Source organism: Aggregatibacter kilianii (assembly GCF_003129965.1).
Classification (GTDB): domain Bacteria; phylum Pseudomonadota; class Gammaproteobacteria; order Enterobacterales; family Pasteurellaceae; genus Aggregatibacter; species Aggregatibacter kilianii_A.
In genome coordinates, this window is sequence record NZ_NRCJ01000004.1 from 1 (window position 1) to 57,671 (window position 57,671).

54 protein-coding genes, 1 tRNA gene and 2 pseudogenes (1 of these 57 running past the window's edge) are annotated in these 57,671 nt (G+C 48.0%); 29 read left to right on the forward strand and 28 right to left on the reverse strand.

Going from position 1 to position 57,671, the window contains the following annotated elements:
* From DK430_RS03490 to rpsL, 4 genes and pseudogenes are all read right to left on the reverse strand, one after another.
* Positions 1-78, reverse strand: a pseudogene (locus DK430_RS03490) (GTP-binding protein); the annotation flags it as partial.
* 64 nt (positions 79-142) lie between these two features.
* Positions 143-2,245, reverse strand: a complete 2,103-nt coding sequence (fusA, locus tag DK430_RS03495; protein ID WP_109077735.1) for an elongation factor G — start codon at positions 2,243-2,245, stop codon at positions 143-145.
* A gap of 119 nt (positions 2,246-2,364) precedes the next feature.
* Positions 2,365-2,835, reverse strand: a complete 471-nt coding sequence (gene rpsG / locus DK430_RS03500; protein ID WP_005702285.1) for a 30S ribosomal protein S7 — start codon at positions 2,833-2,835, stop codon at positions 2,365-2,367.
* Between the two features lie 153 nt (positions 2,836-2,988).
* Positions 2,989-3,363: a 30S ribosomal protein S12 gene (gene rpsL, locus DK430_RS03505; RefSeq protein ID WP_005543325.1), complete on the reverse strand. Its 375-nt coding sequence runs from the start codon at positions 3,361-3,363 to the stop codon at positions 2,989-2,991.
* Between the two features lie 305 nt (positions 3,364-3,668).
* Between rpsL and DK430_RS03510 the strand changes: the two are divergent.
* The 4 genes and pseudogenes from DK430_RS03510 to DK430_RS03525 all read left to right on the forward strand — a co-directional run bounded on the left by DK430_RS03510 (position 3,669) and on the right by DK430_RS03525 (position 6,597).
* Positions 3,669-4,327 (forward strand): annotated as a pseudogene (locus tag DK430_RS03510) (amino acid ABC transporter permease).
* Positions 4,317-4,985: an amino acid ABC transporter permease gene (locus tag DK430_RS03515; RefSeq protein ID WP_109077736.1), complete on the forward strand. Its 669-nt coding sequence runs from the start codon at positions 4,317-4,319 to the stop codon at positions 4,983-4,985. The pseudogene DK430_RS03510 and the gene DK430_RS03515 overlap by 11 nt, the downstream one beginning before the upstream one ends.
* A 9-nt stretch (positions 4,986-4,994) precedes the next feature.
* Positions 4,995-5,759 carry an amino acid ABC transporter ATP-binding protein gene (locus DK430_RS03520; RefSeq protein WP_109077737.1) on the forward strand — a complete coding sequence of 255 codons (765 nt, stop codon included), beginning with the start codon at positions 4,995-4,997 and terminating at the stop codon, positions 5,757-5,759.
* Entirely contained in the window at positions 5,743-6,597 is an 855-nt protein-coding gene (locus DK430_RS03525; protein ID WP_109077738.1) for a cysteine ABC transporter substrate-binding protein, read from the forward strand. The genes DK430_RS03520 and DK430_RS03525 overlap by 17 nt, the downstream gene beginning before the upstream one ends.
* 133 nt (positions 6,598-6,730) lie before the next feature.
* On the opposite strand, the gene ilvC is transcribed toward DK430_RS03525, so the two are convergent.
* Positions 6,731-8,209, reverse strand: a complete 1,479-nt coding sequence (ilvC, locus tag DK430_RS03530) for a ketol-acid reductoisomerase (protein WP_109077739.1) — start codon at positions 8,207-8,209, stop codon at positions 6,731-6,733.
* Between the two features lie 596 nt (positions 8,210-8,805).
* On the opposite strand from ilvC, the gene ilvY reads away from it, so the two are divergent.
* Both ilvY and rarD read left to right on the forward strand, forming a co-directional pair.
* Positions 8,806-9,684, forward strand: coding sequence for an HTH-type transcriptional activator IlvY (gene ilvY, locus DK430_RS03535; RefSeq protein ID WP_109077740.1), 879 nt, complete (start codon positions 8,806-8,808; stop codon positions 9,682-9,684).
* Positions 9,685-9,715: 31 nt separating this feature from the next.
* The gene (rarD, locus tag DK430_RS03540; protein WP_109077741.1) at positions 9,716-10,597 is read left to right on the forward strand and encodes an EamA family transporter RarD; all 882 of its coding nucleotides are present in this window, start codon (positions 9,716-9,718) and stop codon (positions 10,595-10,597) included.
* Here rarD and aroE read toward each other — a convergent pair.
* From aroE to DK430_RS03555, 3 genes are read right to left on the reverse strand one after another with little or no spacing between them, the layout of a single operon-like run.
* Entirely contained in the window at positions 10,592-11,392 is an 801-nt protein-coding gene (aroE, locus tag DK430_RS03545; protein WP_109077742.1) for a shikimate dehydrogenase, read from the reverse strand. The two genes, rarD and aroE, sit on opposite strands and share 6 nt — an antisense overlap.
* 3 nt (positions 11,393-11,395) lie before the next feature.
* On the reverse strand, positions 11,396-11,947 hold the full coding sequence (tsaC, locus tag DK430_RS03550) for an L-threonylcarbamoyladenylate synthase type 1 TsaC (RefSeq protein WP_109077743.1): 552 nt from the start codon (positions 11,945-11,947) through the stop codon (positions 11,396-11,398).
* Between the two features lie 4 nt (positions 11,948-11,951).
* Positions 11,952-12,500: a DNA topoisomerase family protein gene (locus tag DK430_RS03555; protein ID WP_109077744.1), complete on the reverse strand. Its 549-nt coding sequence runs from the start codon at positions 12,498-12,500 to the stop codon at positions 11,952-11,954.
* A gap of 144 nt (positions 12,501-12,644) precedes the next feature.
* Here DK430_RS03555 and DK430_RS03560 point away from each other — a divergent pair, with 144 nt between their 5' ends.
* Positions 12,645-14,258: a DNA recombination protein RmuC gene (locus DK430_RS03560; RefSeq protein WP_109077745.1), complete on the forward strand. Its 1,614-nt coding sequence runs from the start codon at positions 12,645-12,647 to the stop codon at positions 14,256-14,258.
* Between the two features lie 31 nt (positions 14,259-14,289).
* On the opposite strand, the gene DK430_RS03565 is transcribed toward DK430_RS03560, so the two are convergent.
* Genes DK430_RS03565 through DK430_RS03580 form a run of 4 tightly spaced genes read right to left on the reverse strand, consistent with a single transcriptional unit; the run spans position 14,290 to position 21,059 of the window.
* Positions 14,290-15,549, reverse strand: coding sequence for an MFS transporter (locus DK430_RS03565; RefSeq protein ID WP_109077746.1), 1,260 nt, complete (start codon positions 15,547-15,549; stop codon positions 14,290-14,292).
* A complete protein-coding gene (locus DK430_RS03570) occupies positions 15,506-17,278 on the reverse strand; it encodes an ABC transporter ATP-binding protein (protein ID WP_109077747.1) in 1,773 nt (590 codons plus the stop codon). Before DK430_RS03570 ends, DK430_RS03565 begins: the two co-directional genes overlap by 44 nt.
* An 8-nt stretch (positions 17,279-17,286) precedes the next feature.
* The gene (locus DK430_RS03575) at positions 17,287-19,011 is read right to left on the reverse strand and encodes an ABC transporter ATP-binding protein (RefSeq protein WP_109077748.1); all 1,725 of its coding nucleotides are present in this window, start codon (positions 19,009-19,011) and stop codon (positions 17,287-17,289) included.
* Between the two features lie 2 nt (positions 19,012-19,013).
* Entirely contained in the window at positions 19,014-21,059 is a 2,046-nt protein-coding gene (locus DK430_RS03580; protein ID WP_109077749.1) for a TonB-dependent receptor, read from the reverse strand.
* Positions 21,060-21,214: 155 nt separating this feature from the next.
* On the opposite strand from DK430_RS03580, the gene DK430_RS03585 reads away from it, so the two are divergent.
* From DK430_RS03585 to glpE, 3 genes are all read left to right on the forward strand, one after another.
* Positions 21,215-21,802, forward strand: a complete 588-nt coding sequence (locus DK430_RS03585; RefSeq protein WP_109077750.1) for a TetR/AcrR family transcriptional regulator — start codon at positions 21,215-21,217, stop codon at positions 21,800-21,802.
* Positions 21,803-21,978: 176 nt separating this feature from the next.
* The gene (locus tag DK430_RS03590) at positions 21,979-22,527 is read left to right on the forward strand and encodes a TIGR00645 family protein (RefSeq protein WP_109077751.1); all 549 of its coding nucleotides are present in this window, start codon (positions 21,979-21,981) and stop codon (positions 22,525-22,527) included.
* 12 nt (positions 22,528-22,539) lie between these two features.
* Entirely contained in the window at positions 22,540-22,866 is a 327-nt protein-coding gene (gene glpE, locus DK430_RS03595) for a thiosulfate sulfurtransferase GlpE (protein WP_109077752.1), read from the forward strand.
* 10 nt (positions 22,867-22,876) lie between these two features.
* On the opposite strand, the gene DK430_RS03600 is transcribed toward glpE, so the two are convergent.
* Positions 22,877-23,191, reverse strand: a complete 315-nt coding sequence (locus tag DK430_RS03600) for a DUF5389 domain-containing protein (protein ID WP_109077753.1) — start codon at positions 23,189-23,191, stop codon at positions 22,877-22,879.
* A gap of 41 nt (positions 23,192-23,232) precedes the next feature.
* On the opposite strand from DK430_RS03600, the gene DK430_RS03605 reads away from it, so the two are divergent.
* Together DK430_RS03605 and DK430_RS03610 are read left to right on the forward strand one after the other, a co-directional pair.
* Entirely contained in the window at positions 23,233-24,108 is an 876-nt protein-coding gene (locus DK430_RS03605) for a rhomboid family intramembrane serine protease (RefSeq protein ID WP_109077754.1), read from the forward strand.
* Positions 24,109-24,169: 61 nt separating this feature from the next.
* Positions 24,170-24,925, forward strand: coding sequence for a DeoR/GlpR family transcriptional regulator (locus DK430_RS03610; RefSeq protein WP_109077755.1), 756 nt, complete (start codon positions 24,170-24,172; stop codon positions 24,923-24,925).
* Positions 24,926-25,053: 128 nt separating this feature from the next.
* On the opposite strand, the gene DK430_RS03615 is transcribed toward DK430_RS03610, so the two are convergent.
* The 4 genes from DK430_RS03615 to rpsU all read right to left on the reverse strand — a co-directional run bounded on the left by DK430_RS03615 (position 25,054) and on the right by rpsU (position 29,301).
* Positions 25,054-25,130, reverse strand: a tRNA-Ile gene (locus tag DK430_RS03615).
* Positions 25,131-25,256: 126 nt separating this feature from the next.
* On the reverse strand, positions 25,257-27,128 hold the full coding sequence (gene rpoD / locus DK430_RS03620; RefSeq protein WP_109077756.1) for an RNA polymerase sigma factor RpoD: 1,872 nt from the start codon (positions 27,126-27,128) through the stop codon (positions 25,257-25,259).
* 75 nt (positions 27,129-27,203) lie between these two features.
* Positions 27,204-28,964 (reverse strand): DNA primase, encoded by a 1,761-nt coding sequence (dnaG, locus tag DK430_RS03625; protein ID WP_109077757.1) that lies wholly within the window; start codon positions 28,962-28,964, stop codon positions 27,204-27,206.
* Positions 28,965-29,085: 121 nt separating this feature from the next.
* Positions 29,086-29,301: a 30S ribosomal protein S21 gene (rpsU, locus tag DK430_RS03630; protein WP_005701713.1), complete on the reverse strand. Its 216-nt coding sequence runs from the start codon at positions 29,299-29,301 to the stop codon at positions 29,086-29,088.
* Positions 29,302-29,519: 218 nt separating this feature from the next.
* On the opposite strand from rpsU, the gene tsaD reads away from it, so the two are divergent.
* From tsaD to DK430_RS03645, 3 genes are all read left to right on the forward strand, one after another.
* Positions 29,520-30,548, forward strand: coding sequence for a tRNA (adenosine(37)-N6)-threonylcarbamoyltransferase complex transferase subunit TsaD (gene tsaD, locus DK430_RS03635; RefSeq protein WP_109077758.1), 1,029 nt, complete (start codon positions 29,520-29,522; stop codon positions 30,546-30,548).
* Positions 30,549-30,647: 99 nt separating this feature from the next.
* Complete coding sequence (locus tag DK430_RS03640; RefSeq protein WP_109077759.1) at positions 30,648-30,881, forward strand: hypothetical protein; 234 nt, start codon at positions 30,648-30,650, stop codon at positions 30,879-30,881.
* 2 nt (positions 30,882-30,883) lie between these two features.
* Complete coding sequence (locus tag DK430_RS03645; RefSeq protein ID WP_109077760.1) at positions 30,884-31,462, forward strand: thymidine kinase; 579 nt, start codon at positions 30,884-30,886, stop codon at positions 31,460-31,462.
* Positions 31,463-31,547: 85 nt separating this feature from the next.
* Here the strand turns inward: DK430_RS03645 and ligA are convergent, their stop codons facing one another.
* Positions 31,548-33,563 carry an NAD-dependent DNA ligase LigA gene (gene ligA, locus DK430_RS03650; protein ID WP_109077761.1) on the reverse strand — a complete coding sequence of 672 codons (2,016 nt, stop codon included), beginning with the start codon at positions 33,561-33,563 and terminating at the stop codon, positions 31,548-31,550.
* 104 nt (positions 33,564-33,667) lie between these two features.
* Entirely contained in the window at positions 33,668-34,684 is a 1,017-nt protein-coding gene (gene zipA / locus DK430_RS03655) for a cell division protein ZipA (RefSeq protein WP_109077762.1), read from the reverse strand.
* 139 nt (positions 34,685-34,823) lie between these two features.
* On the opposite strand from zipA, the gene cysZ reads away from it, so the two are divergent.
* Both cysZ and cysK read left to right on the forward strand, forming a co-directional pair.
* Positions 34,824-35,648, forward strand: coding sequence for a sulfate transporter CysZ (cysZ, locus tag DK430_RS03660; protein ID WP_109077763.1), 825 nt, complete (start codon positions 34,824-34,826; stop codon positions 35,646-35,648).
* A 99-nt stretch (positions 35,649-35,747) separates the two neighbouring features.
* Entirely contained in the window at positions 35,748-36,695 is a 948-nt protein-coding gene (gene cysK, locus DK430_RS03665; protein ID WP_109077764.1) for a cysteine synthase A, read from the forward strand.
* 261 nt (positions 36,696-36,956) lie between these two features.
* Here the strand turns inward: cysK and DK430_RS03670 are convergent, their stop codons facing one another.
* The 6 genes from DK430_RS03670 to pth form a co-directional block, all read right to left on the reverse strand.
* On the reverse strand, positions 36,957-38,372 hold the full coding sequence (locus DK430_RS03670; RefSeq protein ID WP_109077765.1) for a basic amino acid/polyamine antiporter: 1,416 nt from the start codon (positions 38,370-38,372) through the stop codon (positions 36,957-36,959).
* A gap of 31 nt (positions 38,373-38,403) precedes the next feature.
* A complete protein-coding gene (locus tag DK430_RS03675; protein ID WP_109077766.1) occupies positions 38,404-38,985 on the reverse strand; it encodes a uracil-DNA glycosylase family protein in 582 nt (193 codons plus the stop codon).
* Between the two features lie 259 nt (positions 38,986-39,244).
* Positions 39,245-40,144, reverse strand: coding sequence for a homocysteine S-methyltransferase family protein (locus DK430_RS03680; RefSeq protein ID WP_109077767.1), 900 nt, complete (start codon positions 40,142-40,144; stop codon positions 39,245-39,247).
* 58 nt (positions 40,145-40,202) lie between these two features.
* Entirely contained in the window at positions 40,203-40,664 is a 462-nt protein-coding gene (locus DK430_RS03685; protein WP_109077768.1) for a hypothetical protein, read from the reverse strand.
* 16 nt (positions 40,665-40,680) lie between these two features.
* A complete protein-coding gene (gene ychF / locus DK430_RS03690; protein ID WP_109077769.1) occupies positions 40,681-41,772 on the reverse strand; it encodes a redox-regulated ATPase YchF in 1,092 nt (363 codons plus the stop codon).
* A gap of 66 nt (positions 41,773-41,838) precedes the next feature.
* Complete coding sequence (gene pth, locus DK430_RS03695; protein WP_109077770.1) at positions 41,839-42,423, reverse strand: aminoacyl-tRNA hydrolase; 585 nt, start codon at positions 42,421-42,423, stop codon at positions 41,839-41,841.
* A gap of 383 nt (positions 42,424-42,806) precedes the next feature.
* Between pth and DK430_RS03700 the strand changes: the two genes are divergently transcribed.
* Positions 42,807-44,171, forward strand: a complete 1,365-nt coding sequence (locus DK430_RS03700; protein WP_109077771.1) for a diaminobutyrate--2-oxoglutarate transaminase — start codon at positions 42,807-42,809, stop codon at positions 44,169-44,171.
* 66 nt (positions 44,172-44,237) lie between these two features.
* Complete coding sequence (gene ddc / locus DK430_RS03705; RefSeq protein WP_109077896.1) at positions 44,238-45,773, forward strand: L-2,4-diaminobutyrate decarboxylase; 1,536 nt, start codon at positions 44,238-44,240, stop codon at positions 45,771-45,773.
* A gap of 82 nt (positions 45,774-45,855) precedes the next feature.
* Here ddc and DK430_RS03710 read toward each other — a convergent pair whose 3' ends face one another.
* A complete protein-coding gene (locus tag DK430_RS03710) occupies positions 45,856-46,347 on the reverse strand; it encodes a YajQ family cyclic di-GMP-binding protein (protein WP_109077772.1) in 492 nt (163 codons plus the stop codon).
* A gap of 10 nt (positions 46,348-46,357) precedes the next feature.
* On the reverse strand, positions 46,358-47,302 hold the full coding sequence (gene serB / locus DK430_RS03715; RefSeq protein WP_109077773.1) for a phosphoserine phosphatase: 945 nt from the start codon (positions 47,300-47,302) through the stop codon (positions 46,358-46,360).
* A gap of 75 nt (positions 47,303-47,377) precedes the next feature.
* On the opposite strand from serB, the gene DK430_RS03720 reads away from it, so the two are divergent.
* Positions 47,378-48,055: a YtjB family periplasmic protein gene (locus tag DK430_RS03720; RefSeq protein ID WP_109077774.1), complete on the forward strand. Its 678-nt coding sequence runs from the start codon at positions 47,378-47,380 to the stop codon at positions 48,053-48,055.
* Positions 48,056-48,164: 109 nt separating this feature from the next.
* On the opposite strand, the gene rpsT is transcribed toward DK430_RS03720, so the two are convergent.
* The gene (rpsT, locus tag DK430_RS03725; protein WP_005548279.1) at positions 48,165-48,428 is read right to left on the reverse strand and encodes a 30S ribosomal protein S20; all 264 of its coding nucleotides are present in this window, start codon (positions 48,426-48,428) and stop codon (positions 48,165-48,167) included.
* 269 nt (positions 48,429-48,697) lie between these two features.
* Here rpsT and murJ point away from each other — a divergent pair, with 269 nt between their 5' ends.
* The 9 genes from murJ to hemW form a co-directional block, all read left to right on the forward strand.
* Positions 48,698-50,275: a murein biosynthesis integral membrane protein MurJ gene (gene murJ / locus DK430_RS03735; protein ID WP_109077775.1), complete on the forward strand. Its 1,578-nt coding sequence runs from the start codon at positions 48,698-48,700 to the stop codon at positions 50,273-50,275.
* Positions 50,276-50,356: 81 nt separating this feature from the next.
* The gene (gene ribF / locus DK430_RS03740) at positions 50,357-51,307 is read left to right on the forward strand and encodes a bifunctional riboflavin kinase/FAD synthetase (protein WP_109077776.1); all 951 of its coding nucleotides are present in this window, start codon (positions 50,357-50,359) and stop codon (positions 51,305-51,307) included.
* Positions 51,308-51,332: 25 nt separating this feature from the next.
* Positions 51,333-54,155, forward strand: a complete 2,823-nt coding sequence (gene ileS / locus DK430_RS03745) for an isoleucine--tRNA ligase (RefSeq protein WP_109077777.1) — start codon at positions 51,333-51,335, stop codon at positions 54,153-54,155.
* Positions 54,156-54,235: 80 nt separating this feature from the next.
* A complete protein-coding gene (gene lspA / locus DK430_RS03750) occupies positions 54,236-54,730 on the forward strand; it encodes a signal peptidase II (protein ID WP_109077778.1) in 495 nt (164 codons plus the stop codon).
* A complete protein-coding gene (ispH, locus tag DK430_RS03755; protein WP_109077779.1) occupies positions 54,730-55,674 on the forward strand; it encodes a 4-hydroxy-3-methylbut-2-enyl diphosphate reductase in 945 nt (314 codons plus the stop codon). The genes lspA and ispH overlap by 1 nt, the downstream gene beginning before the upstream one ends.
* A 249-nt stretch (positions 55,675-55,923) precedes the next feature.
* Positions 55,924-56,253, forward strand: a complete 330-nt coding sequence (locus tag DK430_RS03760) for a ComEA family DNA-binding protein (protein WP_109077780.1) — start codon at positions 55,924-55,926, stop codon at positions 56,251-56,253.
* A 123-nt stretch (positions 56,254-56,376) separates the two neighbouring features.
* Positions 56,377-56,976, forward strand: a complete 600-nt coding sequence (rdgB, locus tag DK430_RS03765) for an RdgB/HAM1 family non-canonical purine NTP pyrophosphatase (RefSeq protein ID WP_109077781.1) — start codon at positions 56,377-56,379, stop codon at positions 56,974-56,976.
* A gap of 38 nt (positions 56,977-57,014) precedes the next feature.
* Positions 57,015-57,338 (forward strand): YbjQ family protein, encoded by a 324-nt coding sequence (locus DK430_RS03770; RefSeq protein WP_109077782.1) that lies wholly within the window; start codon positions 57,015-57,017, stop codon positions 57,336-57,338.
* On the forward strand, positions 57,338-57,671 hold the beginning of the coding sequence (gene hemW / locus DK430_RS03775) for a radical SAM family heme chaperone HemW (RefSeq protein WP_109077783.1). It continues 833 nt past the right edge of the window; the window shows 334 of its 1,167 coding nt (coding positions 1-334); its start codon is at positions 57,338-57,340; its stop codon lies off the right edge, out of view. The genes DK430_RS03770 and hemW overlap by 1 nt, the downstream gene beginning before the upstream one ends.

Genomic DNA, 57,671 nt, shown 5'->3' on the forward strand with positions numbered 1-57,671 from the left:
GGTTTTACCATGGTCAACGTGGCCGATTGTACCCACGTTAACGTGCGGTTTTGTACGTTCAAATTTTTCTTTAGACACGATTAAGTTTCCTCAATGTATAAGTCCACAAGCCGAAATGGCTTGTGGATGTTGTTAAACAAAATTATTTTTTACGAGCTTCAATAACTGCTTCAGCTACATTTTTCGGTGCTTCTGCATATTTCAACGGTTCCATTGAGTAGGAAGCACGACCTTGAGTTTGGGAGCGCAAGTCAGTTGCATAACCAAACATTTCAGAAAGCGGAACTTCTGCATCGATTTTAACAACGAACTCGTTCGCTTCTTGACCGTTCACCATAGCGCGACGACGGCTTAAGTCACCGATTACGTCACCTACATACTCAGGTGGAGTTTCTACTTCAACTTTCATGATTGGCTCAAGCAGAACCGGGTTTGCTTTAGCGAACGCTGCTTTAAATGCTAAGGATGCCGCTAATTTAAACGCCAATTCGGAGGAGTCCACATCATGGTATGAACCGAAGTGTAAACGAACACCGATATCCACTACCGGATAACCCGCTAATGGACCGGATTTAAGTTGTTCTTGGATACCTTTGTCAACTGCAGGGATGTATTCGCCAGGGATTACACCACCTTTGATTTCGTTCACAAATTCGTAACCAGGACCTTCCGGCTCTAACGGATACAAGTCGATAACAACATGACCGTACTGACCGCGACCACCGGATTGTTTTGCGTGTTTACCTTCTACATCGTTAACACGGGTGCGAATAGTTTCACGGTAAGATACTTGTGGTTTACCGATGTTAGCTTCCACTTTGAATTCACGTTTCATACGGTCAACGATAATATCTAAGTGTAACTCACCCATACCGGAGATAATGGTTTCACCGGATTCTTCATCTGTGTGAACACGGAATGAAGGGTCTTCTTGCGCTAAACGACCTAATGCAATACCCATTTTTTCTTGGTCAGCTTTGGTTTTTGGTTCTACCGCAACAGAGATTACCGGCTCAGGGAATTCCATACGCTCAAGGATGATTGGCGCGTCGATAGCACACAATGTATCACCTGTGGTTACGTCTTTTAAACCAATTGCTGCTGCGATGTCGCCTGCACGAACTTCTTTGATTTCTTCACGTTTGTTAGCGTGCATTTGAACGATACGACCAAAACGTTCACGTTTTTGACGTACGGAGTTCAATACGGTATCACCGGAATTGATTACACCAGAATATACACGGAAGAAGGTTAAGTTACCCACGAATGGGTCAGTTGCGATTTTAAATGCCAATGAAGAGAATGGCTCTTCATCGCTTGCGTGACGTTCACCTTCGGTTTCATCCGGATTGATACCTTTGATTGCCGGGATGTCGGTCGGAGCAGGTAAGTATTCAACAACGGCATCAAGCATCGCTTGTACGCCTTTGTTTTTGAACGCGGAACCACAGGTTACCAAAATGATTTCGTTTGCTAACACGCGTTGACGAAGACCTGCTTTGATTTCCTCCTCAGTCAATTCTTCACCGCCGAGATATTTTTCCATCAACTCTTCTGAAGCTTCTGCTGCCGCTTCAATTAAGTTTTGGCGCCATTCTTCACAAGCCGCGTGCATATCTGCCGGAACGTCTTCATAAGTGAAAGTCATACCTTGGTCAGCTTCGTTCCAGTTGATTGCTTTCATTTTGATCAAATCAACTACGCCTACGAAGTTATCTTCAGCACCAACAGGTAATTGAAGTGGAACAGCGTTAGCACCTAAACGGGTTTTTAATTGATCAACTACACGTAGGAAGTTTGCACCTGTACGGTCCATCTTGTTTACGAACGCGATACGTGGAACTTCATATTTGTTTGCTTGACGCCATACGGTTTCAGATTGCGGTTGAACACCACCAACCGCACAGTAAACCATTACCGCACCATCAAGAACACGCATAGAACGTTCTACTTCAACAGTAAAGTCAACGTGTCCCGGGGTGTCGATAACGTTAATACGGTGTTGTGGGAATTGTTGTGACATACCGGACCAGAATGCGGTGGTTGCCGCAGAGGTAATGGTAATACCACGTTCTTGCTCCTGTTCCATCCAGTCCATGGTTGCTGCACCATCGTGTACTTCACCGATTTTGTGACTTACACCTGTATAGAACAAGATACGCTCAGTAGTAGTAGTTTTACCCGCATCAATATGCGCACTGATACCAATGTTACGATATCTTTCAATAGGGGTTGTACGAGCCATTATTATTTCCTTGACGATTTCTTATTTAAGATTAAATACGAAATTTTATATATGAATGAGGCTTCATCGCATAATGGAGATATGTGATGAAGCCTAAAAACGTAAATGCTAACCGAGTATTACCAACGGTAGTGAGCAAACGCTTTGTTAGCTTCAGCCATACGGTGAACGTCTTCACGTTTCTTAACTGCCGCACCTTTGTTTTCGGATGCATCAGATAATTCGTTAGCTAAACGTAAAGCCATGGATTTATCACCGCGTTTACGGGCTGCTTCAACGATCCAACGCATACCTAATGCGTTACGACGAACCGGGCGAACTTCAACCGGTACTTGGTAAGTAGAACCACCGACGCGGCGGGATTTTACTTCCACGGTTGGGCGAACGTTGTCTAATGCCGCTTCAAAAGCTTCTAAAGCTTCTTTACCGGTACGTTGAGCTAACGTGTCTAACGCGTTATAAACGATAGATTCTGCGATAGATTTTTTACCATCTACCATGATGACATTGATAAATTTAGCAAGTAACTCTGAACCGAACTTCGGATCCGGTAAAATCTTGCGTTGTTCAATACTACGACGACGTGGCATTGCGAATTTCTCCGTTTTATTAATCTTCAGGGTATCCCAAAACTCGATAAAAATTAACCGCACTTTTTATTTCAGGGGTTAATTAGATACTGGAGTTTGCGATTTAAATAAGTTTTACTAATTTAGCGTTTGGCCTTACTTAACGGAGAACCATTAAGCTTTAGGACGTTTAACGCCGTATTTAGAACGACCTTGTTTACGATCTTTCACGCCTGCGCAGTCTAATGCGCCGCGTACGGTGTGATAACGCACACCCGGTAAGTCTTTAACACGACCGCCACGGATAAGCACAACACTGTGCTCTTGAAGGTTGTGACCTTCACCGCCGATGTATGAGGTTACTTCGAAACCATTGGTTAAACGAATACGGCATACTTTACGTAATGCGGAATTCGGTTTTTTAGGTGTAGTTGTGTACACACGGGTGCATACACCACGTTTCTGCGGGCAAGCCTCTAATGCAGGAACGTTACTTTTTACAACCTTTTTCACACGCGGTTTGCGTACTAGCTGGTTGATTGTTGCCATTAAAAAACTCCAGTTTAATAAAAATTCATTAAAGAATGTTGTTTTACAAATCTGTCCATACAAGAACAGACCGCAGATTTTAATCTTCAAACCGCAGACTGTCAACTGATTCTCACTTTCCGTGCAATGCCTGTAACGCCTTAAAAAACATTTTGAAAAACGACCGCACTTTGGGCTTCCTAATGACGAAATCCAACGCCGATTTTCATCGCTTTCGGTTATAAGATATACAAATTCGTTCTTTCCCTCGTAATTTATCTTCTTTTTATAATGCATAAACGTTTTCGTCTGTTTTTGGACTTTTCATGAATTGGCAATATATTTGGAACGCGTTACCCCGCTTTATTGATGCAACCTGGATGACGTTGCAGCTTTCCTTCTGGGCGATTGTGCTCTCCTTGCTGGTCGGTTTTTTTGCGCCATTGTGACCACTTACAAAGTGCGCATTCTCAATCCCATCGTAAAATTTTACATCGAACTGTCCCGCAACACGCCGTTGTTGATTCAGGTTTTCTTTCTGTATTTCGGCTTGTCTAAAGTGGGCATTAAATTGGACGGTTTCACTTGCGCGGTCATCGGTCTCGCATTTTTAGGCGGCAGCTATATGTCGGAAGCCATTCGCGGCGGTTTGGAAGCTATTTCACGCGCGCAGCTGGAATCGGCGTTAAGCCTAGGGCTTACACCGACACAGGCGTTTCGTTATGTGTTATTTCCGCAAGCCTTTGCCATCGCCACGCCAGCCATCGGCGCCAACTGTTTATTTTTAATGAAAGAAACTTCGGTGGTCAGTGCCATCGCCATTGCCGAGTTGATGTTTATGGCAAAAGAAATTATCGGCATGGATTACAAAACCAACGAAGCCCTCTTTTTATTGGTGGTGTTTTATTTGCTTATTTTATTGCCGGTGTCTTTATTCATCGCTTATTTGGAACGTCGCACGCGGAGAGCAAAATATGGGGCTTAATGTTTTATTTGAAGGCAGCAACTTCGAGCGATTACTCGGCGGTTTATGGGTAACGGCAAAAATTGCCTTCGTTTCGGTTTTCTTTGCTTGCATTCTTGGCGTGATTCTCGGCTTATTAATGACGAGTAAAAATCGTCTTATTCGTGCCATTTGTCGTTTTTATTTGGAATTTGTCCGTATTATTCCGCTGTTGGTACTGTTGTTTATCACCTATTTCGGCGTAGCGAAATGGTTCAATACGCACATTGACGGCGTAACCGTATGTATTTGGGTTTTCGTCTTCTGGGGCACGGCGGAAATGGGCGATTTGGTACGCGGCGCCTTGACCTCCATTGAAAAACATCAGGTGGAATCCGCTTATGCGCTAGGCTTAACGCCATTACAAACGTTCCGCTATATTTTATTGCCGCAAAGTTTAAAACGGGTGACGCCGAGTGCCATTAACCTCTTCACCCGCATGGTAAAAACCAGTTCCCTTGCCATGCTCATCGGCGTGCTGGAAGTGATCAAAGTGGGGCAGCAGATTATCGAAACCTCCTTGTTCACGGAGCCCTCCGCCGCCTTGTGGATTTACGGCGTGATTTTCTTGTTATATTTTGCGATTTGCTATCCGTTATCTTTATTTTCACGTTATTTAGAAACGTATTGGGAAAAATAGAAGGTGTATATGCCCTTATTAGAAATCAAAGAGTTAGTGAAATATTACGGCGACACCCTCGCCTTAAACGGGATTAATTTATCCGTTGATAAAGGCGAAGTCGTGGTGATTTTAGGGCCGTCCGGTTGTGGCAAAAGCACCCTTTTACGCTGCATTAACGGCTTAGAAGAGATAAAGAGCGGTCAATTACTGCTACAAAATGAAGGCGAGTTAGGCAAAGATGTGTCTTGGGTTACTGCGCGCCAGCACATCGGCATGGTGTTCCAAAGTTATGAATTGTTCCCGCATATGTCAGTCATCGACAACATTTTGCTCGGCCCGCTGAAAGTGCAAAAACGCCAATGCGCAGAAGTGGAAGCGCAAGCGGATGCCTTATTAAAACGGGTCGGGTTGTTTGAGCGCAAAAATGCCTATCCGCGCGAATTATCGGGTGGTCAGAAACAACGTATCGCCATTGTCCGTTCCTTGTGTATGAATCCGGACATTATGCTGTTTGACGAAGTCACCGCCGCCCTCGATCCGGAAATGGTACGCGAAGTGCTGGACGTGATTCTGGGCTTGGCGAAAGACGGCATGACTATGCTCATTGTGACTCATGAAATGTCCTTTGCCCGCCAAGTGGCAAACCGCATTGTGTTTATGGACAAAGGACAAATTGTAGAACAAGCCGCGCCGTCGGATTTCTTCACCAACCCGCAAACCGACCGCGCGAAAACCTTTCTTAACATCTTAAATTACGAACCGAGAGGAGTTTACTATGAACAAAACATTTAAAAAACTGACCGCACTTTTTGCCACGGCATTGTTGGCTGCCGGCTTAACTGCGTGCAACAACAAAGAGGCGAAAACCGACGGCGCCGCGCCTTCCGCCATCGAGCAACTCAAACAAGCGGGTAAAGTGCGTATCGGCGTATTTAGCGACAAACCGCCGTTCGGCTATGTGGACAGCCAAGGTAAAAGCCAAGGGTTTGACGTGGAAATCGCCAAAGCCATCACCAAAGATCTGCTAGGCGACGAAAACAAAGCGGAATACGTTTTGGTGGAAGCCGCCAACCGCGTGGAATACCTCACGTCCAACAAAGTGGATATTATCCTTGCTAACTTCACCGTGACCCCGGCGCGTGCGGAAGTGGTGGATTTCGCCAAACCTTACATGAAAGTGGCACTTGGCGTGGTGTCGAAAGACGGCGCTGTGATCACCGACGTGGCGCAGCTGAAAGACAAAACCTTGTTAATCAACAAAGGCACGACTGCCGACGCCTACTTCACTAAAAATTATCCCGACATCAAATTGCTGAAATTCGAGCAAAACACCGAAACTTTCGAAGCCTTGCGTGACGGTCGCGGCGATGCGCTTGCCCACGACAATACCTTGTTATTCGCTTGGGCGAAAGAAAATCCGGGCTTCACCGTGGGTGTGAAAAACTTGGGTGAGCAGGATTTCATTGCACCGGCGGTGAAAAAAGGCGACACCGATTTATTGAACTGGCTCAATGCCGAAATTGAGAAATTGGGCAAAGAAGGTGTGTTAAAACAAGCTTACGAAAAAACCTTACAACCGATTTACGGCGACGCGATCACCGAAGCGGATGTGGTGGTGGAATATAAATAATTTGTACCGATTCTGATTAAAAGTGCGGTCGGCTTTCTAAATGTTTCTCCGCCTCCAAAAAACATTTTTAAAACCGACCGCACTTTTCCCATAAAAAAGCCGACAATCTTGTCGGCTTTTGTGCGTTTAAGGATTAACCTTGCAAGGAAATACGCTTCATGTCTTTCATGTAACCGCGCAATTCCTGACCGATGAGTTCTACCGGATGGTTGCGGATTTCGTCGTTTACATCGCGTAAGGTGATGTTGTCGATTTCCACTGTCGGGGTCGGTTCGCCGATGTCGCCTTTGCGTAAGGTCGGCACCAAGGCTTTTTGCATGATCGGGCCGGCAACGTTGGCGAATAAGTAGTTTCCGTATTCCGCCGTGTCGGAAATCACCACGTTCATTTCGTATAAGCGTTTACGCGCAATGGTGTTGGCGATTAACGGCAATTCATGCAAGGATTCGTAGTAGGCGGATTCTTCGTAAATGCCGCTGGCTACCATGGTGTCGAACGCCAATTCCACGCCGGCTTTGACCATTGCCACCATTAATACGCCGTTATCAAAATATTCCTGCTCGCTGATTTTGCCGTCGTATTTCGGCGCGTTTTCAAAGGCGGTTTTGCCGGTTTCTTCACGCCATTTCAACAAGTTGGCATCGCCGTTCGCCCAGTCTTCCATCATCACGCGGGAGAATTCGCCGCTGATAATATCGTCCATGTGTTTGGCGAATAAGAACGCCAATTCTTCTTTAATTTGTTCTGCCAACTCAAAAGCACGCAATTTCGCGCTGTTGGATAAGCGATCCATCATTAAGGTGATACCGCCTTGTTTTAAGGCTTCGGTGATGGTTTCCCAGCCGTATTGCACTAACTTGCCTGCGTAAGCCGGATCTTTGCCGTCCGCCACCAATTTGTCATAACAAATGATGGAGCCCGCTTGCAACATACCGCACAGAATGGTTTGTTCGCCCATTAAGTCGGATTTGACTTCCGCCACGAAAGAGGATTCCAACACGCCCGCGCGATGACCGCCGGTTGCCGCCGCCCAAGCTTTGGCAATTTCCAAGCCCTCCCCTTGCGGATCGTTTTCCGGATGCACGGCGATTAAGGTTGGCACGCCGAAACCGCGTTTGTATTCTTCACGTACTTCCGTACCTGGGCATTTCGGCGCCACCATGACGACAGTGATGTCAGGACGGATTTGCTCGCCCACTTCAACGATATTCAAACCGTGGGAATAACCCAATGCCGCGCCTTTTTTCATTAACGGCATCACATCGGCAACCACTTTGGAATGTTGTTTGTCCGGCGTTAAGTTAATCACTAAATCTGCAGTTGGGATCAGTTCTTCATAAGTGCCGACTTTAAAACCGTTTTCGCTGGCACGTTGGAAGGACGCGCGTTTTTCCGCAATGGCTTCCGGACGCAACGCGTAGCTGATGTCCAAACCGGAATCACGCATATTTAACCCTTGGTTCAACCCTTGCGCACCGCAGCCCACGATAACGATTTTCTTACCTTTTAAGAAATTCGCTTCGTTGGCAAACTCACTGCGATCCATAAAACGACAACGGCCGAGTTGATCTAACTGCTGGCGTAAGTTGAGGGTGTTGAAATAATTAGCCATGATGTTTTCCTTTTGTGTTGGGTGTTTGTTTAGGTTTGGGTGATTATAGGGTGTTTTGGTGTTGCGTAAAGTGATATTATTGGGATTGTGTGTTGCGGTTTTTGCAACTAATTGCATTTAAAGGGATCGGGTTTCGCCGATGGCGAGTTACTTTTCTTTGCTTCGCCAAAGAAAAGTAACCAAAAGAAAGGCGACCCCGACTAAGTCGCTTATCCTTATTCCAATGCAATTTTCTTCACGCTAAATTTCGAACTCGCTTCGCTCAAACAAAGCGAAATTTAGCTAAAAATTGCATTTCCATAAGGGCGTCTTACACGGGGGAATGATTCGTTCTTTGAAAAAGTGCGGTTGAATTTTTCGGTGTTTTTTATTTGAAAAACATTTTTAAAATCAACCGCACTTTTGAATCTATTGACAGAATAAACTTTAAATAATGCTCGAATAGAATGGGGGCCCCATCTGAACCGCCTGAGCGAAGATAAGCGGTGAAGCTGGGGTGTGCTTTCTTTTGTCTACTTTGCTTTGCACAAGCAAAGAAAATGAACTCGTACTCAACAACGTTGAGTACGAAACCCAAACTTAACCAAATGAATATTATGAACTTTAACGACCTCAAAATCTTCATCACCCTCACCCAAACCCAAAACTTCGCCAAAACCGCGGCGCAGCATCATATGTCGCCGTCAACGCTGTCCCGTCAGATTCAAAAAATCGAAGAGGAGCTGGGGCAGCAGCTGCTTTGGCGGGATAATCGTCAGGTGTCGCTCACGCCGAACGGGGAGGTGTTTTTGGCGTTTGCGCAGCAGCAGTGGCAGAATTGGTTGTTGTTTCAACAACAGTTGCATTCGCAAGAGGAAGAACTGAGCGGCGAGTTGAAGCTATATTGCTCGGTGACGGCGGCGTATAGCCACTTGCCGGGGATTTTGGAGAAATTCCGCGCCCATTATCCGAAAGTGGAAATTCAGCTCACCACCGGCGATCCGGCGCAGGCGGTGCAGTTGGTGCAGGCGCAGCAGGTGGATTTGGCGCTGGCGGGGAAGCCGCCGGTGTTGCCGAGTGCGGTGACCTTTCATTATATCGACGACATCGGTTTGTCGCTGATTGCGCCCCGCGTAGCCTGCTCCGCAACGCAATTATTGCAGCAAGATCCCATCAATTGGCAGCAAGTTCCCTTCATTTTGCCGTTAGATGGCATGGCGCGGCAGAGGGTGGAGGAATGGTTTAAACAAAAAGGCATTAAGCACCCGAAAATTTACGGCACGGTGGCGGGGCATGAGGGCATTGTGTCCATGGTGGTGCTGGGGTGCGGTTTGGCATTGCTGCCCGATGTGGTGATTAAAAACAGCCCGTTAAACAGCCAGATTTCTACCTTGCAATTAGATGTACCTATTGCGCCATTTGAACTGGGCGTGTGCGCCTTAAAACCCGCGTTAGAACGCCCTTTAGTGCGTGCATTTTGGCAGTTATTGGAGTAAAGTGCGGTCTGAATCTAAGGAGTTTTTCACCATGCTAAAAGGCGTCGCGTTTTCATTATTTGCCTCCCTGCTGTTCGGCTACATGTACTATTTTTCCACGCTGCTTCAGCCTTTGAGCGGAACGGATATTTTTGGTTATCGCATTGTTTTTACGCTACCTTTCGTGGCGGCGGCAGTGGTGCTGTTTAAGCAGAAGGCGGCACTCATCGCCCATTTAAAACGCATTCAAAAACGACCGCATTTTGCTCTTGCGTTTATCTTCACCGGCGCGTTGATGGGTTTTCAAATGTGGTTGTTTCTGTGGGCGCCCAATAACGGCAGTTCGATCAGTGTTTCTTTCGGCTATTTATTGCTGCCGTTAGTGATGGTGGCGGCAGCACGGATTATTTTTAAGGAACGCATTTCCCGTATCAAATTTTTTGCAGTGCTGATTGCCGCTGTCGGGGTGATTTCCAATATTGTCTTGAAAGGGGAAATTTCCTGGGAGGCGTCGGTGATTTGCGTGGGCTATACCACCTATTTTGTGGTGCGCCGCATTCTGAATATGACCGATCTTGCCGCGTTCTTCTTAGAAATGCTGACACTTTTGCCATTTTGCATTTATTTCGCATGGCAGGTAGATATCGCCCAAGTGCAACAAAGCAATCCGCATATTCTGGCGTTGTTGCTGATTCTCGGCTTAATCAGCGGCACGGCGCTCAATTCCTATATTCTCGCCAGTAACCATTTGCCTATGAATCTGCTCGGTTTGTTGGGCTATGTGGAGCCTTGCCTGATGGTGGGGATTTCCTTTTTAATCGGCGAAGAAATCGATGCCCAAAGTTATCCGCTGTTTATTTGTTTGGTGATCGCCATGTTATTGATTATCGCCGACGGTGTGTGGCGTACCAAACATAGCCCGACCCGATTATAACGCCTCGAATAACGGCGCAATGTTCGGCATTACGCCGCGCCACAAATAGAACGAATGCGCCGCCTGCGCCAATAACATGCCGAAACCGTCGCTACGATTTTGCACGCCTAAGGCACGGCAACGCGCCAAAAACGGCGTATCTTTTTGTCGATCATATTGCATATCGTAAACCGCTTTCGCCATGCGCAGAATGCTATCGTTTATTTGCACCGTGCCGCCGTGCAAGCCCGATGACGTGGCATTAATGATCACATCAAAGGATTGCGCAGGAATATTCTCAAGCTCCACCGCCTGAATATTGCCGTAAGGGGCGAATTTCTCCGCCAATTGCCGAGCTTTGGCAAGCGTGCGGTTGGCGATAACGATATTTTGCTGCGCCTGTAATAAGGGCAGTAACACGCCTTTGGTGGCGCCGCCCGCGCCTAAAATCAGGATGTTTTGATTCGGCTGAAGCCAATTCAGCCGTTGTAAATCTGTCACCAACCCCGCGCCATCGGTGTTGTCCGCATACAGCGTGCCGTCTTCCTGTTTTTTCAACGTATTGCAGGCTTCCGCCATCAGGCAACGTTCACTATGCGCATTCGCCAGCTTGAACGCCCGTTCTTTGAAAGGGGAGGTAATATTACAACCCGCCGCCCCTTGAGCGAAAAACGCCGTTAACTGCCGTTCGAAATCCTGTTCATCGCCCAACATGGCGTCATATTGCACGTCTTGTGCGGTTTGCTCGGCGAAAATGCGGTGAATTTGCGGTGATTTGCTTTGAACGATAGGGTTGCCCCAAACGGCGTATAACATGATTTATCCTTGACGAAAAATTTGGTTGGTGAAAATGTCGCGAATTTCCGACGGATTAACTGCGCCGCCCACGGGCATATCCAATACCGGGAAATCCGCGCCGAATTGTTGCGCGACCTCCTGCGCGGTGCGGCAGGGCGCTTGCCCGCTTAAGTTGGCGCTGGTGGAGGTGAGGGCAAAGCCCGCCTGTTCGCATAATAGCTTAACGGCGGGATGTTGGCTGATGCGTACCGCGATGCTGTCAAAATCGCCGGTGAGAAATTTCGGCGTACCGAATTTTGCCGGCACGACCCAAGTGGTCGGGCGCGCATATTGTGCGGTGAGACGTTGCCAATGGGGTTGTGTCAAACGGCTTTCGTCGATAAACGGCAACAAAAAATCTAACGCGGGTGCGATGAGAATCAGTCCTTTCGATACGGGGCGTTGTTTCAAAACAAGTAAATTTTCCACCGCACTTTGGCTGTTCGGGTTGCAGCCTAAGCCGAAAACCGCTTCGGTGGGATAGGCGACAACCTGCAGATTTTTTAATTGGTTAACAATGTTTGGTAAATTCATGAGGTTACTCGGTAATAAAAATATGGCGACAGGCTTTGTTGATGCACTGCCAGGTGCGTTGTTCGCCCTGCTGTTTTTTTAATAAGGCTAAAGTACCGTGACATTGCGGGCAGTCCATCACATAAGGTTTGTTCGGCACGGAAAATTTGCAGTGCGGAAAGCGATTGCAGGCGTAAAACGGCTTACCCGCACGACCGCGCCGCGCCACCAACTGTCCTTGTTTGCATTCGGGGCAAGGCAGAAGTTCTTCCGTCGTTTCCTCCGCCTCCTCGTGCACCACAAAATGGCAGTCGGGATAATTGCTACAACCGATAAACATACCGAAATGCCCCTGTTTTAACGCCAGCAAATGCCCGCATTCCGGGCAATGTTGTTCCAGCATTTTGAGGATTTTCACTTCGTTGGCGGCGTGCAACGGTTTCAGATAATCGCATTGCGGGTAAGCGGAACAGCCGAGAAACAGCCCTTTTTTGCCTTGCTTAATTTGCAACAGCGCGCCGCACTGCGGGCAGTGTTCTTCGTGTTTGGTGGCTTGAAATAAAGGTTCTGTCATGCTTTTGCCTAAAAAGTGCGGTCATTTTGGAAAACGTTTTTGATGAGGGCAATTCTACGCAAGTTCGCGGCGTTTTGCCACCGGCAAAAGGTCGGCAAAGGCGCGGATTTCCTTTATACTAATGCGCCGAAATCAGGAGGAAATATGTTTGCATTGGATATTGATTTGAATGTGTTATTAGGCGTTTGTGCGGCGTTGGTGGTGCTTTGCCTTATTTTATTTTTTGTGGGGGCGAGACGTAAGCGCGATAGTTTGGAGCTGCAACAGGATTTAAATAAAAATATCGAAGATTTCAATCAATTATTGGCGAAATTTGAAGTTCTCAGCGCACGTAAAAATCAGCTGGAACAGGATGTGGTGAAAGCGCAAACCCTAGCGGACGGTTTACAAATTCGCCTGACCGAGCGGGATGAAAAAGTCGCGTATCTGCAAACGGAACTGAACGAAGAACAAGCCTGCCACAGCGCCATTGCGGAACAAATTACCGCGTTAAAAGAACGCTTCGGCGTGGCGTCGGCGCAGGCGGAAGGCTTGCGCGGACAGTTAGAACAAAGCCAAAGCTTGATTGTTCGTCGTGAGGAAGCGTTGGCAAATTTAACGGAAAAACATACCGCACTTTCACAGGAATTGGCGGAGCTAAAAACCACGTTAACGGAAAAAGAAAAGCATTTTGCCGAGCAACAACACCATTTCGAACAAACCAAACAGCAGCTGAATACCGAATTTCAAAATCTTGCCAATCGCATTTTGGAAGAAAAAAGTCAGCGTTTTCAACAAACTAACCAAGCCTCGATGGACAGCCTGTTGAAACCGTTCCGCGAGCAAATCGAGAGCTTCCAAAAACGGGTGAATGAAATTCATTCGGAATCTGTGAAAGGCAATGCCGGTTTGGAAGCGGAAATTAAGAAAGTGCTGGAAATCGGATTGAGCATGTCGCAACAGGCGAACAACCTCACTTCCGCCCTGAAAGGGGAAAAGAAAACTCTCGGCAACTGGGGCGAAATGCAGCTGGAGCGCGCCTTGCAATCCGCCGGTTTAGTTGAAAACGAACATTACACCGCGCAGGCGCATTTCAAAAACGAGGAAGGCAAACGCAATTATCCCGACTTTATTCTTAACCTGCCCGACGACAAACATTTGATTATCGATAGCAAAATGTCCCTCAACGCCTATGAAAGTGCGGTCAGTTCTGAGGATGAAATAGAGCGTCAGGCGTTTCTGCGCGAGCACATTAAGGCGCTACGCAATCACATCGACGATTTGTCACGCAAGGATTACAGCAATCTTATCGGCGTGCGCAGCCCGAATTTCGTGCTGATGTTTATCGCCGTGGAACCCGCTTACATCGAAGCCTTGAAAATGGATCCGAGCCTGTTCGGCTACGGTTACGACAAAAATGTCATCATGGTGTCACACACCACGCTCATGCCGATTTTACGCACCGTGGCGAACCTGTGGCGGGTGGAACGCGGCAATGCGGAAGCGCGCGAAATCAGCGAAAAAGCCGGCGACATTTACAACCAAATTTGCCTGCTCGCCGAACGCTTGGCGAAAGTGGGCAACAGCCTCTCCGCCGTCAGCTCCCACTACAACAGCACCGTCACTGCGCTGGTGGGGCAACAGGGCTTGATCGGCAAAGTGGAACGCTTCAAAGCCCTCTCCGCCAAAGCCACCAAAACCCTGCCCGACATCGAACCGCTACACCACGATTTTGAAACGGAGCGGTTGTTGGTGAATAAGGAAAATATCGAGGAGTAAAGTGCGGTCGGTTTTTTCCGTGTTTTTTATATCACGAGAATAAATGGTCTTTTTGTGATTTAAAAAACCACCACACGCCAACCGCAATCAATGTCGCCGCACTGTACACCGTTAAATAGTCGAACGTATGCGCCAGACGTAATGCGGCGAAGCCTGCCGCGTAGGCGCCGAAGAGGGCGACGGAAAATTGCAGCGAACTGTCCAGCGTGGCGTATGCGGGGGCGGATTTGTCCATGATCATTGCCAGCAGGCAAGGCACCAATAAGGCGTAAGTGATGCTGAGCAGAAGAATGGGCACGGCGATAACGTAAGGGGGATGGGCGGCGAAGCGTTCAAAGAAAATAAACAGGCAGAAAGCAAAGATTTGACTGAATAACACCCATTGCGTGACGGTAAAACGGGAATGTTTTTTCAGTAAAAAGCCGCTTAGCGGCGTGAAAAGGATGGCGCAAAGCGGTTCGAAAACGGACAGCAGTAAGCCGATGTGTTCACTGCTCCAGCCGAGGGCGTTGAGGCGGGGAACGAAGGTGCTGACCACCATTCCACTGGGAATGAAAACACAGAGTAGTAAGCCCGACCAGCGAAAAGACATATTCGGTTGGCGCCAGACATTAAAAAAGCGTTTGAACAAGAAACCGAACGCAACGTTTGATGGCGGGGCGAAGAGGGCGGTTTCACGATAAAAACCGATTTGTAAGAGCATGAGGAACGCAAAAACGCTCATTAAATCCACCGCACTTTGCCAGCCATGACGATGATAAATAAACAAAATGAGACCGCCGCCGAGCATTTTGCCCAGCCGTCCGCCGATGACTTGAATCGCACCGCCGAAGCCACGCTGCTCAAACGGTAGAATAGCGCAGCTAAAACCCAATGCGGCGCAACCGAAAAATAGGCTGCTGAGATTGAGCAGCAGACAGGCGAGGATAAGCCAACCGAAGTGCTGTTGCGGCTGAATGAAATGCAATAACAGCAACGCAACGAACATGAGCAGAGTCGATAACCATAGCCAACCGCGAAATTGCCCGAATTTTTTTAAGCGATAGCGTTCAATCAGCGGCGAAACAACGACTTTCGCCATTTCCATACCGCCCAATAAATACAACCAGCTGAGCTGTTTTAAATCAAAACCGGATTCTTTTAGCATGGTGAGTAGTGCGATCATGTAAAACGCCACCACACAAAACTTAAAGCAGGCGGTAGTGGTCATTAACGCCCAGTCCTGCACGAGTAACGGATTGCCCGTTTTATAGCTTATTTCCGTCTTGTTGGTATTGCCAAAATTCCGCATAACGTCCTTTTAAATCAAGTAATGCCTGATGTGTCCCCTGTTCGATGATGTTGCCGTTTTCCAACACATGAATGCAATCCGCGCCCACGATGGTGGAAAGTCGGTGGGCGATAATCAGCACGGTTCTGTTTTTAACCAACCGATCCAGGGCTTTTTGTACCGCCAGTTCATTGTAGGTGTCCAGCGACGCGGTGGGTTCATCCAAAATCAGAATCGGCGCGTCTTTTAAAATAGCGCGGGCAATGGCGAGACGTTGTTTTTCGCCGCCAGAGAAATTGCTGCCGATGTCGTTCACCAATGTGTCATAGCCGTTTGGCAATGCCTGAATGAAATCATGACATTGGGCGAGTCGGCAGGCGCGGATGACCTCGTCGTCCGTGGCATCGGGTTTTGCCATGCGAATATTATTCAGCACGCTGTCCTGAAAAAGATACACCTCTTGAAACACCACGGAAATCAAGCTCATCAACTGCGCTTGGCTAAATTTCCGAATATCTACGCCGCCGATGCTAATGCGCCCCTGCTGCGGATCCGCATAGCGTAGCAACAGGAGTAATAGCGTGGTTTTACCGCAACCGCTGGTGCCCACAAAGGCATTCAGGCTGTTGGGGCGAAGGCTGAGATGAATGTCGTGCAGAACGGTTTTTTGTTCCGTGTAACCGAACCTGACCTTTTCGTAGCGAATCGTATAATCCGTCGGCAGGCGCTCTAGCTGCTGCGACGGGAATTCCGGCAATGCCATCAGGCTGTGGAATTTTTCGCAGCTGATGGCAAAGATTTCCAACAGCGATGACATTTGCACGAAGAAATTCAACACGTCCGCGATGCGTGCAAGCAGGATTAACACCGTTGCCAATAACGTCCAATGCGCACTGCCGGAGATAACCCAAATCGTCCCGATTAATAACACGGCGATCAGGCTGAATTGAATGCTTGAGGTGATAATCAGATTCGGGCGTTCGCCTTTTTGCGTGCCGATTCGTTGAATATTCGCCACATCTTCAATCACCCGATTAAAAATGTGCTGTTTATTTTCCGTTTGCGCGGTAGATTTCAGAATTTCCATGCCCTGAATAAATTCAATGGTTTCCCCTTTCAGCCGCTGCTGGGCTTCCGCCAGAAGACTAAAACCGCGTCGAAAGGCTTTTCGGCGCCATAAATATAAGGGCGCAATCACCGGGAAAATGATGAAAATCAACAAACCGAAACGCAGATCAAAAACGCATAAACAAAGTGCGGCGGCAATGGGCGTGACGATACCGTAAATCAGAATGCTGATGAGGCTGAACGCGTAATTGGTGGCTTCGTTCACGCTTTGCACGGCGACGGCACTCAATTCGCCCGCACGAAATCCGCTAAGAACCGCCAAGGGAACGCGCCGCAGTTTTTCGCCTAACAGGCGGCGGAGTTGGTAGGTCGCCAGTTGGGAATAGCCTTTGGTGTCGTAGTATTCCGCCCTGATTCGCAATCCGATGCCAAGGCAGAGTAGTAGCGCGCAAAAAACGCCGTAAAAAATGACCGCACTTTGGGCGGTGCTGTCGCTATCCAACGCGTACAACAGCGGATAGAGCAATGCGATTGCCGTGCCGAAACACATTGCCGAGCCTATTGCGCAGCACAGGCTGTGCAAAAATCTGCCGCGTTGTTGTCCGGCTGCCTGAAATAGCGTTCGATAGGTTTGCCAAAGGCTTTTGTGGCGTTGCGTTGCGGGGTTGAAGTAAGTTTGCATGCTTGTCCTTAATGTATCGTCCAGGCTTTTGCCTGCCGATATTCCGCCCATAATGTTTGATAAGCGGGTGAATGTTGTAATAGCGTCCGGTGCGTGCCTTGGGCGATGATTTCCCCGTGGGATAAATAAAGAATTTGATCCGCGTGAATCACGGAAGAAAGACGGTGCGCCACCATAATCACCGTTTTGTTCTGCATTAACGCCCGAAACGCCAGCATTAAATCCGCTTCGTTTTTGGCGTCGGAAAAGGCGGTGGGCTCGTCTAACAATAAAATCGGGCGATTTTGTAAAAAGGCGCGGGCGATGGTAATGCGCTGTTTTTGACCGCCGGAAAGTAATTGCCCCCGCTCGCCGACTTTCGTTTGGTATTGTTCGGGCAGGGTCATAATAAAATCATGAATACGCGCTTGTTTGGCGGCGGCAATAATCTGCGCATGCGTTACCTTTTCCATCCCGTAAGCGATATTTTCCGCGATAGAGCAGGAAAATAAGAAATTATCCTGAAACACCACCGAGCAATAAGACATCAGCTGTTGTGCCTCCATGTGGCGAATATCCGCGCCGCCTAGGGTGATTTTGCCGTCGGTGACATCCCAAAAACGTAATAACAGATTTAACAAGGTGGTTTTGCCGGAACCCGACGCGCCGATGATCGCCGTGAAGCTGTTTTGCGGGACGTTAAAGGTGATATTTTGTAGAACGGGGTTTTCTTGTGCGTAACCGAAGCCGACCTGTTCAAAGCGAATTTCATAGCCCTGCGGCGTTTGTAACGGCAAAAGTGCGGTGGAATTTTCCAGCGTTTCGATGGCGTTAATGCGTTCAATGGCGGCGCGGGCGCGTTCCAGCAAATGAAACAGCCCCATGTAAGGGTGCATGGTTTCAATCAGCCCCGCCGCCAACACGAAAAAGGCAAATAAGGTAAAGGCGGACAACGTGGCAAGCTGGTGTAAAGAAATGCCGCCAAGCATCAGAAATAACATGATCGGCAACGGCGTGAACAACGCGCGGGCGAGACGGGTGGGTGTGCCGACCTTTGCCAGCCAGGCGAACATGACGCGGTTGAAATGCAGCAGGGCGGCGTTGAAACGGCTGTATGAGCTTTGCCCGGCATCAAAGGTACGAATGGTGCTCATGCCTTGGATATATTCAATGATGGCGCTGTTAATTTTTCCTACGGCGATGCCGTAATCGTCGTAAGCTAATTTGCTGCGTCCCATTAGACGTTGCAAAATCACAAATAACACCGCCAGAAATATCGCCACCGCTGTGGCAAGCTGCCAATTGAGCCAAAACAACGCAATAAATACGAAAATCGGGGTGGAATAGGCTTCCGCCTTCAAGGGCGGTGCGTCGGCAACAAAGGCATGTAATTCTTTTACGTCATCACACAACACTTTGGCTAAACCGCCGGAACCGATTTCTTGTATTTTTCCCAAAGGCAGGCGGCTGATTTTATGTGCCAATCGTTGTCGCAGAATTTTTTCCAGTTCAAAGGCGGCATAATGGGATTGATCGTGCGCTTTGATTTTGCAGGTGTAATACAAAATGGATACGCCGAGCAGCGTGAGTAACTGCCAATAAGGAAAAATCATGGTGTGGCTGACCGTGAACACCATGTGGATCATGAGCAGCCAAATGCCGATTTTTAACCCTTGTGCGAAGACAGCCAACCCCATGGAAAGGCGTAATTGTGCGGCGACGGGTTGGCAAATCTGTTGGTGATGCGGATTCATGGCTAGAATCTGAATTCCGTCGAAAGCCCGATTTGGCGTTCCGGCTGACGGGTCACATCGCCGGAGCGCGGCACGATTAAGATGTCTTTACGGGAGTTCAGCAGATTATCCGCATAAAGCATGACTCTGGCGTGTTTAAAGTCATACGCCAAATAAAGATCCAATTGATCATAATGCCCCACTTTGCCGTTGGTTAGGTTGTCGGCGGTAGAATAGTAACTGCTGTTGTAGCTATAATTGGCGCCGATTTCCAGATTCTCAATAAGGCGATAATGCGCCCCCAGTTTCCCGCTGAAACTTGGTGCACGGGCGAGTTTGTTACCTTCAATGCCGCTGTTCGGGTAGCGTTTAATGTCGGTTTTTAGCACGCCGATCCCTGCATTTAGCCCTAATTTATCGGTGGCTTGCCATTCCGTGTTGATTTCCGCGCCGTAAGTCACCACTTTGTCGGCATTGCGAATCACGATGGAATTCGGTCCAAGATAAAACGGTAGTTGCATGTCTTTGTAATCGTTATAGAAAACGTTGCTGTTAACGCGCAGGCGTTTGTCATCGGAAATCCAGCGATGATACAGTTCGTAATTCCACACATATTCCGCGTCATATTCATAGCCGGTGTACGGTGTCCCGAAAGTCACGCCCGCTCCGCCCGGATTATAGCCGCGCCCCACTTTGAAACCGAGGCGTTGGTTTTCATTCATTTTCCATGCAATATCCGTTTTAGGCAGGAAGACATGATATTTTTTGTCACGGTTAATGGAAAACAGCGTGCTTTCTCCTTTACGTTGATGATGCTCCTGCTCATAACGGGTGGAAAGTGTGAATTCAAAAGGTATCTCCGGTGTGAAAGTGATTTCGCCGAATGCCGCTTTCGTTTTGGTTTTATCTTTGAAATAGGTGGTGACGGCGGTAGGATTCACGCGGCTACGCGGCATGGTGACATGTTCGTCTTGGTCGGCATGAAAATAGAACAAGCCCAGCAAGCCGTGGTATTTTTCCCCTTCATATTTCACGATGGGTTCGATTTGGAACTCATTGCCGTCCACTCGCGCCGGCACGCCACTGGTGGTTTGTGGCGAAGTGGTTTTTCGGTCGTGAATGAAATGGGTATAAACCAGTTTGTTTTCGATTTTCCAGTGCTCTGCGAATTGATAACCGATGTCCCAAATGGTGCCGGCGGAGCGGGTTTGGAATACGGGGCGTTCCGGCGTGTAGCGCGCGGAATTCGGTTGTAATTCCGCCTCACTTTGCGGCGCACGGGCGTTCACATGGTTAAAAGTTAAGCGGCTATATAATTCGGGTATCGCGGACGGCGTCCACAGCAATTTGGCGCGGGTGGTGGTGGCTTTAAACCAACGGGGATTGCCGACGGGATCGTAATGGGGCAAATCCACGGCAGTTTCCCGTTGTTGGTGATCCACGCTTAAACGAAACGCCAATTCGTCTTTAATCAACGGACCCGAAATCATCGCGGCGGTTTGTGCCAAACGATGATTGCCCACGTTCAACTTGGCGGCGCCTTCCCATTCTTGAGTCGGATCGTTGCTCGTCATCACCACCGCGCCGGCAATAGCATTGCGCCCTTGAGCATAGCTTTGCGCGCCGCGATAGATTTCCACCTGTTTCATGTCCCATAGGGATTTTGTTCCGAAAGCCAGTTCATTATAGCTGGACGTTCTGCCGTCAATTTGCATATTCAAACGCGGGCGTGATCCGGCAAAGAACGCCACCGCGCCCACGGCAGGACCTGAGCCGTCCACGCCGCGCACGGTAGGTAAATCGTTACCCAAACCCGTATCCAAAATATTCACATCGCGTTTTAATAATTGCGTGGCGGAAATTAAATCGGCTTCCCGTTTCAGTTGGGTATCGGTGACCACCGTTGAACTGGAGCCTGTTGCCGATTGGCTTCGTTCAAATTTTTCACCCGTGACGGTAATTTCATCCAGCAATGTGGTGCGCTCGGCTTCTTCCGCGTAAACCGCAAGGGAACAAGTGCCGCTTAAGCATAGAGTGATTAAGCCAAATGATGTGTTGATTTTTTTCATTGGGATACCTTTAAAGTTTACATTTTTTATATGAATTACAAATTAATGTAAACCTAACATAACCCAAAATAAAAAGTAAATAAGAATTTTTCTCAAATATGACGTTTGACAATTTAAGGCATTCGGCTATTTTATTGACGGTTTAAGGAGCAAACATGAAAAAAGATTCTGTCTTAAAACAAGCCGCCATAACGCTTTTTTATGAACAAGGTTGGATTGCCACCTCCGTTGCGGAAATCTGTCGATTGGCGGGTGTCAGCAGAGTGACGTTTTACAAGCACTTTCCCACAAAAGAAACATTGGTCAAAACCGTGTTTGAAGAACAAAAAAATAAAATGCGCGATGAATTTGAGCGGTTGTTGCATGAGCATGCGGATTTGGCGACGGTCATTGAACGCATTCTGGGCATGCAGCAGGACGCCATGGCGACGCTTTATTCTGCGCCGGTGCTGGCGGATTTAAAGGCACACCGCAACGAAGAATTACAGCGGTTCTTTCAGCAAATGGCACAAGAAAAATACCGTTTTATGCACCATTTTTTCGGCACGTTACAACAACGTAAAGTCATTCGTGATGATTTTCCCATTGTATTAATTGATGTGCTGATCCAAAAAATCGATGAAATGCTGAATACGCCGATGTTGCAACAGCATTATGTCGGCAACGAACAGCAGTTGTTAAAAGACGTTCTGCAATTTTTTATGCACGGCATTGCTTATCAAGATTCGGGAGACAATCCCTAAAAAATACCTGACAAAAAGCACCGCACTTTTGAGGCGCCTCACAGGAAAGTACGGTCGATTTTCACGGCGTTTTTATGATTTTCCCAAAATGTTAAAAAAACGTTGAATTTTAGGCGGAAAACGGTTAATTTTGCCCGCCTTTTATACATTTATTTTTTTATCTTTTGGGGGAAAACGTGCAACAAGTGAATCAAGGACAACAAATTAAACCGCGTTATGAGCCGACGGCAATCAGTAAAATTATTTTCGCCAGCCGTTGGTTGCAACTGCCGATTTATCTCGGGTTGATTGTGGTGCAGGGCATTTATGCCTATAAATTTATGAAATCCCTGTGGCATTTAATTGTCAATTTACAGGAAATGGATTCCAACACCGTGATGTTGGCGGTGCTGAATCTGATTGATGTGGTGATGATCGCCAATTTGTTGGTGATGGTGATTATCGGCGGCTATGAGATTTTCGTCTCCAAACTGCGCACGCGGGGGCATCCGGATCAACCGGAATGGTTGAGCCATGTGAACGCCTCGGTGCTGAAAGTGAAATTGGCGATGTCGATTATCAGCATTTCTTCCATTCATATGTTGCAAACCTTCGTGAATGCGTCGAATATGGATGAAAAAACCATGATGTGGCAGTTACTTTTACATTTAGGCTTCTTGGCCTCCGCCATTGCCATGGCTTATACGGACAAAGTTCTTTATGGCACAAGCCATAAAGCGCATTAATGAATAAGGTTTATGACAGAGTTTATTGAAATCTCCCCGCAACAGGCGTGGGAGATGTTACAAAAGGATGAAAACGCGGTGCTTGCGGATGTACGCGATCAGATGCGTTTTAACTATTCTCATGCACAGGGTGCGGTGAATTTGACGGAACTCACCTGGCCGGATTTTGAAGCGCAATATGATTACGATCAACCGATTTTGGTGAGTTGTTATCACGGTGTGAGCAGCCGCAGTGTCGCTACGTTTTTACTGCAACGCGGCTATGAAAAAGTGTACAGCATACAGGGCGGCTTTGCCGGTTGGGTCGAGGCGAATTTGCCGCTGGAAACCGCTTATTAACCGCATCCGATTAATTAAAGCCAACAGTGGCGACATAAAATAAAACGCCATAAAAAATGACCGCACTTAGGGCAAGTCCCCGACGTGCCAAAGCGGGTTTATGTTGATGTAGCCGATAAAAAATCCGTGCGACAATGCCTAGGATGAAAGGGTAGCCCCACAGGAAAATCGACATGGCGCGGATTTGCGTATCATTGAGGTTCGGGTTATTCAATAAATTCGGTGAAATTAATAGCGCCAACGGCCAAAGTAAAATCGGTAAACAAAACATAGCAATCGCCCAACTGAACGGGCTGAACCCCTTGGGCAAATTTGGATTTCTCATTTTTTCTCCGTGCGTTAAATTTTGGAAAAGGAATATAGCAAATGCAGCATTTGTTTGGTAGTGAAATTCCCGCGTTAGTGACGCATTTTCGTGATCATATTCGCGCGAAATATCGGGTGGATTTGATTGTCGAGGAAAAGCAAAACGAGCAAGGCGATCCCGTGTACCATGTTTTTTTGCCGGAAAACGCACCGCACTTTGCGGCGATTGCGCAGGAATGCGAGGCGTTTTTGCAGGAATGGCTGGCGCAGCAAAATGCGCAAGCCTGGCAAAACGGGGCAAGCCCGATTAAGGTGCGCCGAGTGCCTCCTGCCGAGGATACTCAAACATTCGATAAAATTTCCGTTCTCTCCTATCTTCAACAACGAAAAATAACCGTCATTGTGACCGCACTTTGTACTTTGATTTATTTGTTCATGTTATTCGGTTTTGCCGAACCTATCGTGCTGTTTGCCCATTTCCCGGCCGAACCTGACGAGTACGGCGAAGTTTGGCGTTATTTCAGTCATACCTTAGTACATTTGTCCAATATGCACATTTTGTTTAACCTCACTTGGTGGTGGATTTTCGGCGGTGCGATTGAACGACGGTTGGGCAGTTTGAAGCTGTTACAACTTTATTTTCTTGCAGGTGTGCTTAGCGGCGTAGCGCAAAACATGGTGAGCGGACCGGCATTTTTCGGTTTATCGGGTGTGGTGTACGCCGTGTTGGGCTATGTGTTCGTGCTGGATAAGCTCAATCGGCAAACGGATTTTGAAGTACCGGACGGCTTTTTCAATATGCTGGTGGTGGGGATTTTGCTCGGCTTTGCCGGCCCGCTGGTGGATATTAATATCGGCAATACGGCGCATATTTCCGGCTTATTGGTGGGCATATTGTTGGCGTTTACGGATCGAAATATTCGCGTTAAATCGTGATTTCCTCACTAAAATGCGATAAATTAGCAACCCGAAATCTTACCGGAATGAGGAAACAAACATGAGACAGTCTCTCCGTCATCAAAAAATTGTCGAACTGGTGAAACAAAAAGGGTATTTGAGTACGGATGAATTGGTTGCTTTATTTGATGTGAGCCCGCAAACCATTCGGCGTGATTTAAACGAATTGGCGGAGGCTAATTTTATTCGTCGTCATCATGGCGGAGCCGCTTCCCCTTCCACTGCCGAGAACAGCGATTATCACGATCGCAAACACTTTTTTTCTCAAGAAAAAAATCGTATCGCCAATCAGGCGGTGCAACTCATTCCAAACGGCGCGTCTTTGTTTATCGACATTGGCACCACGTCCGAAGCGGTTTCCTTCGCCTTATTGGGTCACCAAAATTTGCGTATCGTCACCAATAATCTGAACGCCGCTCACATTCTCATGCAAAATGACTCCTTCGATATCACCATCGCCAGCGGTTCGTTACGCCAAGACGGCGGCATTATCGGCGAATCGACGGTAGAGTTTTTATCTCAGTTCCGCTTGGATTTTGGTATCTTAGGCATCAGCGCCATTGATTTGGACGGCACGTTATTAGATTACGATTATCACGAAGTTCAGGTGAAGCGGGCGATTATTGATAATTCCCGCAACACGTTGTTAGTTACCGACCATTCCAAATTCAGCCGTCGCGCTATGGTAAAACTGGGGTCTATTACGGATGTAGAATACGTTTTCACCGATATGGACGTACCGCCGAGCATTGACGAATTGTTGAAAAATAAGAATGTAAATTTGATTGTTTGTTAGATTTTTATATCTTTCCTGCTAAAAAGTGCGGTGAATTTTCACCGCACTTTTTTATTCAAATGAGCTGAAGGTTGGCGATAAAACTATAGGGCAATTGGATTGGTATGAATAGGAGCGAAATATTAAGTTGGTGCCCCCAACAGGACTTGAACCTGTGACCAATCGATTATGAGTCGACTGCTCTAACCGACTGAGCTATGGGGGCGGTGAGAGTTGAGGTGCGATTATAGGGAAATATTGGTGTAAAGTCCAGCTACCGAATTTTGTGTGTTTCTAAATTAAACAAAAAGGGATAAGCCTGCCGACTTATCCCTTTTTCTTGTATGACGGATTATTCATCCAAGAAGCTACGCAGGGTTTCGGAGCGACTCGGGTGGCGTAATTTACGCAATGCTTTGGCTTCAATCTGACGAATACGCTCGCGGGTGACATCAAATTGTTTGCCCACTTCTTCCAAGGTGTGGTCGGTGTTCATGTCGATACCGAAACGCATACGCAACACCTTCGCTTCGCGCGGCGTTAAGCCTTCCAGCACCTCGTGGGTTGCTGCTTTTAGGCTTTGCGCAGTGGCGGAATCCAACGGAAGCTCTAAGGTGGAGTCTTCGATAAAATCGCCTAAATGGGAGTCGTCGTCGTCACCGATTGGCGTTTCCATGGAGATCGGTTCTTTGGCAATTTTCAGCACTTTGCGGATTTTATCTTCCGGCATACCCATGCGTTCCGCCAGTTCTTCCGGAGAAGCTTCACGGCCCATTTCCTGTAACATTTGACGGGAAATTCGATTGAGTTTGTTGATGGTTTCAATCATGTGTACCGGAATACGAATAGTACGCGCTTGGTCGGCGATAGAGCGGGTAATCGCCTGACGAATCCACCAAGTGGCGTAAGTCGAGAATTTGTAGCCGCGACGGTATTCAAATTTATCTACTGCTTTCATTAAACCAATATTACCTTCTTGAATTAAATCAAGGAATTGCAAGCCACGGTTGGTATATTTCTTGGCGATGGAAATTACCAAACGCAGGTTGGCTTCCACCATTTCTTTTTTCGCCCGACGGGCTTTTAGTTCGCCTTGCGCAATGCGCTCGCCGATTTCGCGGATTTGCGGAATCGTTAGATTGGTGTCTTGTTCAATTTGCACCAAATTAGCGATGGCTTGGCGTAATTGGTTTTCATATTGCACCAATTTTTCGGACCAAGATTTGCCCGCAGCTAAGGCTTTCACTAACCAAACATCACTGGTTTCATGACCGATAAAACTTTTTTGGAAACCGGATTTTGGCATTTTTGCATTGTCCACCACAATCCGTTGAATGAAACGTTCCTGGCTGCGAACACGTTTCATCATGTCACGCATGGATAAAACCAAGGTGTCGAATTGTTTTGGCACTAAGCGGAATTGGGTGAAAATATCGGACAAGGCTTGAATTTCATCTTTCGCTTTTTTCGCCGTACGCCCATGTTTTGCAATGATTTCTAGGGTTTTTTGATGTTGTTCTTTCAGTGCGGTGAATTTTTCCCGAGCCACTTCGGGATCGATACTGTTATCGCTATCGCCGTCATCACTGCTGCTTTCTTCGCTATCTTCTTCCTCTTCGCTTTCGTCATCGATGTCGGCATCTTCGGCGTTTTCTTCATCCTCTTCCGAATCGAAATCTTCTTCTAAATTTGTTTCTTCTTCAGATTCGGTTAATACGTTTGGATCCACAAAGCCGGTAATCAAATCGGCTAAACGGACACCGCCGCTTTCGACGGAATCATATTGTTCGATTAAATAGGTGATAGCTTCCGGATACGCGGCAACAGCGCTTTGAACTTCATTAATGCCTTCTTCAATACGTTTGGCAATATCAATTTCACCTTCACGGGTAAGCAACTCCACACTGCCCATTTCGCGCATATACATACGCACAGGATCGGTAGTGCGACCGAGTTCTGCTTCCACGCTGGATAAAACTTGGGTTGCTTCTTCAACGACATCTTCATCGGTGATATTTTCATTGAGCATCAGATCATCGGCATCCGGTGCGGTTTCCAACACCTGAATACCCATGTCGTTGATCATCTGAATAATATCTTCAATTTGATCCGCATCGACTAATTCTTCGGGCAGGCTGTCATTCACCTCGGCATAGGTTAAATAACCTTGCTCTTTCCCTTGTGCGATGAGTAGTTTCAATTGAGATTGTGGATTTTGATCCATATTTGATATCCGCCTTGCTTACTTAATTTGGAGAAGATAAAACGCTAGAATTCTAGCATTGTTACCATGGTTTAACTATTTCTTTTCTTGTTTTTTTACTAACAAATGTGAAAGTTCTTTTTTCTCGTTCAGATCCAAACCTTCCGCGCGATCTTTCGCGATAAGCCAATGTATTCGTTTATCAACCAATTGCAGGTAAAAATAACGCAGTGTTTCGCGGAAGGTGTCTTCGATCTTATCGTCTTCAATCAAATGGTTCCACGCCAGCAATTTTTCAAGCGTGTTTTGTTGTTTTGTATCGCGCCAGTGTTCCAGCAGTTGCCCCGAGCTAATCCCCACTTTTTCTCGGCAAAGTGCGGTCAGTTCTGCGAGTAAATCGTAACCCGGTTCATCCAGATTTCGGAGCGGTTCTAAATCCGGTACGAATTTCACCAATTCCGGATTTTGTAACAATAAGGCAATCAGAATCCGCATTGGGGTACGTTTGAATTGAATCGTCGGCATCGCAGGTTCGTTTTCCGCTTTTGTTTGATTCGGGATCAAACTTTCCAACTGTGTGGGATCCAAAATGCCCAGTTTTTTGGCAAGGGTATTGCGCAAGTCCAAACGTAATACATCGCCGGGAATTTGTTTAATCAGCGGAATTGCCAGTGCGGCAAGTTTGGTTTTACCTTCTTTTGAAGAAAAATCGACTTGTGGCGTTAAATGCGCGAACAGAAATTCGCTTAAGGATTGCGCATTGTCGATGTACTCCTCGAACCCCTGTTTGCCGTATTGGCGAATAAAGGTATCGGGATCTTCGCCGTCAGGCAAAAAGATAAATTTCAGCTGACGACCGTCTTCCAAATAGGGCAGCGCATTTTCGAGGGCGCGCCATGCGGCGTCACGTCCTGCGCGGTCGCCGTCGTAACAGCAAATCACCTGTTCCGTGGAGCGGAAAAGTAACTGAATTTGTTCGGACGTCGTGGAAGTACCGAGCGACGCCACCGCATAATTCACACCAAATTGCGCCAACGCCACCACATCCATATAGCCTTCGACCACCAGCAATTTTTGCGGTGAGTCGTTTGCTTGTAACGCTTCAAACAAACCGTAGAGCTCGCTGCCTTTGTGATAGGTGACGGTTTCCGGCGAGTTCAAATATTTCGGTTTTTCATCGGTTAATACGCGGCCGCCGAAGGCAACAGTGCGTCCACGCCGATCGCGAATAGGAAACATAATCCGATTGCGGAATTTATCATACACATTGCCGCGATCGTTACGCGACAACATGCCCAAATCGAACAGTTTTTGCTGTTCCTCGCGAGTTTTGCCGAATTGGCGATAGACAGAATACATCGCATTCGGCACATAACCGATTTGAAAGCGCTCGATGATTTCAGCCGACAAGCCGCGCTGTTGCAAATAGCTTTGTGCCGGAATATTTAGCGGCAGTTGTTGCTGATAGAACTTGGCGATTTCCTGCATTAATTCATACAGGTTGCGCTTGGTTTGATAGCCGACCTGCTTGCCGCCGTCGTTAAAGTGCGGTCGTTTTTCGTAGGGAATTTCCAGCCCGAGAAAGCCTGCCAGTTCTTCAACCGCTTCCACAAATTCCAGCTTGTCGTATTCCATTAAAAAGGAAATGGCGTTGCCGTGCGCGCCGCAACCGAAACAATGATAAAACTGCTTTTTATCGCTCACCGTAAAAGAGGGCGTTTTCTCATGATGAAACGGACAACACGCCTGATAATCTCGACCGGCTTTTTTCAGTTTTACGCGGGAATTGATCAGATCGACGATATTAACTTTGGTTAAAATGTCGTCTATGAAGGTGCGTGGAATGGAGCCTTTCATCGAGTATTTTGCCTCTTATTGTGAACGAAATATGAGCCTAACTGATGAGATTGAAAGAAAATAAAACCGTGAGCCTTGGAAGATTCACGGTTTTTATAACTCGAGTTAAAAATACTGTTAATTAGTATAAACGTGTGTTGCGTGCGTTTTCGCGAGCGACGCGTTTTGCGTGGCGTTTTGCGCGGGTTGCATTTTCACGTTTACGAATGGTTGTTGGTTTTTCGTAGAATTCACGAGCACGAACTTCTGCTAAGATACCAGCTTTTTCGCAAGAGCGTTTAAAACGACGTAATGCTACGTCAAAGGATTCATTTTCACGAACTTTAATTACAGGCATAAGCCAATCACCTCAATGAGTTTAATTTAATTGCAATTTAAATTTTATTTGTTGCCGCGCCTGCGGCAGATTCAATAAAGGTTGCAATTTTAATCCAAATCATGCATGAAAGTAAAGCTCAGATTGAGGTTTTCCTGAAATCTGTATCGGAAAACTGGTTAAAATAGTGTAAAGCGGGTAAAATTTAGCGCGATTCAAATCTATAAAAGAGAACTCAAATGCGAATTTTAGGCATTGAAACGTCCTGCGATGAAACGGGCGTTGCCATTTATGATGAAGAAAAAGGCTTAATCGCCAATCAACTCCACACCCAAATCGCCCTGCACGCCGATTACGGCGGCGTGGTGCCGGAACTGGCGTCGCGCGATCATATCCGCAAACTGGCGCCCTTACTGCAAGCCGCATTAAAAGAAGCCCATTTAAAACCGGAAGACATTGACGGTGTGGCTTACACCAGCGGCCCGGGGTTGGTCGGCGCATTGTTGGTCGGTTCCACCGTGGCGCGTTCTCTGGCGTACGCTTGGAATGTGCCGGCAATCGGCGTGCATCACATGGAGGGTCACTTGCTGGCGCCGATGTTGGAAGAAAATCCACCGCACTTTCCTTTCGTGGCGTTATTGGTCTCGGGCGGGCATACGCAATTGGTGCGTGTGGACGGCGTCGGACGCTATGAATTATTGGGCGAATCCATTGATGACGCGGCAGGCGAGGCCTTCGATAAAACCGCAAAATTGCTCGGCTTGGATTACCCCGGCGGCGCGGCATTGGCGCGTCTTGCCTTAAACGGCACGCCGAATCGCTTTGCTTTCCCACGTCCGATGACCGATCGTCCCGGCTTGGATTTCAGTTTCTCCGGCTTAAAAACCTTCGCCGCCAACACGATTCATCAGATCATTAAAGATGAAGGGGAATTAACCGAACAAAGCAAAGCGGACATTGCCTACGCGTTCCAAGAGGCGGTCGTAGATACGCTGGCGATCAAATGCAAGCGCGCATTAAAACAAACGGGTTTAAAACGTTTAGTCATTGCCGGCGGCGTGAGTGCCAATAAACAATTGCGCCAAACTTTGCCGGAACTCATGCAACAGTTGGGTGGCGAGGTATTTTACCCGCAACCGCAATTTTGCACCGATAACGGCGCCATGATTGCCTACGCCGGTTTTTTACGTTTAAAACAAGGTCAACAACAGGATTTGGCGATTGAAGTTCGCCCTCGCTGGGCAATGACCGAATTAAGCGCAATTTAACGAATTCTGTAACAGAAAAGTGCGGTGTTTTTTTCAGAGGTTTTTATGTAAAAACGCCGCCAAATTCCACCGCACTTTTTCAATAAAAAAGGAAAACAAATGGACAAAATCAAATTCAGAGCCATGCGCGCCGCCGGTATCGGCTGCTTCATCACATTGGCGATCATCGCCTTTTTCGTCTTTACCACACCCACCGAAACTTTTATTGATTTTCTCACGGAAGTCGGCAAACTGGCTGGCGGTCGCACCACCATCGGCGTCTTTATTCTTGCCTCCTTGCCACCGCTGGTCGGCTTCATTTGTTATCATTTCTGGCGTTGGGTACTGAAATAAAGATGGCTAAACTGTATTTTTATTATTCCACCATGAATGCGGGAAAATCCACGACATTGCTGCAATCTTCTTATAATTACCGCGAACGTCACATGAACACGCGGGTTTATACGGCGGCGATTGACGATCGTTTCGGTGTCGGGCAAGTCACTTCCCGCATCGGCATCAGCGAACAAGCGAACACCTTTACCCGCCATACGGATTTGTTCGCTGAAATTGAACAACATTTGGCACAGGAACCGCTGCATTGCATTTTGGTGGATGAGGCCCAGTTTTTAACCAAAGCACAGGTTTATCAACTGAGCGACGTGGTGGACAAACTTGGCATTCCCGTTTTATGCTACGGCTTGCGCACAGATTTCCAAGCGGAACTGTTTGAAGGCAGCCGCTATTTACTGGCGTGGGCGGACCAACTGGAGGAGCTCAAGACTATTTGCTATTGCGGACGTAAAGCTAATTTCGTTCTGCGCTTAAACGAACAGGGCGACGTCGTCAAACAAGGCGACCAAATCCAAATCGGCGGCAACGACAGCTATTTATCCGTATGCCGTTTGCATTATAAGGAGAGAATGGCGGAATAGGCGAGAGCGGCTGAAAAGTGCGGTCGTTTTTTTTAATGTTTTTTATAGGGACAGACTTGATGTCTGTCCTATTCATATCGTCGAATTATCCGTTAACCCACGCCAAAAATTCTTCCTCGCTCAATACCTTCACCCCTAACTCTGCCGCTTTGCTCAATTTGGAGCCTGCGGCTTCGCCGGCGATGACGTAGTCGGTTTTGGCGGAGACGCTGCCGCTGACTTTGGCACCGAGTTGCTGTAACAGTGCTTTGGCGTCGTTGCGTCCCATTTGGGAGAGCGTACCGGTGAGCACTACGGTTTTGTCTTTGAACGGATTTTCTTTCGCTTCCTGCACTTCGACGGTTTCCCAATGCACGCCCTGGGCGATGAGATCGTTCACCACGGCGACATTGTGTTCTTCGCGCCAGAACACAAAAATCCGATTCGCCACCACTTCGCCCACATCAGGCACTTGTTGCAACTGTTCCAAATCGGCGTTTTGTAATGCTTCCAGCGTTTTGAAATGATTTGCCAGATTTAACGCGGTGGCTTCGCCCACGTCACGAATGCCCAAGGCGAAAATAAAGCGGGCAAGGGTGGTATTTTTCGCTTTTTCTAAGCTGGATAGCGCATTTTCGGCGGATTTCGGCCCCATGCGTTCCAAGCGGGTGAGCGTAGTTAAATCTAACTTGAACAAATCTGCCGGGGTATGAATCAGCTCGCGATCCACCAGCTGTTCAATCAGTTTGGCACCCACGCCGTCGATGTCCATGGCTTTACGCGAGACGAAATGTTTTAACGCCTCTTTGCGTTGCGCCGCGCAGAATAAGCCGCCGGTGCAACGCGCTACCGCTTCGCCTTCAATACGCACGATTAAGGAATCGCACACCGGGCAGTTGCTCGGGAACACAATCTGGCGCGCGTCTGCCGGGCGACGTTCATGCACTACGCCGATAATTTGCGGAATCACATCACCCGCGCGGCGAATAATCACCGTGTCGCCGATGGCAATATTCAGGCGATCGATTTCGTCGCCGTTATGCAGGGTGGCGTTGCTTACCGTCACGCCCGCCACAAACACCGGTTGCAGCTTGGCGACAGGTGTGATGGCGCCGGTGCGTCCCACTTGGAATTCCACGTCATTTAACACCGTCAATTCTTCCTGCGCCGGGAATTTATAGGCAATCGCCCAACGGGGCGCTTTGGAAATAAACCCGAGGCGTTGTTGCAGAGCAATATCGTTGATTTTCAGCACCGTGCCGTCAATGTCATAACCGAGCGAGCTGCGTTTCTCCATAATAGTGCGGTAGAAATTCAGCACGTTTTCGATACCATCGCATAAGCGAATTTCATTGTTCACCGAAATACCGACGGATTTCAGCCATTGCAGGCGTTCAAAATGGGTCGGCGGCAGTTCTACGCCTTCCGCCACGCCGATGCTGTACGCGTTGAGCATCAGAGGGCGTTGGCTGGTGATTTTCGGATCTAACTGACGAAGCGATCCTGCGGCGGCGTTGCGCGGATTGGCAAAGGTTTTTTCGCCGTGCTCCAAGGCGCGTTCATTTAATCGCTCAAAGCCTTCATGCGGCATAAACACCTCGCCTCGCACTTCCAAACGCGTCGGCGGATTGTCCGTCAGCAATTGAAGCGGAATGTTACGAATAGTGCGGATATTTTGCGTAATGTCTTCGCCGGTGGTGCCGTCGCCACGGGTTGCCGCTTGGGTCAGCACGCCGTTCACATACAAAATGCTGACCGCCAAACCGTCCAGTTTCGGTTCGCAACAAAAGGTTAGCGGCTCGGGAACGATTGCTAGGCGATCTTGAATGCGTTTCACGAATGCCAGAAATTCGTCATCGGAAAAGGCGTTATCCAGAGAAAGCATGGGAATTTCATGGCGAATTTGGGCAAATTCGGACAACGGACGCGCGCCTACCCGTTGGGTCGGCGAGTCGGCGGTGACGAGTTCCGGATGCTGTTGCTCCAAGGCTTTGAGCTGATGAAACAGGCGATCGTATTCGCTGTCGGGAATTTGCGGATCGTCTAAAACGTGATACTGATATTCGTGGTGGCGTAAGGTTTTTCTGAGGTCGTCGATTTGTTGTTGAATTGAGGTTGTCATGGTTGTTCCGTAAAAATAATGAAAAAAACGACCGCACTTTTGAGGTGCTCAATGAGCGAAAAGTGCGGTCGTTTTTGCAAACGTTTTTAAGCCGCCGTGCCGGATTATGCCACTTTGGCTAAATAGGCCTGTTCGGCGTGATCGTTGAATACTTCCTGTTTGTCGGTCAGCACGAAGCCGCCCAGTTCGTCCGCCAAATTGCGCGCGGCGCGAATCATGGTTTTTAAGTTGACGGTATCATTGCCTGGGGAAGGCAGCTGCATAAAGAGCGCAATACCTACGGTGAACAGGTTGTCCATGTCGTAAGGATCAAAGGTGCCCGGTTGTTGCAAGTTGGCGACGCTGAACAGCACAGGGCTGGCGGCGGTTAAATCCAAATGGCGGTGGTAAATATGTTGATCGCCGAAAATAAAGCCCAAACCATCCAACGCTTGCGCCAGACGACCGCCGTTAAATTCGCGGTTTTCCGGTGCTACCACATACAACATAATGAAAGACGGCTTGGCGGAATTCGGCGCTTTGCTTTCCGCTTGCGTCGTCGGTTGGCTTTCTGTTGTTTCTGCCTGTGTTTCCTGTTCTACCGGCGTTAAGGAAACCGTCGGCGTGGTGTATTCTTCTTCCATTTGCGTGATGGAAACACGATTCGGATCGGCGTAAGGCGAAGGCTCGCCGTAAGGTTGGAACGACACATTGTTTTGTGTGCTTTGAGTCGGTTGCGGCTGTTGTTCCGCCGGCGCGTATTGTGTCGCCGTCTCGGTAGTATTAAAGGTGCTATTGGACGCGCCGCTCGGCAATGTGATTTTAATTTCATCTACGGCGCGATCAATGGATTGACTTTCGTTGACGCTTGGCGCTGCGGCCTCTTCAAAATCCAATGCTTGTTGTTGCGGTGGGGTTTCTTCTACAAAGGAATGTTTCGGCTTATCGGCGATGGGCGCTTCTGTGGTCGGGCGTGCCGTTTGATTTGGCGCGTTAAAACGATTCGGTTGCTGATTTTGTGAAAAGGTATTGGCGTTTTTGAAATATTGGGATTTTTCGCGACGGTTTGACCAAATTCCGTGCGCAACTAACGCCAATAATGCGATAACGCCCAAGATAATCAAAATTGTATTTAAATCCATTGCCGACTCTCCAATCATACAAAATTCACGCAAGTTGGGCGTAAGCTTATCATATTTTTGCGAAATTGATGAGAGACAAAGTTTGATTTTTTTCACCGCACTTTGTATCCTGAGCCTCTTTTTTCTAAGGGAAAACGTTATGTTAAAACATGCGGAAATGAAATCCGGTTTTGAATATTTTGTGATGGGCTGGCATTTGATTTTGCAAAAAGGCTTGCGCCGTTTTGTGATCATGCCGATCTTGCTAAATGTGCTGTTATTGGGCGGTCTGCTTTGGCTTTTTGTGAACCAAATCGGCAGTTATATTGACGCCATTATGTCTTATATTCCCGATTGGCTGAGTTGGTTGAGCGGCGTTTTATTGCTACTGTCCGTTTTGATGGTATTAGTCCTGTTTTATTTTATTTTCACCACGTTGTCGGGCTTTATCGCCGCGCCGTTTAACGGCTTGTTGGCGGAAAAAGTGGAAAAAATGCTGACCGGCGAGAATTTGCAGGAAATGTCTTTGTGGGATTTTATGAAAGACGTGCCGCGTATGCTCGCGCGCGAATGGCAAAAGCTGGTTTACAGTCTACCGAAAATCATCGCCTTGTTTTTATTGGGCTTTATTCCGTTGTTGGGGCAGACCGTGATTCCCGTCGCGACCTTTTTATTCACCGCTTGGATGATGGCGATTCAATATTGCGACTATCCTTTTGATAACCATAAAATTCCCTTCGGCATCATGAAAAACGAACTGGCGATAAAACGCAACGTGACGGTGACCTTCGGCGGTTTGGTGACCTTATGCACTTTCGTGCCGATAGTGAATTTAGTGATTATTCCCGTTGCGGTGTGCGGCGCGACGGCAATGTGGGTGACGGAATATCGCACCTTATTTAAGCGCCCGTTGCAAGGGGAAAGCGGCACCGAGGTGAGTGTGCGAAACGGCAGTTCCGCCGGCGGGCAAATCGTCGCTAAATAGCTTTTGGTTATGATTTATAAAAAATAACTATTTTTTTATCCCGAAATCTCATGTTAAAACTAACGCCACTTCATTATCTCATGGTCAGGAGAACAGATTATGACTATTTACAGTGACAATTCTTATTCTATCGGCAACACCCCGCTAGTCCGTTTAAAACATTTTGGCAACGGCAACATCGTCGTAAAAATTGAAGGGCGTAACCCGAGTTTCAGCGTGAAATGTCGTATCGGTGCTAACATGGTGTGGCAGGCGGAAAAAGACGGCACATTGACGAAAGAGAAAGAAATTGTTGACGCCACCAGCGGTAACACCGGTATTGCGTTGGCGTATGTGGCGGCGGCACGCGGTTATAAAATTACCCTCACCATGCCGGAAACCATGAGTAACGAACGCAAACGTTTATTGCGTGGTTTGGGCGTGAATTTAGTGCTCACCGAAGGCGCGAAAGGCATGAAAGGGGCGATTGCCAAAGCGGAAGAAATCGTGGCATCCGATCCGAATCGTTATGTGATGTTAAAACAATTTGAAAACCCGGCGAACCCGGAAATTCACCGTCAAACCACCGGCGAAGAAATCTGGAAAGACACCGAAGGCAAAATTGATGTGTTGGTTGCCGGTGTGGGCACAGGCGGCACAATTACTGGGATTTCCCGCGCCATTAAATTGGATCACGGCAAACAAATCACCTCTGTTGCCGTAGAACCGGCAGAATCGCCGGTGATTACCCAAACCCTTGCCGGCGAAGAAGTAAAACCGGGTCCGCACAAAATTCAAGGTATCGGCGCCGGATTCATTCCGAAAAACTTAGATCTTTCCTTAGTGGATCGTGTGGAAACCGTGGACAGCGAAACCGCCATTGCTACCGCCCGTCGTTTGATGGCGGAAGAAGGTATTCTCGCCGGTATCTCCTCCGGTGCCGCTGTGGCAGCCGCTGATCGCTTGGCGAAATTGCCGGCGTTTAAAGATAAACTTATCGTCGTTATTTTACCTTCCGCCGCAGAGCGTTATTTAAGTACCGCACTTTTCGACGGAATTGAAGTCTAATTCATCGTTAATCCAATTGTTCCAAAGACTTTGCCTGTCGTTAGACAGGCTTTTTTTTGCCTGTTGAAAAACGTTTTTGAAAACGACCGCACTTTAACCCTAGGGTAACAAGTTACCCTAGGTTAAGCATAATTCAGCCCCTTTGGGGCTGTGTAATGTTCCCCAACGGGGAACGGCGATGCTTAACCGTGGGTAATTTATTACCCACGGATTGACACTCAAAAGTGCGGTTAAAAATCTACTTGTTTTTTCGACCGCACTTTACCCCCAATCCACATTCGTTACTGCATTATGCACTGCCCAAACAAACAGCACGGCGATAATCGCTAAAATCAGCTTTTCCCACATGTTCAAATTGAATTTTCCCCCTTGGTGTTGATAGCGGGAATATAAAAATAACCCGATGCCCGGCACATAAAGCAACACGGAAAGCAATAGATAATCCAATCCTGCCGCGTATAAAATCCATAAGCCGTAAAGGGAAGCCATGAAGCCGGTGAGTTTAATGTGCCACGGGCTGTTTTGTTGAATGGCGAGTTTGAATAAATAGGCGCCGATGAGGAAATACGGCACCAAAATCATGGAGGTGGAAATCAGCAACAAGGCGTTATAACTTTTGCCGGTGAGCAACACCAAAAACAAGCAGAATTGCACCACAAAACCGGTGAACCACAGGGAATTAATGGGCGTGTCGTTTGCGTTCAATTTATCCAGAATTTTCGGGAATGCGCCGTTTTTTGCGCCGCGATAAGGCACTTCGGCGGAATACATGGTCCAGCTGATGTAAGAGGCGAGCACGGAGACGATCAGGCAGAGTGTGATAATCACTTTGCCGCTGCCGCCGATCATGGTTTCCAGCAAGCCCGCCATGGACGGATTAGACATTTGCGCGATGGTTTCGCGCGGTAAAATGCCGAGGGAGAGCACGGTGATGGCAACGTATAAACTTAACGCAATAATGATGCCCAGCACCGTCGCCAAACCCACATCGCTTTTCTTTTTGGCATGCGCCGACAACACCGACGCGCCCTCCACGCCGGTAAATACCCATAAGGTGATGAGCATGGTGTTTTTCACCTGTTCGCCGACGCTGTTGTTTAACGCGCCGCCTTGCATATCCAGACTAAAGGTTTGCGGCGAGAAATAATAAATCGCTAAGCCGATGAATAAGACTAACGGGAACACTTTCACGAAGGTCGCCACCAAGTTTACCGAGGCGGCTTCTTTCACCCCACGCGCGATCAAAATATGCACCAGCCACACGATAATCGAGGAGCCGATGAAAGACGCGATGGTATTTCCTTTGCCGAAAATGACCGCACTTTCGCTGTCGGTGAACATGCCCACGCCTTCAAAGGCGACCACTAGATAGCCGACGATGCCGATGGTGGCGCATAGCCAATAACCCCAGGCGGACATAAAGCCCACTAGTTCGCCGAAGCCTTCGCGCGCGTAGGTATAAATGCCGCCGTCCAGTTCCGGTTTTAGACGGGAAATGTAAAAGAACGACAGCCCGAGGAAAATGATTCCCACGCCGGTAATCGCCCAGCCGATAAGCAAGGCTTCCGCGCCGGCAACTTCCGCCATATTTTGCGGCAGGCTGAAAATGCCCGAGCCGATCATGGAACTGAGCACCAGTGCGGTTAAGGCGACTAATCCGATTTTTTTGTTTGACATACTGCTTTCCTTAAGAAAAAAAAGATTGAAATTAGCGGGGGAGAATCTGTTTAACCCGTTGTTGCAATTCAGGAATCACCTCCTGCGCAAACCACGGGTTTTTCGCCAGCCACAGTTGATTACGCGGCGACGGGTGCACCAACGGTAAAAAGTGCGGTAGAAATTCACGGTAATTTTTCACCGTCTCCGTCACATTGCATTTATTCTGCGGCAGGTAATATTTTTGCGCATATTGCCCGATCAAAATGGTCAGTTCGATATTGGGGAGAACCGCCAGAATCTGCGGATGCCACTTTTCCGCAAAGCCCTTGCGCGGCGGCAGGTCGCCCGATTTGCCTTTGCCCGGATAATAAAAATCCATCGGAATCACGGCGAATAATCCGGAGTGATAAAACACCTCGCGATCCACGCCTAACCATTCACGCAACCGATCGCCGCTTTGATCATTCCAATACAAACGGGTTTGCTCCGCCTTTACCCCGGGCGCTTGCCCGACAATGTTAATGCGTGCGCCGATGGGGGCGGCGAACAACGGTTCGATACCGCGCTCGGTAAAGGATTGATTTTGCGGATCAGACATGATGGCGTTTTTGATTTGGGGGAGGGTGGGCATAGCGATCTTTCTCCTGAGCATTAATCACATTTCTCATTATAGTCAAATCAGATTTCGCTGATAGCGACTTACTTTCTTTTGCTTGCCCAAAAGAAAGTAAGCAAAGAAAAAGGCACCCGGATAGGTCGCTATTTCCATTTTTTACGATTTTTCTTTACGGAAAGTTAGCAGACTCCGCTTAACGTGTCGCTGGCGTAACTTTCCTAAAAAATCGTAAAAAAATGGGCGACTTACACGGGATTATTTATCAATATTTCAACTATTTTAATTTTTCTGCCAACACCGCAATATGTTCCGGTCCGATGCCGCAACAGCCGCCCACAATGGTGGCGCCGTTGGCGACCCATTTTTGTGCCCAGGCGAAGTATTGCTGCGGGTTGAGATCGTCGCGAATGTCATCCAAGCCGTCGTTGGCGGTGGCGTCTTTCGGTTGTGGCGGGAAGGCGTTGGCGTAAGCGCCGATGCGGATGTGTGCGGCGTGTTTGGCGTGCAACGTAGTTTTTGCTACGGCGATCGCCTGTTCAATCACTTCCGGCTGGCAGCAATTGAATAAAATGGCTTCCACGCCCAATTCGATCATTTTTTCCACCGCACTTTCTACCGTTTCGCCTGAACGCAAACGTGGCACATCGGTAGGCTCGTCGTCTTGCAGGGTAAAAGAGGTCCACAGTGGGCGTCCGTCTTTTGGCAGTAGCGGCTTAATTGCCTGCGGCTCGGTGGCGGAACTTTGGGTTTCGCACAGCCAGAAATCTACATAAGGTGCCAATCCGTCGATAATCGGTTGGGCGACTTCTTGCACGCGGTTCGGTTCGTATAAATCAAAGCGGTAAGAGCCGAATAAGGGTGGAATGGAACCGGCGATTTTCACCGTAGAAACGCCCGAATTCTGGACCGCACTTTTTGCCAACCGCCCCGCTAAATCCGCCAGTGTTTTGCCGTCCGCGTGAAAGCGTTGTTCACCGATGTGGAATGGCACCACGGCATAGCTGTTGGTGGTGATAATTTGTGCACCGCTGCGGATAAAATCTTCATGCACCGCCTGCACGGCGCTCGGTTGTTGATATAGAGCGAGCGCCGACCACTCGGGCTGCTGAAAAGGTGCTTTGCGACGCGCTAATTCGCGCCCCATCCCGCCGTCGAGAATCGTGATGTTTGACATAGTTTGCTTTCCTTCATAAAAATAATGCCGTGCAATATGCACGGCAAATAAACAAGGATCATTTAAATTGGCTTAAATCCAAATCAAAATAAGGTTTCAAAATTAATTCTTCAAAAAGATCATATTCATCAAACGGTACTTCAACAAAAGTTGAATTATGGTTTGGTGTCCACCATTTTGAAATACCACTATAGGGTTTCTGATTAATCGCTGTTGAAATTAATCTGAATGGTCTATCCATCCAACCATCTTCTAATCGAGAAAAGTAGTTTACCGGACCAGTAAATTGTCCTAATAAATAGATACCCTCATTCCCGTGGGTAAGATAGAAGTAGTCCCCAATTGCAGCCGTTGCAAAATGTTCTGCTTGGGAAATAGATGATGAGCCCTTAGCAGATGTATCTTTGTGGACGAAAACTAGCTTTTCATCAATACTGAAAAGCATATCTTGAAATGTAAAGTCACTAGCTAATCCTTGGGATAATTTCCAGAATTTAGGTTTCAAAGGTTTATTTTCCATAATTTTTTTCCTTATATTACACATTAAATCTAAAGTGCATCACATCGCCGTCCTGCACGATGTAATCTTTGCCTTCCAAGCGCCATTTGCCGGCTTCTTTCGCGCCGTTTTCGCCTTTGAATTGGATGAAATCGTCGTAGGCGATGACTTCTGCGCGGATAAAGCCTTTTTCAAAGTCCGTGTGGATCACGGCGGCGGCTTTCGGCGCGGTGGCACCAACGGAGACTGTCCAAGCGCGTACTTCTTTCACGCCGGCGGTGAAGTAGGTTTGCAGATTAAGAAGAGCGTAGCCTGCGCGAATGACGCGGTTTAAGCCCGGTTCTTCGATGCCCAGATCTTGCAGAAACTCCAGTTTTTCGTCGTCGTCCAGTTCGGCGATTTCCGCTTCGATGGCGGCACAAACCGGCACGACCACGGAACCTTCTTTTTCGGCGAATTCGCGGACTTTGTCGAGATACAGGTTGTTCTCAAAACCGTCTTCGTTCACGTTGGCAATGTACATAGTCGGTTTGAGCGTTAAGAAATTGTAGCTTTTGATTGCCAGTAATTCGTCTTTGTCTAACGGAACGGAACGAATCATTCCCGCTTCGGACAATACCGGCAGGATTTTTTCCATCACGGAAAGTTCGAATTTCGCTTCTTTGTCGCCGCCTTTAGCGCGTTTTTGCAGGCGTTGAATGGCGCGTTCGCAGCTGTCTAAATCGGCTAACGCCAGTTCGGTGTTGATGGTGTCGATGTCGTTTAACGGATCGATTTTGCCCGCCACATGTACGATGTCGTCGTTTTCAAAACAACGCACGACGTGACCAATCGCATCGGTTTCGCGGATATTTGCTAAAAATTTATTACCCAAGCCTTCGCCTTTGCTCGCACCTGCAACCAAGCCCGCGATGTCCACAAACTCCATGGTGGTCGGCAATACGCGCTCCGGTTTGACGATTTCCGCCAACGCGTCTAAGCGCGGATCCGGCATAGGCACCACGCCGGTGTTCGGTTCGATGGTACAAAACGGATAGTTCGCCGCTTCAATGCCGGCTTTGGTTAAGGCGTTGAAAAGCGTTGATTTGCCTACATTCGGCAAACCTACGATGCCACATTTGAATCCCATAATTTTTCCTTGTTGGTGAAAAAAGTGCGGTTGAAATTTACGGTGTTTTTTGACCGCACTTTTAGGTTAAATTTTAAAACTATTCAGCCGATTGGTGGCTTTCACCATGCCGTCTTTGAACAGCAGTTGTACGCAATCTGTCGCTTCGTCCAAGGCTTTGTCTAACGCCTCACGCTCGCTTGGGGAAGGTTTGTTTAACACATACCCTGCCACCAGATCGCGATGTCCCGGGTGACCGATGCCGATGCGCAAGCGGTGGAAGTTGTTGTTATTTCCTAGCGCCGCCACAATGTCTTTTAACCCGTTGTGACCGCCGTGTCCGCCGCCTAATTTGAGTTTGACGCTGCCGGGCGGTAAATCCAATTCATCGTGCAAGACTAAAATTTCTTCCGGCTTGATTCGATAAAAATTCGCCAGCGCGCCCACGGCTTTGCCGCTTAAATTCATAAAGGTGGTCGGCACTAAAAAACGCACTTCATTGCCGTTAATCATGGCGCGTGCAGTGTAGCCGAAGAATTTGCTTTCGGTATTAAGGATGACATTGAATCGACGGGCTAAACGATCCATCAACCATTCGCCCGCGTTGTGACGGGTATCCGCATATTTGTCGCCGGGATTGCCTAAGCCCACGATAAGTTTGATTTCTGCCATAGTGCTTTACTTACGAAAAAGAGTGGCGCGTATTGTAGCGAAAAAGCGCTGAAGGCTCAATGCGTGTGCCGAGATTGGTAACACTCAAGCGGGATGACAGGTCTGATCTGTGTTAATCCGTGGCATGGCAAGCCGGGATCGGTTTCTTTTTTGCTAAAGCAATGTACAATGAGCCGGCTTTGATATAACCCTATATCAACGTTGTTTCCAACCTAGCCCATTCTCTGCGGGCAATTAGGGTAAAAACAAAAAAGCTGAAACGCTTTTTTTAATAAGTAGCGAGTCAAATGCCCCATGATCTCTGTTGTTTTCAACAGAAAGCCTAGGCTTCCGCAAGGCACCCGACTTATTTTTTTCACCTCTTTTAGAAGGTATTATCTCAAATGACTATTACAACCCCTGTAAAAGCAATCCTTGCTTCCAACCAACATTTCTTAGATCGTCAAGACGTTATGGAATCCAATGTGCGGAGTTACCCGCGCAAACTGCCTTTTGCTTATGAAAAAGCGCAGGGCTGCTGGGTGACGGACGTTGAAGGCAATCAATATTTGGATTTCTTAGCCGGTGCGGGCACACTCGCGCTGGGGCATAACCATCCGGTGTTAATGCAAGCGATTCAAGATGTGTTAGACAGCGGACTTCCTTTACACACACTGGATTTAACCACGCCGTTAAAAGATGCGTTTAGCGAAGAATTGTTGTCATTCTTCCCTAAAAATAAATACATTCTGCAATTTACCGGTCCGTCCGGTGCCGATGCTAATGAGGCGGCACTGAAATTAGCCAAAACCTACACAGGTCGCGCGAATGTGATTGCCTTTTCCGGCGGCTTCCATGGTATGACTCATGGTGCGCTTTCGGTGACTGGCAATTTAGGGGCAAAAAATGCCGTGCAAAATCTCATGCCGGGCGTGCAGTTTATGCCTTACCCGCATGAATATCGTTGTCCGTTCGGCATCGGCGGTGAAGCGGGAGCAAAAGCGGTTGAACGTTATTTCGAGAATTTTATTGAAGACGTCGAAAGCGGCGTAGTCAAACCGGCGGCGGTGATTCTTGAAGCCATTCAAGGGGAAGGCGGTGTGGTGCCGGCGCCGATCAGTTTCTTGCGGAAAGTACGGGAAGTCACTGAAAAACATGGCATCTTAATGATTGTTGACGAAGTGCAGGCTGGGTTCTGTCGTTCAGGCAAAATGTTTGCTTTCGAACACGCGGGCATTGAGCCGGATATCGTGGTGATGTCCAAAGCCGTCGGCGGCAGCTTGCCGTTAGCCGTACTTGCTATCAAAAAAGAATATGATGCCTGGTTGCCGGCGGGGCATACGGGCACGTTCCGTGGCAACCAATTAGCCATGGCAACCGGTTATGCGTCATTAAAAATTATGCGCGATGAAAATCTGGCGCAAAATGCCAAAGAACGCGGCGAATACCTAACCAACGCCTTGTCCGAACTCAGCAAAACCTACCCTTGTATCGGCAATGTGCGTGGGCGCGGTTTGATGATGGGTATTGATATTGTGGATGAGCGCCAACCGAAGGATGCCTCTGGCGCATTCCCGGCGGACGGCGAACTGGCAGCGGCAATTCAAAAAGCCTGTTTTAACAACAAATTGTTGCTGGAGCGCGGCGGTCGCGGCGGCCATGTCGTTCGTGTGCTTTGCGCGGTGAATATTAATCAAGCGGAATGCGAAGAGTTTATCAAGCGCTTTACACAGTCCGTTGCCGACGCGGTAAAAGCGGTTCGCGGTTAATTCATCATGGTCAAGTGGGCAAATGCGCCCACTTTTTATATTCACAACATGATTTGGGATTTTTATATGGCAGATATGGCAAAACACCGACAAGCCCTTTTTTGTAGTGATCCGCAATCTATCGCCGATTATGAAAACGCCATGGCGAAGGCGGTAAGTGCGGTCAGTTTTTGGCTTAAAAATGAAAAAATGTACACAGGCGGCTCGATCAAGCAAATGCGCGCCCTAATTGATGGCTTTAAACCGACGAAAGAAGGTGTGGGCACCGAAGCGGCATTGGCGCATTTGGTGGAGATTTTTTTGAATCCGAGCCTGAAAGTGCATCATCCTCATTCTTTGGCGCATTTACATTGCCCGACCATGGTGACAAGCCAAATTGCCGAAGTGTTGATTAATGCCACCAATCAATCTATGGATTCTTGGGATCAAAGCCCGGCAGGTTCCATTATGGAAGAGCATTTGATTGACTGGCTGCGTCAAAAAGCGGGTTATGGCAAAGGAACGGCGGGTGTATTCACTTCCGGCGGGACGCAATCCAATTTAATGGGTGTGTTGCTGGCGCGGGATTGGTGTATTGCCAATGGCTGGAAACAGCCTGATGGTACGCCTTGGTCTGTGCAAGCATTGGGGATTCCTGCCGAGGCAATGCAAAAGGTGAAAGTGGTATGTTCCGAAAATGCACATTTCTCCGTGCAAAAAAATATGGCGATGATGGGCATGGGATTTCAGTCGGTCGTCACCGTGCCGACCAACGACAACGCGCAATTGGATATTCGTGCATTGGAAAACACATTGGCGCAACTGCACGAAGCGGGAAACATCGTCGCCTGTATTGTGGCGACGGCGGGCACGACCGATGCCGGCGCCATTGACGATTTAATCGCCATCCGTAAACTTGCCGATCAATATCACGCCTGGCTCCATGTGGATGCCGCTTGGGGCGGGGCGTTGTTGCTGTCCAAACATTTTCGTCATTTGTTGAACGGTATTGAACTTGCCGATTCCATTACGCTGGATTTCCATAAACATTTCTTCCAAAGCATTTCTTGCGGCGCATTCCTGCTAAAAGACGAGGCGAATTATCGTTTTATCGATTACAAAGCGGATTATCTCAATTCCGAATATGATGAAGCGCACGGCGTGCCGAATCTGGTTGCCAAATCTTTACAAACCACCCGTCGTTTTGATGCGCTGAAACTGTGGTTTACGCTGGAAGCGTTGGGTGAGGAATTGTACGCGTCTATGATCGATCACGGCGTGTATTTGACGAAAGAGGTGGAAAGCTACATCAATGCGACGGAAGGCTTGGAAATGCTATTGCCGACGCAATTCGCCTCGGTGTTATTCCGCGTGGTGCCGAAAGGTTATCCGACGGAATTTGTGGATACGTTAAATCAAAATGTGGCGGATGAATTATTTGCCCGTGGTGAAGCTAATATCGGCGTGACCAAGGTCGGCGACAAGCAGGCGCTGAAAATGACCACGTTAAGCCCGATTGCCACATTAGAAAACGTCAAGAATCTTTTGTCTCTGGTGCAACAAGAAGCGGATCGGATTAAAGATCAGATCGTTAACGGAACCTATGTTCCGCCCATTGATTAGGCGTTTTGCCGCATAAAAGAAGACCGCTTTCGGGCGGTCTTTTCATTTTTGCAATAAAGTGCGGTGGTTTTTTCGTGCGTTTTTAATCGCGGAAGTTGTTGAATTGGAACGGTTGTCCCAGTTCGGCGGTTTTTACCAGTTGAATCACCGCTTGTAAATCGTCACGGGATTTGCCGGTTACGCGTACTTGCTCACCTTGAATCTGGCTTTGCACTTTGATTTTGGAATCCTTGATGAGCTTGGTGATTTTCTTCGCCATGTCGCTTTCAATGCCTTGTTTCAGCTTGATTTCTTTGCTGTACGTCTTACCGCTGTGTTCATAATCGGCGGGAATATCCAAGGAATTGGATTCGATATTGCGTTTAATACAGGCATTGCGCAGAATGTCGATTAGCTGTTCTACTTGGAAATCCGATTCACTGCTGACTTTAATACTTTCGTTTTTTTCGTTAAATTCGATCGCCGCCTGCACGTTGCGGAAGTCCCAGCGGTTGGTGAGTTCGCGATTGGCATTTTCTACGGCGTTGCGGATTTCGTGTCCGCTGATTTCGGAAACAATGTCGAATGATGGCATGGTTTTCTCCTTATTTGATTTTGTCGTTTGCACTTAAAATACATAAAAGTGCGGTTAAATCGGTGAAATTGACGATAACTTGCGCCAATTGTTGCACTTTCGGTTTAGCGTGATAAGCCACACCCAAATCGGCGACCTGCATCATGGCAAGATCGTTGGCGCCGTCGCCGATGGCAACGGTGTTTTCAGTGACGATGTTAAATTGTTGTGCCAGCTGTTGTAAGGTTTGCGCTTTATATTGTGCATCCACGATAGCACCTTGCACCTGACCGGTAAGCTTGCCGTTGATAATTTCAAATTGATTGGCGGCGATGAAATCCAAACCGAGTTGTTGTTGCAACACTTCGGCGAAATACGTGAAGCCGCCGGAAGCAATGGCGACTTTCCAACCGTGATCTTTGAGTACTTTAACGGTTTCCGGCAAGCCCGGCATGAGCGGTAAATGTTGTTTTACTTCCTGCAAAATGCCTTCCGGTGCGCCTTTTAAGGTGGCGACCCGTTGGCGCAGGCTTTGGCTGAAATCTAATTCGCCGCGCATGGCGCGTTCCGTGATGGCGGAAACCATATCGCCGGTGCCGGCAAGTTTGGCGATTTCATCAATGCATTCGATTTGAATGGCGGTGGAATCCATGTCCATCACCAGCAAGCCCGCTTGGTTTAGACTCGCGTGAAAATTTAACGGCGCAATATCCAACGCTAATTCATGGGCGATCGCAATCCATTCTGCGCGCCACTCGCCTTTGAGCAACACCACGGTGTTATGCAACACATTCCAAGCCGCAAAACACAAAAAATTTTCACCGCACTTTTGTTGAAAAGTCTGTAACTTTGTGAGGTTTAGGTTGTCGGAATAGAGAATAAACGCTTGCGCCGTGCTGTAGGGTTTATCGGCAATGAAAGGCGCTGGCAGCGAGGAAAAATGTTGCATGATGTCGGTAAGATTTTGTGTTTGCATAAAAATCCTGTAAATTGTGGCAGTTTTTAAAAGCACTGTATTCTAGCCTACTTATTAAACTTTGGGGAAAATAACTTGCATTTAACAAAAGAAAAAATGATTAAGTTTATGATGTTCTTCGGCATTATTTTGTTATGTACGGGGATCATGGCGATCATTTTATTTGGCGTAAAACAATTTAGAATCGGCTCGCAGCTTGCCAGCGTTAACCAAGTCGCCAACATTTCGCACTTATTGGCGCGCCAGCAAGCCAATTTATTTTCTATGTTATTGGTCAACAACGCGAAAACCGAGCGGCTGGTGGAAAATCTGGATAATTTCGTCAAGGAAGAATTTGTGCTGGATGCCGCCGTGTATGCGCGCAACGGCGAATTATTGGCGCAAAGCACGAATTCCTCGGATATGCGTAGTTTGTTGGGGTTGGATAAAAAAGAAGAACGGGAAACGGATTCCCAGCAAATTGTGGAACCCATTTATTCGCCGAATGGTGTGGAAGGTTTTCTTCGCGTGACCTTTGACGCCAAATACGGGCAAACCACCCAAAGCAAAATCAACCAGATCTTTCATCGCCTCTACGGCGAAATTATTATCGTCTTCCTTGCCGGTATTTTGCTTGCCAGCAGCATCCATTATTTCCTCAGCCACTATCGCCGTAGCCGTATTCATGTGGTGGAGAAAGTGCCTGCACCAAGTCATAAAACGGCACAATCCATGAGTAAGCTGTTTCATCAGCGACGCAGAAGGGTGAAGTAGGAAAAAGTGCGGTGGTTTTTGCGATTGTTTTTTCTCTTTGGCAAGGGCAAAACCCTCGGAAACAAAAAACCGCTCAATTGAGCGGTTTCCTTTATTCATTAAGCAAAAATTATGCTAATTTTTTGATTTGTGCAGCTAATTTAGATTTGTGGTTGGCTGCTTTATTCGCGTGGATTAAACCTTTAGATGCCATTCTGTCCACAACTTTTTGCATTTCAACGAATGCCGCTTCAGCAGCGGCTTTCTCGCCTGCGGCAACTTGTGCATAAACTTTTTTGATGTAAGTACGCATCATAGAGCGTTGGCTTGCGTTGTGTTGACGGCGTTTTTCAGATTGAACCGCACGTTTTTTTGCTGACTTGATATTAGCCAAGGTCAAACTCCTAAAAATTTCTGTTAGTTAAATAGTGACAAAATAGGGGCGTAAATATGCCGATTTCTTATACTTTTGTCAACGGGAATTTTGTGTTGATTTCGGTGAGACACAACCGAAAAGTAGGCATCGTTATATTTAACGAGCGCTTTCAAACGGGCTCACCAAACGATGTGCGCGAGATTTTAACAGTTTTTTCCCTTAGAATATAGCGTAAAAACGAAATTTCTATACAATTAGGCAAATTTTATCTTTCAGAGTGATGAGTTTTGAGTAAAAGATTATTAAAGTCCGGCATCATCGTCAGCGCGATGACGCTCATTTCGCGCGTATTGGGGTTGGTACGCGATGTGGTGATTGCCAATTTGATCGGGGCGGGTGCTGCCGCCGACGTGTTTTTATTTGCCAACCGAATCCCGAATTTTCTCCGTCGATTATTCGCCGAAGGGGCGTTTTCACAAGCGTTCGTGCCCGTGTTGGCGGAATACCAGAAATCCGGCGATTTATCCAAAACTCGCGAATTTATCGGCAAAGTGTCCGGTACCTTGGGTGGCTTAGTCACCGTCGTCACTTTGTTGGCGATGATCGGATCGCCGGTGGTGGCGGCAATTTTCGGGACGGGCTGGTTCGTGGATTGGCTGAATGACGGACCGAACGCGGAAAAATTCACACAAGCCTCGTTGCTGCTCAAAATCACCTTTCCTTATTTATGGTTCGTGACTTTCGTGGCGCTGTCCGGCGCGATTTTGAACACCCTCGGTAAGTTCGGCGTGATGTCGTTTTCGCCGGTGTTGCTGAATATCGCCATGATCGCCACCGCACTTTGGCTCGCCCCACAGCTGGAAAACCCCGATTTAGGTTTAGCCATCGGGATTTTCCTCGGCGGCTTGTTGCAATTTTTGTTTCAACTGCCTTTCTTATATAAAGCCAAATTATTGGTGAAGCCGAAATGGGCGTGGCATGACGAAGGCGTGAAGAAAATCCGCACCCTGATGATTCCCGCTTTATTCGGCGTTTCCGTCAGCCAAATCAATTTATTGCTCGATACTTTTATCGCCAGTTTTTTAATGACCGGCTCCATCAGCTGGCTTTATTATTCCGACCGTTTGTTAGAATTTCCGCTCGGCTTGTTCGGCATCGCCATTTCCACGGTGATTTTGCCGACCCTCGCCCGCCACCATGTGAACCGCGACGATAACGCCAAAAGTGCGGTGGATTTTCGCAATACAATGGATTGGGGCGTGCGTATGATTTTGTTGCTCGGCGTGCCGGCAATGATTGGTATCGCCGTGTTGGCGCAGCCCATGTTACTGGTGCTGTTTATGCGTGGCAGCTTCAATTTTAGCGATGTGCAGGCGGCGTCTTACTCCCTGTGGGGCTTTAATGCGGGGTTGTTGAGCTTCATGTTAATAAAGATCCTGGCGAACGGTTACTACGCCCGCCAAGACACCAAAACGCCCGTGAAAATCGGCATTATCGCCATGGTGAGCAACATGGCGTTCAACCTGCTCGCCATTCCGTTCAGCTATGTCGGCTTGGCGATTGCTTCCGCCATGTCGGCGACGTTAAATGCCTTTCTGCTTTATCGCGGCTTGGCGAAAGCGGACGTGTATCATTTCAGCCGCCAAAGTGCGGTGTTTTTTCTGAAAGTTTTTTGTGCCGCTGCCGTCATGGGGCTGTTGGTTTGGTATAACAGCCCGAGCCTGCCGGAATGGAATGAAATGCGCTTTCTCACCCGCGTGCATTGGTTGGCTTGGCTGATTGTTTTAGCCGCGCTGATTTATGGCGGGATGTTGGTGCTGTTTGGGATTCGCAAACGCGATTTGACGGGCGCGCAGGGCGCGTGAAATTAGCTTTTGTGGCGCATGGATTTATGCGTATAATACCGAAATCTTTTTTCACTGAAATCGAATGGAACAAATTTTACAATGCAGCTGATTCGTGGCTTGGGGAATTTACCGCAAAATTTGCACGCTTGCGCGCTGACTATCGGCAATTTTGACGGCGTGCATTTGGGGCATCAAGCCATTTTGCGCCATTTGCGGGCGAAAGCCGACGAATTGCATTTGCCCATGGTGGTGATGCTGTTTGAACCGCAGCCGCGCGAATACTTTTCCGCTGAAAACGCTCCAGCGCGTTTAATGCGTTTGCGCGATAAATTGTCTTATCTCGAACAGGCGGGCGTGGATATCGTTATCGTGGCGAAATTCGACCGCACTTTTGCCGCTTTGTCCGCGCAACAATTTATTGAAGATTGGCTGGTGCGCAAATTAAACGTGAAATTTTTAAGTATCGGTGACGATTTCAAATTCGGCGCCAAACGTCAGGGCAATTTTGCCATGTTGCAGCAAGCCGGAAAAAAATTCGGTTTTACCGTAGAAGACAATCGTAGCTTCTGCTTAGACGAACTGCGCATCAGTAGCACTGCCATCCGCGAAGCCTTAGCGAACGACAATTTGGCGCTGGCGGAAAAATTGCTCGGTCGCCCCTATCGCATTTTAGGGCGCGTGATTCACGGCAACGAACTGGGTCGCACCATCGGTTTCCCTACCGCCAATATCCGTCTGCACCGTCAGGTGAATCCGGTGAAAGGCGTTTATGCAATCAAAGTGCGGTTAAAATCCGGCGCGTTTTTTAACGGCGTGGCAAATATCGGCACCCGCCCGACCATCAACGGCGTGAATCAATTATTAGAGGCGCACTTATTTGATTTTAAAGGCGATCTTTACGGACAATGGCTGGAAGTGGAACTCTGCTGCAAAATTCGCAACGAAATGAAATTTCCGTCCTTTGAGGATTTGAAAAAGCAGATTGCACAGGATGTGGAAACGGCGAAAACGTTTTTTAAAACCACCGCACTTTTAAATAACAAATTTTAATTTTTACACAAAACTGGAATAGAACATGACTGATTATAAAAATACCCTAAACCTACCCGAAACGGGCTTTCCGATGCGCGGCGATTTAGCTAAGCGCGAGCCTGTGATGTTGAAAAATTGGTATGAGAAAGATCTTTACCAAAAAATTCGTCAGGCAAGCAAAGGCAAAAAATCCTTTATTTTGCACGACGGCCCTCCTTATGCCAACGGCACCATTCATATCGGTCATGCTGTGAATAAAATTCTGAAAGACATTATCGTGAAATCCAAAACTGCGCTGGGTTTTGATTCCCCTTATATCCCGGGCTGGGACTGCCACGGTTTGCCGATTGAATTGAAAGTAGAAGGTTTGGTAGGTAAACCGAACGAGAAAATTTCGGCGGCGGAATTCCGTCAAAAATGCCGTGAATATGCGGCGGAGCAGGTGGAAGGTCAGAAAAAAGACTTTGTACGCCTCGGCGTGTTGGGCGATTGGGATAATCCGTACCTCACCATGAATTTCAACACCGAAGCCAACATTATCCGTACTCTGGGCAAAGTGATCGCCAACGGGCATTTATATAAAGGCTCCAAACCGGTGCATTGGTGTTTGGATTGCGGGTCCTCTTTGGCGGAAGCGGAAGTGGAATATGAAGATCGCGTGTCGCCGTCCATTTATGTGCGTTTCCCAGCGGAAAGTGCGGTGGAAATTGAAGGTAAATTTAACGCTGTGGGTAAAGGCAGCGGCAAACTTTCTGCGGTAATTTGGACCACCACCCCTTGGACTATGCCGTCTAACCGCGCCATTTCGGTGAATGCGGAGTTGGAATACCAGCTGGTGCAATTAGGTGACGAGCGCGTGATCTTAGCCGCCGATTTGGTACAAGACGTGGCAAAAGCGGTTGGTGTGGAAAACGTGGAAATTTTAGGTTCCGCGAAAGGCAAAGCCCTTGAATTATTGCGTTTCCATCATCCATTTTACAATTTCACCGTGCCGATTATTTTAGGCGATCATGTTACCACCGATGGCGGTACGGGCTTAGTACACACCGCGCCGGATCACGGTTTGGACGACTTCATCGTGGGTAAACAATATGACTTGCCGATGGCGGGCTTAGTGGCGAATGACGGTAAATTTATTTCGACGACTGAATTCTTCGCCGGCAAAGGCGTGTTTGAAGCCAACCCGTTAGTCATCGAAAAACTACAAGAAATGGGTAACTTATTGAAATTAGATAAGATTAAGCACAGTTACCCGCACTGCTGGCGTCATAAAACCCCGATTATTTTCCGTGCCACACCGCAATGGTTTATTGGCATGGAAGTGCAAGGTTTGCGCCCGCAAGCCCTTGGCGAAATTAAACAAGTGCGTTGGATTCCGGATTGGGGTCAAGCGCGTATTGAGAAAATGGTGGAAAATCGCCCGGATTGGTGTATCTCCCGTCAACGTACTTGGGGCGTGCCGATGACCTTATTCGTGCACAAAGAAACGGAAGAATTGCATCCGCGTACCTTGGAATTGCTTGAGGAAGTGGCAAAACGCGTAGAAAAAGCCGGCATTCAGGCGTGGTGGGATTTAGACGAAAAAGAATTGCTCGGTGCCGACGCGGAAACTTACCGTAAAGTGCCCGACACCTTGGATGTGTGGTTTGATTCCGGATCCACTTATTCTTCCGTGGTGGCGAATCGCCCTGAATTTGAAGGCAAAGCGGCGGATATGTATTTGGAAGGTTCCGACCAACATCGCGGTTGGTTTATGTCTTCGCTCATGCTTTCCACCGCCACAGATAAAAAAGCGCCGTATAAACAAGTATTAACGCACGGCTTCACGGTGGACGGTCAAGGGCGCAAAATGTCCAAATCCATCGGTAACATCGTGACACCGCAAGAAGTCATGGATAAATTCGGCGGCGACATTTTACGTTTATGGGTGGCGTCCACCGATTATACCGGCGAAATGACGGTGTCCGACGAAATCTTAAAACGCGCGGCGGACAGCTACCGTCGTATCCGTAACACGGCGCGCTTCTTGTTGGCGAACTTAAACGGCTTCGACCCGCAACGTGACGCAGTAAAACCGGAAGACATGATTAGTTTGGATCGTTGGGCGGTGGCTTGTGCGTTAGAGGCGCAAAACGAAATTAAGGACGCCTACGACAACTATCAATTCCATGCCGTGGTGCAACGTTTAATGCGTTTCTGTTCCGTGGAAATGGGTTCTTTCTACCTCGATATTATCAAAGACCGTCAATACACCACCAAAGCGGACAGCCTCGCCCGTCGTAGCTGCCAAACCGCCTTGTGGCATATTGCGGAAGCCTTGGTACGTTGGATGGCGCCGATTCTGTCATTCACCGCTGATGAAATTTGGGGTTATTTGCCGAAAACCGCTACGCCTCGCGCCGAATTCGTATTCACCGAAGAATTTTATGAAGGCCTATTCGGCTTAGATGAAAGCGAAAAATTAGATGACGCTTACTGGCAAGCCTTGATTAAGGTTCGTTCCGAAGTAAACCGCGTGCTGGAAATCGCCCGTAATGAGAAAGTGATCGGCGGCGGTTTGGAAGCGGAAGTCACGGTTTATGCCAACGACGAATATCGCGCGTTATTGGAAAAACTGGGCGATGAATTACGTTTCGTGTTGATCACCTCCAAAGCGGCTGTCAAATCGTTGGCGGATAAACCTGCTGATGTAGCAGAGGGCGAATTGGAAGGCATTGCGGTGAGCGTGGCGCGCTCTAACGGCGAAAAATGCCCGCGTTGCTGGCATTATTCCGACAAAATCGGCGTCAACCCGCAACACCCGACCCTGTGTCCGCGTTGCGTGGAAAACGTGGCGGGCAACGGCGAAATCAGACGTTTCGCTTAATTTGCTGCTTACGAAAAAAAGTGCGGTTAAAATCGACCGCACTTTTATTATTTTTATGATGAAGATTATTTAACGAACTTATGACGAACAAAACCAAATCCGGACTCTCCTTTTTGTGGCTTGCCGTGCTGGCGTTTATTGCCGATATGTTTACCAAATACTTGATTGTGACCAATTTTGAGTACGGTGAAAGCCTTAACCTGCTGCCGATTTTTAACCTGACTTATGTGGGCAATTTCGGCGCCGCGTTTAGTTTCCTTGCGGATCATGACGGCTGGCAAAAATTCTTTTTCCTTGGCTTGGCATTGGCGATTTCCGCTATGTTGATTTATTTCTTAATGAAAAATCGCCACGACCAAAAACTGCTAAATGCCGCTTACGCCTTGATTATCGGCGGGGCGTTAGGTAATGCGGCGGATCGTCTATATCACGGCTATGTGGTGGACTTTTTAGATTTTTATTGGCGGGATTGGCATTATCCCGTGTTTAATGTGGCGGACATTGCCATTTGTGTGGGGGCGGGTTTGATCGCGTTAGATGCGTTCAAAAACGGCAATAAACAGGAACGTAAATAATGAAAATTATTTTAGCCAACCCGCGCGGTTTCTGCGCCGGTGTGGATCGTGCCATTAGCATTGTAGAGTTGGCGTTAGAAATTCACGGCGCGCCCATTTATGTGCGCCATGAAGTGGTGCATAACCGTTTCGTGGTGAACGGTTTGCGTGAACGCGGCGCCATTTTTGTGGAAGAGTTAAGCGAAGTGCCGGACGGCGCCATTGTGATTTTCTCCGCCCACGGCGTGTCCCAAGCGGTGCGTCAGGAAGCGAAAGAACGCAATTTGAAAGTCTTTGACGCCACTTGCCCGTTGGTGACCAAAGTGCATATGCAGGTGGCACGCGCCAGTCGCAAAGGCACCAAAGCCATTTTAATCGGGCACAAAGGCCACCCGGAAGTGGAAGGTACTATGGGGCAATACGGCAACCAAGAGGGAGGCATTTATTTAATCGAAAGCGTAGAAGACATCGCCAATTTGCCGGTGGAGCAGAACGACGATCTCACTTTCATGACGCAAACCACGCTGTCCTTAGACGACACGGCGGAAACCATCAGCGCCCTGAAAGAAAAATATCCCGCCATTCAAGGCCCGCATAAAAACGACATTTGCTACGCTACCACGAACCGTCAGGAAGCGGTGCGCGAACTGGCGAAACAATCGGATTTGGTGGTGGTAGTCGGTTCCAAAAATTCCTCTAATTCCAACCGTTTGGCAGAGCTGGCTTCCCGTATGGGCGTTGCGTCCAAATTAATTGACGACCCGGAAGACATTCACGCCGATTGGTTCGACGGCGTGCAAACCATCGGCGTTACCGCCGGCGCTTCCGCCCCGGAAGAACTGGTGCAATCGGTCATTTCCCGCCTGAAAGAATTCGGCGTCACCACCGTGGAAGAGCTACAAGGTCTCGAAGAAAATATGTTCTTTGAAGTGCCGAAAGAGTTGAGGGTGAAAGAGGTAATCTGAGTTACTTACCAAGCCTCTCGCCGGTGCGCGTTTCCCAACGCGTGCCCTTTCTCCGACTAGCACTGCGACATGTGCTCTATCAACCAAATCCTCTCGAAAACACCCTAAATTCTCACCGCACTTTTCTGAATTTTGCGACATGGCTCCCAAAAGTGCGGTCATTTTCTCGCGCGTTTTTTTCTTTTCGACAAAATACGCCTGTTGATTGATTCAACGTTTGTTTTAACTTTAGTCAGAAAAGGAATCACTATGAAAGCAATGAAACATCTTTTGGCTTCGCTGTTCGTGTTGGGTTCGGTGTTTGCAGGATCTGCCGTAGCGGCGGAAAAAACGGCAGAACCGACGGTGCAGACGGAACAACCTGCGGCAACCGCAGCAGTTGGCGATAAAGTCAATATTAATACCGCAACAGCGGCGGAAATTCAAAAAGCCCTTGTGGGTATCGGTGCGAAAAAAGCGGAAGCGGTCGTGCAATATCGTGAAAAACATGGCGCATTCAGCGCGGTAGAACAGTTGTTGGAAGTGCAAGGCATCGGTAAAGCCACGTTAGAAAAAAATCGCGATCGCATCGCACTTTAATTTTTCCTTTTAGTTATTGTTTTAAGGTAAGACGAGGCAATGTTCCTCGTCTTTTTTATTGGGCGCAGTTATAATACGGGGCATTTTTCAACCGCACTTAAACGCACAAAGAAGAGAGGCAAAATGAAACAAAAAATTGTTTTAGCCACCGGCAATCAAGGCAAAGTCAGAGAAATGGCGGATGTGTTATCCGATTTCGGATTTGACGTGATTGCGCAAACGGATTTAGGCATTGACAGCCCGGAAGAAACGGGATTGACCTTTGTGGAAAATGCCATTTTAAAAGCCCGTTATGCCGCCGAACAATCCGGTTTACCGGCGATTGCAGACGATTCCGGCTTGGTGGTTGAGGCTTTGAACGGCGCGCCGGGGTTATATTCCGCCCGTTATGCGGGAGTAGATGGCGAACAAGCCGATGCGAAGAATCGCGCCAAGTTATTGGCGGAATTAGCCGACGTGCCTACCGAACGGCGCAAAGCCAAATTCGTCAGCACCATCGTGTTATTGCAACATCCCGCTGACCCGTCACCGATTATCGCCCAAGGCGAATGCCACGGCGTGATTTCCTTTGAAGAAAAAGGCGACAACGGTTTTGGTTACGATGCCTTATTTTTCAGTCCGGAACAAGGCTGCACCTTTGCCGAACTGGAAACCGTGGAGAAAAAGAAAATTTCCCATCGTGCCCGTGCATTAACCGTGCTTAAAGCCAAATTAGGCGCATAAGTGCGGTCGTTTTTTAGTGTAAATTTAAAGGAAACAACATGATTATCACCACCACACCGCACATTGAAGGCAAACAAATCCTCGAATATAAACAACTGGTTTTCGGCGAAGTGGTTGCCGGATCGAATTTTATCCGCGACTTCTTTGCCGGCATTACCGACATTATCGGCGGACGGTCAGGCATGTACGAATCACGCATTACCAAGGCGCGCAAAGAAGCCTTGGACGAAATGGAGAAAAACGCGCAAGCTCTAGGCGCCAATGCCGTTGTCGGCGTGGAAGTGAATTACACCACCATCACCTCCGATTCCAAAAGCATGTTCATGATTGTGGCAAGCGGCACCGCCGTCGTGGTGCGTTAATGACGGTGGCATTGAATCCGTTGGTGATGCCTCCTCTTAGCTTATACGTTCACATTCCGTGGTGCGTGCAGAAATGCCCGTACTGCGATTTCAATTCCCACGCGCAAAAAGGGGCGATTCCCGAGCAGGATTATGTGCAACATTTGCTTACCGATTTAACGGCGGATTTGGCGCGTTATCAGGACAGCGTGCAACACCGCCCGCTGCATTCCATTTTTATCGGTGGCGGCACGCCGAGCTTGTTTTCGGCGGAAACGATCGCTTATTTATTGCAACAAATCGAACAGCGTATTCCCTTTGCGCCGAACATCGAAATTACCCTGGAAGCGAATC

Bases quoted from the DNA above. Each gene is read 5' to 3' on its own strand.
- rpoD (WP_109077756.1), bottom strand. From the start codon at position 27,128: ATGGATCAAAATCCACAATCTCAATTGAAACTACTCATCGCACAAGGG.
- zipA (WP_109077762.1), bottom strand. From the start codon at position 34,684: ATGGATTTAAATACAATTTTGATTATCTTGGGCGTTATCGCATTATTG.
- ligA (WP_109077761.1), bottom strand. From the start codon at position 33,563: ATGACAACCTCAATTCAACAACAAATCGACGACCTCAGAAAAACCTTA.
- DK430_RS03585 (WP_109077750.1), top strand. From the start codon at position 21,215: ATGAAAAAAGATTCTGTCTTAAAACAAGCCGCCATAACGCTTTTTTAT.
- DK430_RS03760 (WP_109077780.1), top strand. From the start codon at position 55,924: ATGAAAGCAATGAAACATCTTTTGGCTTCGCTGTTCGTGTTGGGTTCG.
- DK430_RS03675 (WP_109077766.1), bottom strand. From the start codon at position 38,985: ATGCCCACCCTCCCCCAAATCAAAAACGCCATCATGTCTGATCCGCAA.
- DK430_RS03600 (WP_109077753.1), bottom strand. From the start codon at position 23,191: ATGAGAAATCCAAATTTGCCCAAGGGGTTCAGCCCGTTCAGTTGGGCG.
- DK430_RS03580 (WP_109077749.1), bottom strand. From the start codon at position 21,059: ATGAAAAAAATCAACACATCATTTGGCTTAATCACTCTATGCTTAAGC.
- cysZ (WP_109077763.1), top strand. From the start codon at position 34,824: ATGTTAAAACATGCGGAAATGAAATCCGGTTTTGAATATTTTGTGATG.
- ddc (WP_109077896.1), top strand. From the start codon at position 44,238: ATGGCAGATATGGCAAAACACCGACAAGCCCTTTTTTGTAGTGATCCG.
- DK430_RS03685 (WP_109077768.1), bottom strand. From the start codon at position 40,664: ATGGAAAATAAACCTTTGAAACCTAAATTCTGGAAATTATCCCAAGGA.
- DK430_RS03670 (WP_109077765.1), bottom strand. From the start codon at position 38,372: ATGTCAAACAAAAAAATCGGATTAGTCGCCTTAACCGCACTGGTGCTC.
- cysK (WP_109077764.1), top strand. From the start codon at position 35,748: ATGACTATTTACAGTGACAATTCTTATTCTATCGGCAACACCCCGCTA.
- DK430_RS03610 (WP_109077755.1), top strand. From the start codon at position 24,170: ATGAGACAGTCTCTCCGTCATCAAAAAATTGTCGAACTGGTGAAACAA.
- DK430_RS03700 (WP_109077771.1), top strand. From the start codon at position 42,807: ATGACTATTACAACCCCTGTAAAAGCAATCCTTGCTTCCAACCAACAT.
- DK430_RS03515 (WP_109077736.1), top strand. From the start codon at position 4,317: ATGGGGCTTAATGTTTTATTTGAAGGCAGCAACTTCGAGCGATTACTC.
- aroE (WP_109077742.1), bottom strand. From the start codon at position 11,392: ATGTTATACGCCGTTTGGGGCAACCCTATCGTTCAAAGCAAATCACCG.
- tsaD (WP_109077758.1), top strand. From the start codon at position 29,520: ATGCGAATTTTAGGCATTGAAACGTCCTGCGATGAAACGGGCGTTGCC.
- DK430_RS03605 (WP_109077754.1), top strand. From the start codon at position 23,233: ATGCAGCATTTGTTTGGTAGTGAAATTCCCGCGTTAGTGACGCATTTT.
- ychF (WP_109077769.1), bottom strand. From the start codon at position 41,772: ATGGGATTCAAATGTGGCATCGTAGGTTTGCCGAATGTAGGCAAATCA.
- glpE (WP_109077752.1), top strand. From the start codon at position 22,540: ATGACAGAGTTTATTGAAATCTCCCCGCAACAGGCGTGGGAGATGTTA.
- DK430_RS03575 (WP_109077748.1), bottom strand. From the start codon at position 19,011: ATGAATCCGCATCACCAACAGATTTGCCAACCCGTCGCCGCACAATTA.
- rpsL (WP_005543325.1), bottom strand. From the start codon at position 3,363: ATGGCAACAATCAACCAGCTAGTACGCAAACCGCGTGTGAAAAAGGTT.
- lspA (WP_109077778.1), top strand. From the start codon at position 54,236: ATGACGAACAAAACCAAATCCGGACTCTCCTTTTTGTGGCTTGCCGTG.
- ileS (WP_109077777.1), top strand. From the start codon at position 51,333: ATGACTGATTATAAAAATACCCTAAACCTACCCGAAACGGGCTTTCCG.
- serB (WP_109077773.1), bottom strand. From the start codon at position 47,302: ATGCAAACACAAAATCTTACCGACATCATGCAACATTTTTCCTCGCTG.
- DK430_RS03710 (WP_109077772.1), bottom strand. From the start codon at position 46,347: ATGCCATCATTCGACATTGTTTCCGAAATCAGCGGACACGAAATCCGC.
- DK430_RS03680 (WP_109077767.1), bottom strand. From the start codon at position 40,144: ATGTCAAACATCACGATTCTCGACGGCGGGATGGGGCGCGAATTAGCG.
- DK430_RS03555 (WP_109077744.1), bottom strand. From the start codon at position 12,500: ATGACAGAACCTTTATTTCAAGCCACCAAACACGAAGAACACTGCCCG.
- ilvY (WP_109077740.1), top strand. From the start codon at position 8,806: ATGAACTTTAACGACCTCAAAATCTTCATCACCCTCACCCAAACCCAA.
- tsaC (WP_109077743.1), bottom strand. From the start codon at position 11,947: ATGAATTTACCAAACATTGTTAACCAATTAAAAAATCTGCAGGTTGTC.
- ispH (WP_109077779.1), top strand. From the start codon at position 54,730: ATGAAAATTATTTTAGCCAACCCGCGCGGTTTCTGCGCCGGTGTGGAT.
- DK430_RS03560 (WP_109077745.1), top strand. From the start codon at position 12,645: ATGTTTGCATTGGATATTGATTTGAATGTGTTATTAGGCGTTTGTGCG.
- DK430_RS03525 (WP_109077738.1), top strand. From the start codon at position 5,743: ATGAACAAAACATTTAAAAAACTGACCGCACTTTTTGCCACGGCATTG.
- DK430_RS03570 (WP_109077747.1), bottom strand. From the start codon at position 17,278: ATGCAAACTTACTTCAACCCCGCAACGCAACGCCACAAAAGCCTTTGG.
- pth (WP_109077770.1), bottom strand. From the start codon at position 42,423: ATGGCAGAAATCAAACTTATCGTGGGCTTAGGCAATCCCGGCGACAAA.
- fusA (WP_109077735.1), bottom strand. From the start codon at position 2,245: ATGGCTCGTACAACCCCTATTGAAAGATATCGTAACATTGGTATCAGT.
- DK430_RS03640 (WP_109077759.1), top strand. From the start codon at position 30,648: ATGGACAAAATCAAATTCAGAGCCATGCGCGCCGCCGGTATCGGCTGC.
- dnaG (WP_109077757.1), bottom strand. From the start codon at position 28,964: ATGAAAGGCTCCATTCCACGCACCTTCATAGACGACATTTTAACCAAA.
- rpsG (WP_005702285.1), bottom strand. From the start codon at position 2,835: ATGCCACGTCGTCGTAGTATTGAACAACGCAAGATTTTACCGGATCCG.
- DK430_RS03770 (WP_109077782.1), top strand. From the start codon at position 57,015: ATGATTATCACCACCACACCGCACATTGAAGGCAAACAAATCCTCGAA.
- DK430_RS03565 (WP_109077746.1), bottom strand. From the start codon at position 15,549: ATGCGGAATTTTGGCAATACCAACAAGACGGAAATAAGCTATAAAACG.
- rpsU (WP_005701713.1), bottom strand. From the start codon at position 29,301: ATGCCTGTAATTAAAGTTCGTGAAAATGAATCCTTTGACGTAGCATTA.
- rarD (WP_109077741.1), top strand. From the start codon at position 9,716: ATGCTAAAAGGCGTCGCGTTTTCATTATTTGCCTCCCTGCTGTTCGGC.
- DK430_RS03645 (WP_109077760.1), top strand. From the start codon at position 30,884: ATGGCTAAACTGTATTTTTATTATTCCACCATGAATGCGGGAAAATCC.
- ribF (WP_109077776.1), top strand. From the start codon at position 50,357: ATGCAGCTGATTCGTGGCTTGGGGAATTTACCGCAAAATTTGCACGCT.
- rdgB (WP_109077781.1), top strand. From the start codon at position 56,377: ATGAAACAAAAAATTGTTTTAGCCACCGGCAATCAAGGCAAAGTCAGA.
- ilvC (WP_109077739.1), bottom strand. From the start codon at position 8,209: ATGGCTAATTATTTCAACACCCTCAACTTACGCCAGCAGTTAGATCAA.
- DK430_RS03520 (WP_109077737.1), top strand. From the start codon at position 4,995: ATGCCCTTATTAGAAATCAAAGAGTTAGTGAAATATTACGGCGACACC.